Annotated in this window: 58 protein-coding genes (2 of these 58 only partly in view); 13 read left to right on the top strand and 45 right to left on the bottom strand. The window is 55.3% G+C overall.

Annotated features, from left to right (window positions below; all coding sequences use genetic code 11):
* Positions 1-500, top strand: the final stretch of a protein-coding gene (locus ACQE3Z_RS01905; protein ID WP_426971863.1) for a LacI family DNA-binding transcriptional regulator. 520 nt of this gene lie to the left of the window's left edge; 500 of the gene's 1,020 nt are visible here — the last part of the coding sequence; the start codon falls outside the window, past its left edge; the stop codon is at positions 498-500.
* A gap of 4 nt (positions 501-504) precedes the next feature.
* Here the strand turns inward: ACQE3Z_RS01905 and yfcD are convergent, their stop codons facing one another.
* Together yfcD and yfcF are read right to left on the bottom strand one after the other, a co-directional pair.
* On the bottom strand, positions 505-1,059 hold the full coding sequence (yfcD, locus tag ACQE3Z_RS01900; protein ID WP_426971862.1) for an NUDIX hydrolase YfcD: 555 nt from the start codon (positions 1,057-1,059) through the stop codon (positions 505-507).
* Positions 1,060-1,177: 118 nt separating this feature from the next.
* Positions 1,178-1,819 (bottom strand): glutathione transferase, encoded by a 642-nt coding sequence (gene yfcF, locus ACQE3Z_RS01895; RefSeq protein WP_426971861.1) that lies wholly within the window; start codon positions 1,817-1,819, stop codon positions 1,178-1,180.
* A 115-nt stretch (positions 1,820-1,934) separates the two neighbouring features.
* Between yfcF and ACQE3Z_RS01890 the strand changes: the two genes are divergently transcribed.
* Complete coding sequence (locus ACQE3Z_RS01890) at positions 1,935-2,825, top strand: TIGR01777 family oxidoreductase (protein WP_426971860.1); 891 nt, start codon at positions 1,935-1,937, stop codon at positions 2,823-2,825.
* Between the two features lie 61 nt (positions 2,826-2,886).
* Here the strand turns inward: ACQE3Z_RS01890 and hisP are convergent, their stop codons facing one another.
* From hisP to ACQE3Z_RS01860, 6 genes are all read right to left on the bottom strand, one after another.
* The gene (hisP, locus tag ACQE3Z_RS01885) at positions 2,887-3,660 is read right to left on the bottom strand and encodes a histidine ABC transporter ATP-binding protein HisP (RefSeq protein WP_426971859.1); all 774 of its coding nucleotides are present in this window, start codon (positions 3,658-3,660) and stop codon (positions 2,887-2,889) included.
* 8 nt (positions 3,661-3,668) lie between these two features.
* Complete coding sequence (locus tag ACQE3Z_RS01880; RefSeq protein WP_250650455.1) at positions 3,669-4,385, bottom strand: ABC transporter permease; 717 nt, start codon at positions 4,383-4,385, stop codon at positions 3,669-3,671.
* Entirely contained in the window at positions 4,382-5,068 is a 687-nt protein-coding gene (locus ACQE3Z_RS01875) for a histidine ABC transporter permease HisQ (protein ID WP_250650456.1), read from the bottom strand. The genes ACQE3Z_RS01880 and ACQE3Z_RS01875 overlap by 4 nt, the downstream gene beginning before the upstream one ends.
* 72 nt (positions 5,069-5,140) lie before the next feature.
* On the bottom strand, positions 5,141-5,917 hold the full coding sequence (gene argT / locus ACQE3Z_RS01870) for a lysine/arginine/ornithine ABC transporter substrate-binding protein ArgT (protein ID WP_250650457.1): 777 nt from the start codon (positions 5,915-5,917) through the stop codon (positions 5,141-5,143).
* Positions 5,918-6,190: 273 nt separating this feature from the next.
* Positions 6,191-6,760: a UbiX family flavin prenyltransferase gene (locus ACQE3Z_RS01865; protein ID WP_250650458.1), complete on the bottom strand. Its 570-nt coding sequence runs from the start codon at positions 6,758-6,760 to the stop codon at positions 6,191-6,193.
* A 59-nt stretch (positions 6,761-6,819) separates the two neighbouring features.
* Entirely contained in the window at positions 6,820-7,725 is a 906-nt protein-coding gene (locus tag ACQE3Z_RS01860; protein ID WP_426971858.1) for a LysR family transcriptional regulator, read from the bottom strand.
* Positions 7,726-7,822: 97 nt separating this feature from the next.
* Here ACQE3Z_RS01860 and ACQE3Z_RS01855 point away from each other — a divergent pair, with 97 nt between their 5' ends.
* Both ACQE3Z_RS01855 and ACQE3Z_RS01850 read left to right on the top strand, forming a co-directional pair.
* The gene (locus ACQE3Z_RS01855) at positions 7,823-8,806 is read left to right on the top strand and encodes an aldo/keto reductase (protein ID WP_426971857.1); all 984 of its coding nucleotides are present in this window, start codon (positions 7,823-7,825) and stop codon (positions 8,804-8,806) included.
* Between the two features lie 24 nt (positions 8,807-8,830).
* Positions 8,831-10,024: an MFS transporter gene (locus ACQE3Z_RS01850; RefSeq protein WP_426971856.1), complete on the top strand. Its 1,194-nt coding sequence runs from the start codon at positions 8,831-8,833 to the stop codon at positions 10,022-10,024.
* 56 nt (positions 10,025-10,080) lie between these two features.
* Here the strand turns inward: ACQE3Z_RS01850 and ACQE3Z_RS01845 are convergent, their stop codons facing one another.
* The 3 genes from ACQE3Z_RS01845 to ACQE3Z_RS01835 form a co-directional block, all read right to left on the bottom strand.
* Positions 10,081-10,359, bottom strand: a complete 279-nt coding sequence (locus ACQE3Z_RS01845) for a DUF6966 domain-containing protein (protein WP_426971855.1) — start codon at positions 10,357-10,359, stop codon at positions 10,081-10,083.
* Entirely contained in the window at positions 10,356-11,498 is a 1,143-nt protein-coding gene (locus tag ACQE3Z_RS01840) for a hypothetical protein (RefSeq protein WP_426971854.1), read from the bottom strand. The genes ACQE3Z_RS01845 and ACQE3Z_RS01840 overlap by 4 nt, the downstream gene beginning before the upstream one ends.
* Before the next feature lie 156 nt (positions 11,499-11,654).
* Positions 11,655-12,143 (bottom strand): DUF2938 domain-containing protein, encoded by a 489-nt coding sequence (locus ACQE3Z_RS01835; RefSeq protein ID WP_426971853.1) that lies wholly within the window; start codon positions 12,141-12,143, stop codon positions 11,655-11,657.
* A 92-nt stretch (positions 12,144-12,235) separates the two neighbouring features.
* Between ACQE3Z_RS01835 and ACQE3Z_RS01830 the strand changes: the two genes are divergently transcribed.
* Together ACQE3Z_RS01830 and ACQE3Z_RS01825 are read left to right on the top strand one after the other, a co-directional pair.
* Positions 12,236-12,649, top strand: a complete 414-nt coding sequence (locus ACQE3Z_RS01830; RefSeq protein ID WP_426971851.1) for a helix-turn-helix domain-containing protein — start codon at positions 12,236-12,238, stop codon at positions 12,647-12,649.
* A 3-nt stretch (positions 12,650-12,652) separates the two neighbouring features.
* Positions 12,653-13,153 carry an AAA family ATPase gene (locus tag ACQE3Z_RS01825; protein ID WP_426971849.1) on the top strand — a complete coding sequence of 167 codons (501 nt, stop codon included), beginning with the start codon at positions 12,653-12,655 and terminating at the stop codon, positions 13,151-13,153.
* 187 nt (positions 13,154-13,340) lie between these two features.
* On the opposite strand, the gene ACQE3Z_RS01820 is transcribed toward ACQE3Z_RS01825, so the two are convergent.
* The 11 genes from ACQE3Z_RS01820 to ACQE3Z_RS01770 all read right to left on the bottom strand — a co-directional run bounded on the left by ACQE3Z_RS01820 (position 13,341) and on the right by ACQE3Z_RS01770 (position 26,326).
* Complete coding sequence (locus tag ACQE3Z_RS01820; protein WP_426971848.1) at positions 13,341-15,125, bottom strand: HD domain-containing phosphohydrolase; 1,785 nt, start codon at positions 15,123-15,125, stop codon at positions 13,341-13,343.
* Positions 15,126-16,395: 1,270 nt separating this feature from the next.
* Positions 16,396-17,913 (bottom strand): amidophosphoribosyltransferase, encoded by a 1,518-nt coding sequence (purF, locus tag ACQE3Z_RS01815; protein WP_426971847.1) that lies wholly within the window; start codon positions 17,911-17,913, stop codon positions 16,396-16,398.
* 36 nt (positions 17,914-17,949) lie between these two features.
* Positions 17,950-18,435, bottom strand: coding sequence for a colicin V production protein (gene cvpA, locus ACQE3Z_RS01810; protein WP_085072315.1), 486 nt, complete (start codon positions 18,433-18,435; stop codon positions 17,950-17,952).
* Positions 18,436-18,612: 177 nt separating this feature from the next.
* Positions 18,613-19,329 (bottom strand): cell division protein DedD, encoded by a 717-nt coding sequence (gene dedD, locus ACQE3Z_RS01805; protein ID WP_426971846.1) that lies wholly within the window; start codon positions 19,327-19,329, stop codon positions 18,613-18,615.
* Positions 19,319-20,593, bottom strand: a complete 1,275-nt coding sequence (gene folC / locus ACQE3Z_RS01800; RefSeq protein WP_426971845.1) for a bifunctional tetrahydrofolate synthase/dihydrofolate synthase — start codon at positions 20,591-20,593, stop codon at positions 19,319-19,321. The genes dedD and folC overlap by 11 nt, the downstream gene beginning before the upstream one ends.
* Positions 20,594-20,660: 67 nt before the next feature.
* Entirely contained in the window at positions 20,661-21,572 is a 912-nt protein-coding gene (gene accD / locus ACQE3Z_RS01795) for an acetyl-CoA carboxylase, carboxyltransferase subunit beta (RefSeq protein WP_426971844.1), read from the bottom strand.
* Positions 21,573-21,719: 147 nt separating this feature from the next.
* The gene (locus ACQE3Z_RS01790) at positions 21,720-22,382 is read right to left on the bottom strand and encodes a DedA family protein (RefSeq protein WP_250650471.1); all 663 of its coding nucleotides are present in this window, start codon (positions 22,380-22,382) and stop codon (positions 21,720-21,722) included.
* Between the two features lie 33 nt (positions 22,383-22,415).
* Positions 22,416-23,228 carry a tRNA pseudouridine(38-40) synthase TruA gene (truA, locus tag ACQE3Z_RS01785; RefSeq protein ID WP_426971843.1) on the bottom strand — a complete coding sequence of 271 codons (813 nt, stop codon included), beginning with the start codon at positions 23,226-23,228 and terminating at the stop codon, positions 22,416-22,418.
* Complete coding sequence (locus ACQE3Z_RS01780; protein WP_426971842.1) at positions 23,228-24,238, bottom strand: aspartate-semialdehyde dehydrogenase; 1,011 nt, start codon at positions 24,236-24,238, stop codon at positions 23,228-23,230. Before ACQE3Z_RS01780 ends, truA begins: the two co-directional genes overlap by 1 nt.
* Positions 24,239-24,342: 104 nt before the next feature.
* Positions 24,343-25,476, bottom strand: a complete 1,134-nt coding sequence (gene pdxB, locus ACQE3Z_RS01775) for a 4-phosphoerythronate dehydrogenase PdxB (protein ID WP_426971841.1) — start codon at positions 25,474-25,476, stop codon at positions 24,343-24,345.
* Positions 25,477-25,537: 61 nt separating this feature from the next.
* On the bottom strand, positions 25,538-26,326 hold the full coding sequence (locus tag ACQE3Z_RS01770) for an AraC family transcriptional regulator (RefSeq protein ID WP_426971840.1): 789 nt from the start codon (positions 26,324-26,326) through the stop codon (positions 25,538-25,540).
* A 128-nt stretch (positions 26,327-26,454) separates the two neighbouring features.
* Between ACQE3Z_RS01770 and ACQE3Z_RS01765 the strand changes: the two genes are divergently transcribed.
* The gene (locus ACQE3Z_RS01765) at positions 26,455-27,357 is read left to right on the top strand and encodes a DMT family transporter (RefSeq protein ID WP_426971839.1); all 903 of its coding nucleotides are present in this window, start codon (positions 26,455-26,457) and stop codon (positions 27,355-27,357) included.
* Positions 27,358-27,558: 201 nt separating this feature from the next.
* The gene (gene flk, locus ACQE3Z_RS01760; RefSeq protein ID WP_426971838.1) at positions 27,559-28,605 is read left to right on the top strand and encodes a flagella biosynthesis regulator Flk; all 1,047 of its coding nucleotides are present in this window, start codon (positions 27,559-27,561) and stop codon (positions 28,603-28,605) included.
* On the opposite strand, the gene ACQE3Z_RS01755 is transcribed toward flk, so the two are convergent.
* Positions 28,606-29,058 (bottom strand): rhodanese-like domain-containing protein, encoded by a 453-nt coding sequence (locus tag ACQE3Z_RS01755; protein ID WP_426971837.1) that lies wholly within the window; start codon positions 29,056-29,058, stop codon positions 28,606-28,608.
* An 87-nt stretch (positions 29,059-29,145) separates the two neighbouring features.
* On the opposite strand from ACQE3Z_RS01755, the gene ACQE3Z_RS01750 reads away from it, so the two are divergent.
* On the top strand, positions 29,146-30,570 hold the full coding sequence (locus ACQE3Z_RS01750) for a PLP-dependent aminotransferase family protein (protein WP_426973033.1): 1,425 nt from the start codon (positions 29,146-29,148) through the stop codon (positions 30,568-30,570).
* Positions 30,571-30,600: 30 nt separating this feature from the next.
* Here ACQE3Z_RS01750 and ACQE3Z_RS01745 read toward each other — a convergent pair whose 3' ends face one another.
* Together ACQE3Z_RS01745 and fabB are read right to left on the bottom strand one after the other, a co-directional pair.
* On the bottom strand, positions 30,601-31,794 hold the full coding sequence (locus ACQE3Z_RS01745; protein ID WP_250650478.1) for an arabinose transporter: 1,194 nt from the start codon (positions 31,792-31,794) through the stop codon (positions 30,601-30,603).
* A 170-nt stretch (positions 31,795-31,964) separates the two neighbouring features.
* Positions 31,965-33,182: a beta-ketoacyl-ACP synthase I gene (gene fabB, locus ACQE3Z_RS01740; RefSeq protein WP_426973031.1), complete on the bottom strand. Its 1,218-nt coding sequence runs from the start codon at positions 33,180-33,182 to the stop codon at positions 31,965-31,967.
* Positions 33,183-33,340: 158 nt separating this feature from the next.
* On the opposite strand from fabB, the gene mnmC reads away from it, so the two are divergent.
* Entirely contained in the window at positions 33,341-35,350 is a 2,010-nt protein-coding gene (mnmC, locus tag ACQE3Z_RS01735; protein ID WP_426971836.1) for a bifunctional tRNA (5-methylaminomethyl-2-thiouridine)(34)-methyltransferase MnmD/FAD-dependent 5-carboxymethylaminomethyl-2-thiouridine(34) oxidoreductase MnmC, read from the top strand.
* A 230-nt stretch (positions 35,351-35,580) separates the two neighbouring features.
* On the opposite strand, the gene ACQE3Z_RS01730 is transcribed toward mnmC, so the two are convergent.
* The 6 genes from ACQE3Z_RS01730 to prmB all read right to left on the bottom strand — a co-directional run bounded on the left by ACQE3Z_RS01730 (position 35,581) and on the right by prmB (position 40,183).
* Entirely contained in the window at positions 35,581-35,862 is a 282-nt protein-coding gene (locus tag ACQE3Z_RS01730; protein WP_085070971.1) for a YfcL family protein, read from the bottom strand.
* 29 nt (positions 35,863-35,891) lie between these two features.
* On the bottom strand, positions 35,892-36,440 hold the full coding sequence (locus tag ACQE3Z_RS01725; protein WP_085070970.1) for an elongation factor P hydroxylase: 549 nt from the start codon (positions 36,438-36,440) through the stop codon (positions 35,892-35,894).
* A gap of 64 nt (positions 36,441-36,504) precedes the next feature.
* Complete coding sequence (locus ACQE3Z_RS01720) at positions 36,505-37,308, bottom strand: sulfite exporter TauE/SafE family protein (protein ID WP_426971834.1); 804 nt, start codon at positions 37,306-37,308, stop codon at positions 36,505-36,507.
* An 8-nt stretch (positions 37,309-37,316) separates the two neighbouring features.
* Positions 37,317-38,141, bottom strand: coding sequence for a penicillin-insensitive murein endopeptidase (gene mepA, locus ACQE3Z_RS01715; protein ID WP_426971833.1), 825 nt, complete (start codon positions 38,139-38,141; stop codon positions 37,317-37,319).
* A gap of 2 nt (positions 38,142-38,143) precedes the next feature.
* A complete protein-coding gene (gene aroC / locus ACQE3Z_RS01710; protein WP_426971832.1) occupies positions 38,144-39,229 on the bottom strand; it encodes a chorismate synthase in 1,086 nt (361 codons plus the stop codon).
* A gap of 21 nt (positions 39,230-39,250) precedes the next feature.
* Complete coding sequence (gene prmB / locus ACQE3Z_RS01705; RefSeq protein WP_085072313.1) at positions 39,251-40,183, bottom strand: 50S ribosomal protein L3 N(5)-glutamine methyltransferase; 933 nt, start codon at positions 40,181-40,183, stop codon at positions 39,251-39,253.
* 166 nt (positions 40,184-40,349) lie between these two features.
* Between prmB and smrB the strand changes: the two genes are divergently transcribed.
* Positions 40,350-40,898, top strand: coding sequence for an endonuclease SmrB (gene smrB, locus ACQE3Z_RS01700; protein WP_250650483.1), 549 nt, complete (start codon positions 40,350-40,352; stop codon positions 40,896-40,898).
* Between the two features lie 12 nt (positions 40,899-40,910).
* Here smrB and sixA read toward each other — a convergent pair whose 3' ends face one another.
* The 4 genes from sixA to ACQE3Z_RS01680 form a co-directional block, all read right to left on the bottom strand.
* On the bottom strand, positions 40,911-41,393 hold the full coding sequence (gene sixA / locus ACQE3Z_RS01695; protein ID WP_426971831.1) for a phosphohistidine phosphatase SixA: 483 nt from the start codon (positions 41,391-41,393) through the stop codon (positions 40,911-40,913).
* A gap of 170 nt (positions 41,394-41,563) precedes the next feature.
* Entirely contained in the window at positions 41,564-43,705 is a 2,142-nt protein-coding gene (fadJ, locus tag ACQE3Z_RS01690) for a fatty acid oxidation complex subunit alpha FadJ (protein ID WP_426971829.1), read from the bottom strand.
* Positions 43,706-43,709: 4 nt separating this feature from the next.
* A complete protein-coding gene (gene fadI / locus ACQE3Z_RS01685) occupies positions 43,710-45,020 on the bottom strand; it encodes an acetyl-CoA C-acyltransferase FadI (RefSeq protein WP_426971828.1) in 1,311 nt (436 codons plus the stop codon).
* 202 nt (positions 45,021-45,222) lie between these two features.
* Positions 45,223-45,519: a YfcZ/YiiS family protein gene (locus ACQE3Z_RS01680; protein ID WP_426971827.1), complete on the bottom strand. Its 297-nt coding sequence runs from the start codon at positions 45,517-45,519 to the stop codon at positions 45,223-45,225.
* A gap of 345 nt (positions 45,520-45,864) precedes the next feature.
* On the opposite strand from ACQE3Z_RS01680, the gene fadL reads away from it, so the two are divergent.
* Positions 45,865-47,205, top strand: a complete 1,341-nt coding sequence (fadL, locus tag ACQE3Z_RS01675) for a long-chain fatty acid transporter FadL (protein ID WP_426971826.1) — start codon at positions 45,865-45,867, stop codon at positions 47,203-47,205.
* Between the two features lie 154 nt (positions 47,206-47,359).
* Here the strand turns inward: fadL and mlaA are convergent, their stop codons facing one another.
* Genes mlaA through ccmA form a run of 10 tightly spaced genes read right to left on the bottom strand, consistent with a single transcriptional unit; the run spans position 47,360 to position 55,102 of the window.
* The gene (gene mlaA / locus ACQE3Z_RS01670; RefSeq protein WP_426971825.1) at positions 47,360-48,121 is read right to left on the bottom strand and encodes a phospholipid-binding lipoprotein MlaA; all 762 of its coding nucleotides are present in this window, start codon (positions 48,119-48,121) and stop codon (positions 47,360-47,362) included.
* A gap of 34 nt (positions 48,122-48,155) precedes the next feature.
* Positions 48,156-49,370: a c-type cytochrome biogenesis protein CcmI gene (gene ccmI, locus ACQE3Z_RS01665; protein ID WP_426971824.1), complete on the bottom strand. Its 1,215-nt coding sequence runs from the start codon at positions 49,368-49,370 to the stop codon at positions 48,156-48,158.
* Positions 49,367-49,828: a cytochrome c-type biogenesis protein gene (locus tag ACQE3Z_RS01660; protein WP_426971823.1), complete on the bottom strand. Its 462-nt coding sequence runs from the start codon at positions 49,826-49,828 to the stop codon at positions 49,367-49,369. Before ACQE3Z_RS01660 ends, ccmI begins: the two co-directional genes overlap by 4 nt.
* Positions 49,825-50,382 (bottom strand): DsbE family thiol:disulfide interchange protein, encoded by a 558-nt coding sequence (locus ACQE3Z_RS01655; RefSeq protein WP_426971822.1) that lies wholly within the window; start codon positions 50,380-50,382, stop codon positions 49,825-49,827. The genes ACQE3Z_RS01660 and ACQE3Z_RS01655 overlap by 4 nt, the downstream gene beginning before the upstream one ends.
* Positions 50,379-52,334: a heme lyase CcmF/NrfE family subunit gene (locus tag ACQE3Z_RS01650; RefSeq protein ID WP_426971821.1), complete on the bottom strand. Its 1,956-nt coding sequence runs from the start codon at positions 52,332-52,334 to the stop codon at positions 50,379-50,381. The genes ACQE3Z_RS01655 and ACQE3Z_RS01650 overlap by 4 nt, the downstream gene beginning before the upstream one ends.
* The gene (gene ccmE / locus ACQE3Z_RS01645) at positions 52,331-52,816 is read right to left on the bottom strand and encodes a cytochrome c maturation protein CcmE (RefSeq protein ID WP_426971820.1); all 486 of its coding nucleotides are present in this window, start codon (positions 52,814-52,816) and stop codon (positions 52,331-52,333) included. Before ccmE ends, ACQE3Z_RS01650 begins: the two co-directional genes overlap by 4 nt.
* Before the next feature lies 1 nt (position 52,817).
* Positions 52,818-53,045 (bottom strand): heme exporter protein CcmD, encoded by a 228-nt coding sequence (gene ccmD / locus ACQE3Z_RS01640; protein WP_426971819.1) that lies wholly within the window; start codon positions 53,043-53,045, stop codon positions 52,818-52,820.
* Positions 53,042-53,785, bottom strand: a complete 744-nt coding sequence (locus tag ACQE3Z_RS01635) for a heme ABC transporter permease (protein WP_085070953.1) — start codon at positions 53,783-53,785, stop codon at positions 53,042-53,044. The genes ccmD and ACQE3Z_RS01635 overlap by 4 nt, the downstream gene beginning before the upstream one ends.
* Positions 53,786-53,825: 40 nt before the next feature.
* On the bottom strand, positions 53,826-54,485 hold the full coding sequence (ccmB, locus tag ACQE3Z_RS01630; protein ID WP_250650494.1) for a heme exporter protein CcmB: 660 nt from the start codon (positions 54,483-54,485) through the stop codon (positions 53,826-53,828).
* A complete protein-coding gene (ccmA, locus tag ACQE3Z_RS01625) occupies positions 54,485-55,102 on the bottom strand; it encodes a cytochrome c biogenesis heme-transporting ATPase CcmA (protein ID WP_426971817.1) in 618 nt (205 codons plus the stop codon). Before ccmA ends, ccmB begins: the two co-directional genes overlap by 1 nt.
* Positions 55,103-55,344: 242 nt before the next feature.
* Here ccmA and ACQE3Z_RS01620 point away from each other — a divergent pair, with 242 nt between their 5' ends.
* A protein-coding gene (locus tag ACQE3Z_RS01620) for a formate/nitrite transporter family protein (RefSeq protein WP_426971816.1) crosses the window boundary here: on the top strand, positions 55,345-55,917 show its 5' portion. Its footprint extends 357 nt past the window's final position; the window shows 573 of its 930 coding nt (coding positions 1-573); its start codon is at positions 55,345-55,347; its stop codon lies beyond the right edge, outside the window.

The raw sequence follows: 55,917 nt of genomic DNA, 5'->3' as shown, positions 1-55,917 counted from the left end.
CAATGTACGAACTCACCGACATGCTTATCCAGCGCGGTTACCAGAATATCGGCATGCTCTGCGCTAATCAGGAACAGTGGATTTTTCAGCAGCATCTGCAGGGCTGGTATAAAGCGATGCTGCGCCATCATTTATCGCCCCATCGCGTGATCAACGCGGCGCTTCCGCCTAATTTTTCCACCGGCGCCTCTCAGCTACCGGAATTTTTACTGGCGTGGCCAGAACTGGACGCGCTGGTCTGCGTTTCCGACGAGTTGGCCTGCGGTGCGCTGTATGAATGCCAGCGCCGACGGATCAAAGTGCCGGACGAGCTGGCGGTGGTGGGTTTTGGCGACAGCGATGTCAGCCGCGTTTGTCAGCCGCCGTTAACCACCATCGCGGTGCCGCATCGCAAAATTGGTATCGAGGCGGGACGCGTACTGCTGGCGCGTTTAAACCATGAGGAGTGGAGCGATCGGCAACCGATCGCTTCCAGTTTATGTTTGCGGGATAGCTGCTGAGGAATTATTCCGCCTTGACCTGTTTTTCCTGCCTGGCCGGTTCGTTATTGGCGTTGCGGCTGAGCCACAGCGATAGCGCCTTCAGCGAATCGGAGGTGAATTCATCACAGCGGGCGGTGATCTCCTCCGGGGTCAGCCAGAAAACCTCAACCACTTCTTCCGGCTGCATGGCAAACGGGCCGTGAGAAACGCAGCTGAACAGCGCGCCCCAGACGCGGCAGTGTTCATCTTCAAAATAGAACTGACCATGTTCGGCGAACGGCACGGCAGCGATACCCAACTCCTCTTCCGCCTCACGACGTGCAGACTCCAGATACCCTTCCCCGCTTTGCACCACGCCGCCTGCGCACGCATCCAGCATGCCGGGCAGAAAATCTTTCGTTTCCGTTCGGCGCTGCACCAGAATATTACCCATGCCGTCGTGCACCACTATATAGGTAGCGCGATGACGCAAATGTTGTGCCCGCATCTGGGCACGGCTGGACTGAGCGATAACTTCGTTATCTTCGTTAACGATATCTACCCATTCAGTGCCGGCATCCTGACCTTGCTCCACCATCAGTAACCCTTTTCGTTCTGGCGCCCATTGCGCGATGATATTTCCCACAGGTTTTGCGTTACGTTGACGCAAACCGCCATAACTTAAAGGCTTCGCCTGCCGGACGCAAGCCGGGCGATTAGCCTTTTTTAACCGACTCTCCCAGCCACAGCTGAACCGAGGCGCGCTGCCACTGAAACCAGGCGTATTGCGCCAGATTTTCCGGCAATTCATCACCATGCAAAGCCAGACGATTCAGCATAATAGCCAGGTCGGTATCAGCAATAGACCATTCGCCAAACAGGTTCTGTTGCCCTGCGCTCAGCAAACGTTGCGCGCCTTCGATAAGTTTAGCGGCGCTCTGGCGCGCTTCCTCGCTAAGCGGTGAATATTTTTCACCGGCAAAGATAACTTCTGTAGGGCGTTCCTGACGGAGCGGCATAAAATCGCTGCGCAGCCACGCCTGCAGTTCGCGCGCACGGGCGCGTTTCTCGCGATCGTGTGGATAGAGACGTTCATAGTCGGGCGCAGGAAAACACTCTTCCAGATATTCAATAATCGCTGAGGATTCGCTGAGATACAGACTATCCAGCGCCAACGCAGGAACGCGGCGGGTCAGCGAAATGGCCGCATACTCTTTGGTCAGATGTGCGGCATGTGCCAGATCGACTCGCTGTAGCGTAAAAGGTAGTGCTTTTTCCCTCAGGGCGACATAAACGGACATCACCCAGGGACTGTAGCAATGAGCATCTGACCACAGCTTAATTGTAGGGTATTGCATGCGGTTCTCTCCTGCGAGTTAACGATCGGTATATTTGGCCAATCGATAATAGCACCACTGTAAAGGTTCTCTTCTATGCTGAATAAAGAGTGATAAAACAGGGATGAGGCCTGGCATGCAAATATTAATTACCGGCGCTACCGGCCTGATTGGGCGTCATCTGGTGACGCATCTGCTGGCGCGTGGCGATCGCGTCAGCGTAGTAACGCGTAACGTCGAGGCGGCGCGCGATCTGCTTGGCCCGCAGGTCAGTATCTGGTCCGGGCTTAATCAACAGCGCGATCTCAACGGCATCGATGCGGTGATCAACCTTGCCGGCGAGCCCATTGCCAGCAAACGCTGGACGCCACAGCACAAGCAGCTGCTGTGTGAAAGCCGCTGGCAAATCACCGAGCGGCTGGCCTCATTAATCAACGCCAGCAGCGAGCCGCCTGCAGTACTGATTTCCGGTTCGGCCACCGGTTATTATGGCAATGCTGGCGAGTCAGTATTAACCGAAGAGGATAGCGGTCACGATGAGTTTACCCATCAGCTTTGCGCCCGCTGGGAAGCGCTGGCGATGACCGCCGCCAGCGATCGTACCCGCGTTTGCCTGCTGCGCACGGGCGTCGTACTGGCAAAAGAGGGCGGCGCGCTGGCGCAGATGAAAAAACCCTTTCTGCTGGGCCTCGGCGGTCCCATCGGCAACGGACGTCAGTTTCTGCCGTGGATCCACCTGGAGGATATGCTGAGCGGCATTCTCTGGCTGCTGGACCATCCGTTGCAGGGGCCTTTCAATATGGTTGCGCCGTATGCGGTACGCAACGAACAGTTTGCCGCCACGCTGGGTAAGGTGATGCATCGCCCGGCTCTGATACGCACGCCGGCCAGCGCAATAAAGCTGCTGATGGGGGAATCCTCGGTGCTGGTGCTGGGCGGACAGCATGTGTTGCCCCAGCGGCTGGAGGCATCCGGCTTCCGCTTCCGCTGGTATGAGCTGGATAAGGCGCTGGCCGACGTCATATAAACACCCTGATAAAAAACGGCTGACCGGCGCAGAGCTATCCGCTTATAACGCCCCTGCCAGGCTATTTCAGCACGCCGGAAAGAAACTGCTGGAGACGCGCGCTTTTCGGTTGGCTGAAAAGCGTCTCTGGCGGCCCTTCCTCTTCTATTTTGCCCTGATGCAGAAAAATAACGTGGCTGGAGACATGGCGGGCAAACTCCATTTCGTGCGTGACCACTACCATGGTTTTCCCCTCTTCCGCCAGCTTCTGCATAATGCGCAGCACTTCGCCCACCAGTTCAGGATCAAGCGCTGAGGTTGGCTCATCAAACAGCAGCACATCCGGCTCCATCGCCAGCGCACGGGCAATGGAAACGCGCTGTTGCTGACCGCCGGAGAGGTTGACCGGATACTTCGCCTGAGCGCGCTCGTCAATGCCCACCTTATTGAGATAGCGCAGCGCGCGTTCCCGCGCCTCGGTCTTGCTCAATCCCAGCACCTGAATCGGCGCTTCCATGACATTCTCCAGCACCGTCATATGGTTCCAGAGATTAAAGTGCTGAAATACCATGGTGAGACGCGTACGCAGCAGGCGCAGCTGCTCTTTATTGGCGACTTTCAGCTGCCCGTCACCGTCACGCACCAGCTTTATAGGCTGGTTATTGACCGCAATCGATCCTTCGCTGGGCTTTTCCAGAAAGTTTATACAGCGCAGGAAGGTGCTTTTCCCGGAGCCGGACGATCCGATAATGGTAATCACATCACCGGCGTTTGCCTGGAGCGATACGCCTTTTAACACCTCATGCTCACCATAGCGTTTGTGCAGTTCGGTAACGTTGAGTTTATTTTCAGCCATAGTCATACTCAGTGGGACGATGAAGGTTTAAGGTGCGCCAGCCAGCGTTTTTCCGCCTTGCGGAACAGGCTAATCAGCACGTACGAAATCACTAAATAGATCACTGCCGCAATGCCAAAGGCGGTAAACGGCTGATAGGTTGCGGCATTGATATCACGCGCGATTTTCAGCAGATCGGGAACGGTGGCGGTAAAGGCCAGCGCCGTTGAGTGCAGCATTAAGATCACTTCATTGCTGTAGGCAGGCAGTGCGATACGCAGCGCCGCAGGCAGAATAATGCAGCGATAGAGCTTAAAAGTAGAGAAACCATAGGCGCGCGCCGCCTCAATTTCTCCATGCGGGACGGAGCGAATCGCACCAGCAAAAATCTCGGTGGTGTAAGCGCAGGTATTCAGCGTAAAAGCCAGCAGCGTACAGTTCAGTCCACTGCGGAAAAAGGCGCTGAGCAGCTCCGATCCCTTGACCACTTCCAGCGTATACATGCCGGAATAGATGATCAGCAGTTGCACATAGAGCGGCGTGCCGCGAAAAATATACGTAAAAAACCATACCGGCGCGCGCACCGCTCTGTTTGGCGAAACGCGCGCGATAGCCAGCAGCACCGCCAGGGCACCGCCGACGGTCACCGAAAGAATTAACAGCCACAGCGTAATTGCCACGCCGGTGAAGCGATAGCCGTCGGTCCAGAGCAGCGCTTTCCAGTATTCCTGTAAAATCTCGATCATAGCTCGGCCTTCTTCACGCCAACGGAATAGCGACGCTCCAGCCACCACAGCACGCCGTTTGATAAGGTAGTGAACAGCAGATAGATAATGCCGGCGACAAGGGCGAACCAGAACGGCTGCCAGGTGCTTTTGCCAGCCAGCTGGGTCGCTTTTACCACATCCTCCAGCCCCAGCAGCGAGACCAGCGCCGTGGCTTTCAGCACCACCTGCCAGTTGTTGCCGATGCCGGGCAGCGCAAAACGCATCATGGAAGGGAAGAGAATGCGGCGAAATACCTGCGAGCCGGTAAAGCCAAAGGCGGTTGCCGCTTCTATCTGCCCTTTCGGTACCGCCATAAAAGCGCCACGGAAGGTTTCGGTAAAATAGGCACCATAGATGAAGCCGAGAGTGATCACCCCGGCCGCCATCGGATCGATATCAAACTGCGCGATCCCCAGCATGGTGGTAATTTGGTTGAGTGCGATCTGCAGACCATAAAAGATCAGCAGCATCAACACCAGATCGGGCACGCCGCGTATCAGCGTGGTATAAGCCTCAGACAGCAGCGCCAGCGGACGATGGCGCGACAGGCGTGCGCCAGCGCCCACCAGACCTAAAATCACCGCGAGCAATACCGAGCTGAGCGCCAGCTCCAGCGTCACCAGCGCGCCGCGCAAGATAACTTCAGAATAGCCATACAGCATCAACGAAATCCTGGCGTAACAGAAGAAACAAAATGCCGCTCGCGCTAAGCAAGCGGCCATAACGGTCGGCGATTAATTACCGTAAACGTTAAAATCAAAATACTTTTTCGCGATCTTGTCATAGGTGCCATCTTTGCGCATTTCAGCAAAGGCTTTATCAATGGCCGCCTTCAGTTCGCTATCTTCTTTGCGCAGCCCGATACCGGTGCCGACGCCAAAGATTTTGTCATCTTTTACTGCCGGACCGGCAAAGGCGTAATCTTTGCCCACCGGCTGTTTCAGAAAGCCTTCGCTCGCCTGCACTTCATCCTGGAAAGCGGCATCGATGCGGCCCGCATTCAGATCCTGATAGACCAGATCCTGATTAGCGTAAGGCGTGATGGTAACGCCTTTCGGACGCCAGTACTGATTCGCATAGGTTTCCTGGGTGGTGCCCTGCAGCAGGCCGATATTTTTCCCTTTTAACGACTCCGGCGTTGGCTCCAGTTTTGCGCCTTTTGGCGCTACCAGCCGCGAGTTAGCGGCATAGAGCTTGTCAGAGAAGGCGATCTCCTGCTGACGCTTTTCAGTGATAGAGAGCGAAGAGATAATAAAATCAATTTTCTTCGCCTTCAGCGAGGGGATCAGCGCATCAAAATCGCTCTCCACATAGGTACAGCGAGCCTCAATACGTTTGCAGATCTCATTGGCCAGATCGATATCAAAACCGACCAGCTCGCCCTGCGCATTTTTCGATTCAAACGGCGGATAGGTGGGATCGTTACCGATACGCAGCGTTTTCGGTACGGCAGCGCCGACAGTGCCTGCGAAAGCCAGCAGCAAAGAGAGAGCCAAAACTCGCTTTTTCATGGGTTATCCTCAAGTGAAGAGCTTATAGTTATGTGAGATGTGACAGGTTTGCTTTCAGGAAACTGCACTTTTCATGCCAGTTCACAATGCTGCGGCATGAATGACGTCTGGCCTTCACGGCAGCAAAAAACGGACATAAGCGCTTCGTTTGTGAATGAAATATAGCAGGCTTGAAAAGAGGAAAAAGCGACATTGTTACGTTTTGGTGCATGACCTGCACGAAAAGTGATCCAGGCCGGATTAATGCACCAAAACAGAACATTTTATGTGAGGTTATGCACCCTGCCAGCGCGTGAACAGATCTTCCGGCAGAGTAATATCAAACTGATCGAGTACGCGATTCAGCGTTTGATCGACTACCTCCATCAGGCTCTGCGGGCGATGATAAAAGGCTGGCACTGGCGGCATCACAACGGCGCCCAGCTCGGCGGCAGCGGTCATCATCCGCAGATGTCCCAGATGCAGCGGCGTTTCCCGCACACACAACACAAGGCGTCGGCGCTCTTTCAGTACCACGTCGGCGGCTCGCGTCAGCAGCCCATCGCTATAGCTGTTAACGATGCCGGAGAGCGTTTTCATCGAACAGGGTAAAATTGCCATCCCTGCGGTTTTAAACGAACCGGAAGAGATGCTGGCAGCGATATCACGCACATCATGCACCACATCGGCAAATCCCTGAACTTCGCGCAGGGTAAAATCTGTCTCCAGCGCCAGCGTTTGGCGGGCGGCATTGCTCATCACCAGGTGCGTTTCAATTTCCGGCAGCGGCTTTAAAAGCTGTAACATGCGAACGCCGTAAATGACGCCGCTGGCGCCGGAAATGCCAACGATCACTCTTTTCATGAAAATACTTTCCTTATTGGTGGGAGGTTAAGTTTGGACGCCCGCCCACAAGATTACAATCAAACCGTTAACGCGACGCCCTTTAGCACCTCTGCCTGTGCAGCAAAAAGATGAATAAGGTGATCGGCTACCACTCTGACCCGACGCGAATGCGCCAGATCGGCATGCATTACCAGCCACACCGGCTGCTCAACGCCCGGCTCCGCCAGCAGACAATGCAACCCTGCCCGCTGCGCCAGAAAATGAGGCAGCAGCGCTAACCCCATCCCGGCAACGGCGGCGGAAAGCTGTGCCGCCAGCGTATTGGTTTCCAGCCGACAGGGACGCCCGCGCAAGGTACGTAAAAGCCATTTTGCTGCAGGCAGATGATGATGCGTTTCCGCCCAGCCAATAAAATCATCATGCTCGAAAGCGGCGTTCTCTTTATCGAAGCGCCGGGTGGTCAGATAAGAGGCTGACCCGTACAGGCCGAAGCCCAGCGTGCCTACGCGTTTTATCGTTAAATTACCCGCTTCAGGGCGCACCATGCGTACTGCCAAATCGGCATCGCGGCGGTGCAGATTCACCGTTTCCAGGCCGCTGATGACCTCCACCCGCAGTTCAGGATGCTGCGAGAAAAGCGCCCCCAGCGAAGGGATAATCAGCGGGTTTGCCAGATTTTCCGCCGTCGCCAGCCTTACCACTCCCGCCACCTTGCCCTGGGTTTGCGCCGCCTCGCCAAAAGCAAGTGCGGCATGTTCCAGCGCTTCAGCCCGTTCCAGCAGCGCTTCGCCATCATCGGTCAGACGATAGCCGGTCTGATGGCGGCTGAAAAGCGGTACGCCCAGCGCGGTTTCAAGCCGATCCAGACGGCGCGACAGCGTGGCGATCCCGATGCGCAGTTCATCTGCAGCACGACTTAAGGTGCCGCTGCGGGCAACGGCAAGAAATATCCGGGCATCATCCCAGTGAATAGAGGCGTACATTTTGTTTTTCAAAAATGGAAAACGGAACGCCGATTTTAACGCTACTTCGCCAATAGAGAAAAGCAGATACTTCCTGCAACCAACAGGAGGAGCAAAAATGCAACAACGACAGCTGACAAAAAATCTGCAGGTTTCTGCACTGGGCCTGGGCTGCATGGGAATGAGCGAATTCTACGGGCCGCGCGATGACGCTGCCTCGCTGCGCGTACTGGAACAGGCGCTGGATAGCGGAATTAACTTCTTTGATACGGCAGATATGTATGGTCCTTATCACAACGAAGAGATCATTGGTCGCTTTCTGGCCTCCCGGCGGCAACAGATAAAAATTGCGACCAAGTTCGGCATTGTGCGCCAGCCGGGGGAATACCGTCGCCATATCGATAACAGCGCGGACTATGCCCGCCGCAGCTGTGAAGCTTCGCTGCGACGTTTGGGCATTGAGCAGATCGATCTCTATTACGTTCACCGTCTGGATAGCGCAACGCCGGTGGAAGAGACAATGGAAACGCTGGCACAGCTGGTACGTGAAGGAAAAATTGCCCATATCGGCCTGTGCGAAGTTAGTGCAGCCACGCTAAAACGGGCGCATGCGGTTCATCCGGTGGCGGCACTTCAAACGGAATATTCACTCTGGACACGCGAGGTAGAAAACGCTGTGCTGCCGACCTGCCGGGAGCTGGGTATCGGACTGGTGGCCTACTCTCCGCTTGGGCGCGGCTTTTTAACCGGTCGCTTTCAGCCAACGACAACCTTTGTGCCCGGCGATTTCCGCGCCAGCCTGCCCCGTTTTCAGCCGGAAAATATCGCCAGGAACCAGCCGCTTGCTGAAGTGATCGCTGCGTTGGCGACAGAAAAAGCGTGTACCGCCGCCCAGATTACCCTTGCCTGGCTGCTGGCGCAGGGAGAAGACATTATTCCCATTCCCGGCACCTGTAATCGCCTGCATTTGCAGGAGAATGCGGCGGCGCTCAAGGTAACGTTAAGCCCGCAAGAACTAACGGCATTACGGGAGGCGGTGACGGCATTACCGGTAGCTGGCGAACGTTATACCGCAGAAGGCATGAAAGGTCTTGATGCGTAAGCAACTTAAGAAAAGGAACCAGATATGAGCAGAACCGCAATTCTTGAGAAGCCAGCCATTCAGAGCTGGCGTAGCTGGCTGGCCGTGGTGGCGCTGGGCATTAGCGCTTTTACTATTGTGACCAGCGAACTGGCCCCGATCGGCCTGCTCTCGGCGCTGGCGCAGGATTTTAACCAGTCTCAGGCCGGGACCGGGATCATCGTCACGGCCTATGCCTGGGTAGCAGCGGTAGCCGCACTGCTTTCCGGGGCTTTGCCGCAGCGCGTTCCGCGCCACATGCTGCTGACCGGCATGATGCTGGTATTGGCAGCATCCTGCCTTGCCGTCGCCTGGGCCAGTTCTTTCAATCTGCTGCTGGCGGCACGCATCACTGGCGCGCTGGCTCATGGTGCTTTTTGGGCATTGATCGGCACCGTTGCCGCCCAGTTGGTTCCGCCTGCCCGCTTTGGATTAGCGACCGCAATTATTTTTGGCGGGGTTTCCGCTGCCAGTGTGGCAAGCGTGCCACTGGCTAATTTTCTGGCGAACGTGGCGGGATGGCGCAGCGCCTTTATTATTGTTGCCGTGATTGCTCTGTTAACCGCCTGCGTTATCGCCTGCAGCGTTCCACCTCTGCGGGCGACATCTCCGATCGGGCTGCGTGCACTGTCAGCGCTCTTAACGCAGCGCTCTTTTTTACAGCTTTATCTCGCCACTGCCTGTGTGATTACCGCGCATTTTGCAGCCTTTACCTGGATAGAACCCTTGTTGTCAGAAACCTTACGGTTGCCTGCCCCGCTGGTAAGCATGCTGCTGTTGGTATTCGGACTGGCGGGTATTGTTGGCAATGTGCTGGCGGGTAAGCTTATCGATCGTCATTTGAAAGGTCTGGCGATTGCAGCACTAATCATGGCGGCTGCCGCCGTTGCGCTGTTAGCCATATTGCCTTTACAGCGGCATCCGGCTGTGACTGGATTACTGCTGTTGGGCTGGGGAACAGGCATTGCGGTGATTTTTGTCGGCTTTCAAACGTGGCTGTTACGGCTGGCTGGCGCTGCCGCGCAGGCCGCTTCGGCAATTTATGTCGCTATTTTCAATGTGGCGATTGGCTCAGGTGCGCTGGCGGGAAGCCTGCTCCTGCGCTTCACATCAATTGATGGTGTGCTGCTGACGGCATCGGTGGCGATTCTGCTCGGACTGCTCCCGATCCTGCTGTTGCCTCCGCCGGTAGAGCATTAAGTTTTTGACGGGGCTTGCCGCTATGGGAACCCCTGTTAGTTTTATGCTAAGCAACGTCATGATGCGGTAGCTAATTCAAGCTGATTGTAGAGTTTGCGGCGTAAGTTATTAAGCTTTCTATTTTCATAAAGCAAAGGTATACCCTCTTTATGAAGAACAAGATCGTTAAATGATCCCATGCCGCCATATAGCGCCTTCAGCGATCTAAGCGACGACTCGTAGTCCATATCAAGCGCCGAGCCTAAATTTTCAAATTCTTTCGCCCATGAAAGCTCATCATTGGATGAGAGTATACAGGCAATATCAGTAATGATTTTTCGTATCTCATGCTTCATTTTAAACCTCCGCTGCTCAGTACTTTAACGCCAGGAATTTCCCACGGCTCCATTATTAACACTTGTTCCGTACCGCCCGAATAAAGGGCATTCTGATATCCAACCTCACCCACATACACCCTGGTTCCCGCAGGGATTTGTATTTTATGATAGCTATCAAGGGGTGATTTATTACCGTTAGGCCACCTGGGTAACAAGGCTTTATCTATGCGGGTTTGTAGTATGCCTTGAGGTTGTTCATATCCGAAAAACTGGCCCAATGGCCTATTGGCTACGCCACCCCGAAAGAATGTCGTATCGGTTGATAATATTATTTCTTTGTATATGCCACCAGAAAATGTCCCGGCGATATCATTAGGTAACGGTCCTGGCTTTATCATTGAGTATTCTCCCTCAACCTTTCCAAGAACATGTAAGCTTCTTAGTTCAAAAATTTTACTGCTTGCACCTAAATGACCCATACCGAAAGCAGCTGCAACAGAAGCGCCTGCGATAAGCAGGCCTTTGACCTCGTCAGACATCATCTGCTGATAACCGGCGAGCGCATCGCCTCCGAGCTGTTCTGCGGTCTGTCTGAAACCGTCGGGATTACCGTTATACATCCCGCCTGCCGCCAGCAGCCGTCCGGCGGTTTTGCTGTTGATGATGTTCAACGGCGCGGACTGCTTTACCTTCGCCTGCCGGGCAGGTAACACCGTGGGACGTGGTTTTCCGCCCCTCCTGCTGTAGTCGCGGCGGGCAACCGACCGCTTATACTCACGGATAATATCCCGCGCCCCGTCAAACTTATACGCCAGAGGGTTGCGGCAAATCAGTTCGCCATGCTCATCAATATAAAACAACTCCCCCTTTGTGACAGAAGACCCGCCGAGCATCACCACCTCGCCGCTGAAGAGCATTCTTCGCAGCTTTTCCCGCTCCCGCGGCCCGTGCGGCGGCAGCTGGTTGGTATAACCGTTAACGTCGCGCTGATACATATTAATCAGCTGAAATCCCAACGTTGGACGGTCATCAAAAACGTATTTGCTGTCGATATGCCACCAGGCGGAATAAGGAGAAATAATTTCCTCATATTTTTCCGGGGCCAAATCGTCACGTGGCAGGTAATAAAGATCGGTTCCAGGCAGGCTGAAGCTCATGCATCATATCCTTATGATGGAAACACAGGATAAAAATCGCACATCCTGTCAGCAGCTTCAACCATAAAAACCTATGATTTTCATGAAATTAATAAATCAACTACAACGGTTCCTGTGATTATCGCTGGAAAGATTTATTGGCTGAGAATAACGTTTTCACTTCAGCCAGCTTAGAACCAGCGCCGTAAAATAGAGGCCCATGCCAAACACCAGGTGGGTCATCAGGCTGCGCAGGCGCGCCCTGGCTGGCGAAGCTGTTTTCGCGGCGGCAATGCCAAAACCCAACATTGGTTGCATAATAAAAAACGGAAAACAAAGCGTCAGCATGCCGGTCAACAATGCAGGCGCAAGCGTCGGCTGATACAGCCACGTTTTGCCCGTTAGCATTATCAACAGCGCCGCAAACACGATTCCCGTAACGTAGTGAATCAGCCAGCCAACTAATTTTTCTCCCTTATGCGGTGGCGTCGACATAATCGGACAGTGAACCCATTTTCCGTGCCGCAGCCACAGCAAAGCCCTGCCCACCAGCGCATAATCCAGCGACGGGACAGAAAAAAAACGCCGCTGTGAAAATCCCCATACATCCATTACTGCTGTCGCGCCAATCCCTGTAGCGATGACATCTAATACGAGATTTTCCATCTTTACCGCCCCCTTTTATGTTGAAATGTTAAGCTGTGCGGCATTGTGCAACCTGAAGCTGACTTCAAGTCAACAGAAAAACAGGACCTGAAATGAAAGCGTTAGATATTGCAGAGGTGGTAAAAATATCGGGCGTATCACCTTCTGCGCTGCGGTTTTATGAAAAGAAAGGACTCATTACGCCGACAGGCAGAAAAGGATTACGGCGACAGTACCAGGCAGAAGTCATACAGACGCTGGCGTTGGTGGCTTTAGGAAGACTGGCAGGTTTTACGCTGGATGAAATAGCTGAGGTTGTTAACCCTAAAGGCTATGCAATCCAGCGCGAACAGCTGATGGCGAAAGCAGAGGAAATTGATAACACGATTAAGCGTCAGGCAAAAGTACGCGACGGGCTACGTCACGTGGCGAACTGTAGCGCGCCCAGCCATATGCAGTGTCCGCAGTTTCAGAAAATCATCAAAGCTGCTCAGCGTTCTACAACACATCCCTGTCCAGTGAGGTAAAGCATGACCACCGTTACCCAGCCCAAAAAAGCGACGCTACATCTTTTATGTGGCAAGATCGCGTCAGGTAAATCCACGCTTTCGGCAAAATTAGCAGCTTCGCCCGGTACAGTGTTGATTAGCGAAGATCGATGGTTGGCGGCACTCTATGCTGATGAAATGCACTCTGTAGCAGATTATGTTCAGTATTCACTAAAACTCAGAAATGCAATGAAACCACACCTGGTTTCATTACTTGAGGCGGGAGTAAGCGTTGTTTTAGATTTTCCGGCAAATACGCTGGCAAACCGTGACTGGATAATGAGTATCATTACAGAATCTGGTGCTGAGCATTGTCTGCACTATCTCAAAGTTGCTGACGAAGTCTGTAAGTCCCGCTTACACGCACGCAACGCTGCAGGTTCGCATGATTTTTCAGCAACGGATGAACAGTTTCACCAGATAACGCGTTATTTTGTCGAACCCGGCGCAGACGAAGGTTTTCATGTAATTGAACACCCTTAAAGCCAATGCTGTGAGGTAAACCGCGTCAGACGGTATTGCTTTACAGGGCGTGAGTTAACTTGCTGGCAAACCCCATTGCTGGAGAAAATGGCAAAATCTTTTTGCCAGCGATAATTTACACAGGCTGCTTCGATATACATAACTCTCTGGCAGCCCATCAATCAATAATCGCGATAAAGCAGCATCATTAGTAAACCGGCGGCGTGACACCAGAATCTGCAGGCGTAACGATTTTTTCCAACTTACCAATTTGTGAAATATCACTTTGCGAAATCACACTGCTGATATTGGAATCAGGAAAACGGAGATCCTTGATAACATGTATTTTAGCAGGAGCGCCCTTACTGTCAGTATCCATCACCCATGCCAGAAAACCCCCAGCGTATTTGGCCAGGCTTCCAATCGGCGATGGTCCGTAGAGTTGAACATATTCAATAAGCGCGGCTTTTTCATAGGCGCTTCCCGCTTCATTTATCTGGCGGTAAGCCTCCAGCGGTGAGTGAGCCGGAATATCATTACGCGCGTGCTCTAACTTGTTGATCGCCTTAATCACCGAGACCAGTCGCGATAGCTCCGAAAGCTGCTCCCCACGTTTGCCTGCCGGATAACCCGTGCCGTCCAGACGTTCATTAGCATTTTCAATCACATCGCGGCAAACCGGGCCGGGCATCCAACCTGATTCCGGCAGTTTTCTGATAAGCTCTTGCACATGCCCGCGAAGAATTTCCTTCTGAGCGGGATTCATCGACAGTTTCAGGGACGGCAGACTGGCGCTCATTAACAGGGGTTTGCCCATAGTGTGCATGAGCGCACCCAGCACAGCTTCGCGCACCTGGGGATGATGCGGGTTACGCAGCAGCAGCATATCAGCCAGTTTACCGGCAACCTGCACAGCATGTCTGACCCATTCTGGCTTATTCCATAATACCGACAGGGCATAGAGAAAAGCTTTACGGTCTCGTCTCACCAGGCTGAGTATGCTATCGGCACAGCCATAAAAGACATCAATTGAGAACTGACTCCGGGACTTAAGATACATCAACCCGGCCTGGAGCTGGTGCGCCACGTTAATGACATCACTCTCCATCGGAATATGGCGCGCGCGTTTCTCACGCTCTATCGCTGCCAGTTTTAACATCTTTAATTCCTTATGACCGGGAATAAACAGAGGAGACTTGAAAATCAATTTACCGCTCATACCGATGCGGTAAGAAGCTTCTCTCTCTGCTTCATTTACAAAGTGAAACAGCGTCTGTAACTGAGACGATGAAAGATTGATAAAGTTAAAATAAACCGCAGCATAACCGTGATTGCCGAAGGGTCGGATATGACGAACCCTGCCTTCGGCAAAAAAGCTTTCGCCATTGGGAAACTCCAGCGTAATGCCAGGGATCTCCAGGCCTACGTCAAGCGCAATACTGTCGACCAGATCCACCTCAACCATACAGCAGTTGACGGATAACTCACGCAGCCTGCCAGGGACGTTAAGTTCATGCGGATAAACTTCAACATGGGCACGGGCCTGCATACCAAGAATAAAGGGCACACGAAGGGTGCCTTCGTCATCATTAGCGAAAATGGTATCAGGGAGTTGAAAATCAAGACGATACAACATGCTGTTCGTCTTGTGCAGTTTGGCAGGGATATTACTAAGACTATAGGTTTCCCGTTCAGTGGTGGGAGACCCTTTCAACGTTTCGATATCAAAGATCAATCCGTCACTGGTCAGATATTTTTCAATATTCGAGCCGCCATACTCCACTTCCAGGCTCATGTTACCGGTATTCAGGTTGAGCTCAGAGATTTCAGCCTTTAACGCATAGGGCATGTCCTCGGCATAAACAGACAGAGAATGTGTATGCTGAAGTAGTGAACGAATGATATTTGATGAAGGAGAAGCATATTGAGTCATAATATAAACACCTGGCATTAAATTTAAAAGGAGTTGCCCGAAATGCCAGTTATCTGGCATCAGATATGGTTTATACCTATTATTAGGTAGATGGTACTTTGATACCTGTTATCAGGTGCAAGGCGCTTCTACTATCAATTCCCTGGTACATTCTTTTTTAAGACTGCTTGCTCAAAAATAATCGACCCGGAAAAGCCGAAGTCAAAGAACAGTAATGTTAAGAATGTAGTTCCCTTTAAAAAACATAATCAAGTCTGAATAAACAAATTTATTCGACGGGAAATATATATATTCTTTTTACATGAGGCGCAATAGTTTTAATAAAATGGCTGATTTACTGCATATTGTAATAAAGCAATATAATACAGTAAGTTATGATAGAAAGCTTCGGATCATTGCTGGATACTTACTTTGCTTTACTTTATTTTACTTTAAACTAAAGTTAACAAGCATAATATATAAAGCATATATATAACAATAAGTTAAATCAAAGCCCTTATTATCTGGACAGGTATTCAAATCAGCCAACTCATTAGCTAAATGAGGCGTCACTTTATCTTTTAACTGTAAATATCAAGCAGTTAACTAAATAACATTTTTATTATTATGATGTTATCAATATTAGCAAAAGTAATACTTTCACTTTGTAATTAAAAATTTTAATTTTATGACTCAGGTAAGAAAAATTACAGCCTGACGGCACCATATTTATTTAACCCATATCTTTTTCTTATAGTTTGAAATTTCCTGGCCTGTGACTGAGCACATTTAAATAAAAGACTGCTGTGCCATTTAGAGATATTCGTCTCTTTTTATTTGCTCGGAAAAACACATTAAAAATAGACCTGGAATTAAAATTTACCTTAAGTTATTAAATGGATATTTTATTATTAAAAAAAGCCGCTTTGAGTTTTAATAACTCAATATGGTTAGCTAACTGCTGTTATTGACAATGGGTTTACGCAGTGGCTGTAATTATGTTTTATCTACAGGCTAATACTACCATGCAGGAATATCCAGCAAGGTAATGTAACCCACAAAACTAATTAATAAAATCTATTTGTATTTTCTTAACGGGGCGAGTATCCCGGCTCGTAATCACGGTTAAAGAAAGGAATAGTGTAAATCAGAGGCAGGCTCAACAGCTCAGGTTTGCTGCCTGTCGCCTTTAACGATACGGCTCAACCTGCCCTAAAAACCGGCGAAAGCGATAAACAAGCAGGAGATAAACAACAATGAGGTACAGATGGAGGCAGCAATCGGGCTGTTGACGAGCATTGTCGTCTGTAACAGAAAAGCTGCGGGCCGGAGAACCGGCCCGCAAAGAAGTTTAACCTTCGTTGTGCATTTCGAGGCTTTCCACCTCGTTCTGACGCGCCAGCGCTTTGGCATCGTCATTACGTAGCGATTGCAGATACTCCAGATATTGCAGATCGACATCTTTCGTGACGTAGATACCGTTAAAGACCGAGCATTCAAACTGCTCAATATCCGGGTTTTCTTCACGTACCGCTTCGATCAAATCATCAAGATCCTGGAAAATCAGCGCATCGGCTTTAATCAGCTGGCGGATCTCTTCCACCTCACGACCGTGTGCAATCAGTTCCGTAGCGCTCGGCATATCGATGCCATAAACGTTCGGAAAACGGATTTCCGGTGCGGCAGAGGCCAGATAGACCTTCTTCGCGCCCGCTTCACGCGCCATCTCAATGATCTGTTCTGACGTGGTGCCGCGCACAATGGAATCATCCACCAACAGCACATTCTTATCGCGGAACTCAGCACGGTTGGCATTCAGTTTACGGCGCACCGCGTTACGACGCAGCTGCTGACCCGGCATGATAAAGGTACGGCCAACATAGCGGTTTTTTACAAAGCCCTGACGGTAAGGCTTATCAAGGATGCGAGCGATTTCCAGCGCCACGTCAGTGGAGGTTTCCGGAATTGGGATCACCACGTCAATATCCAGGTCTTCCCATTCGCGGGCGATTTTCGCGCCAAGCTTGGTGCCCATGCGTACACGGGCGCTGTAGACCGAAATCTTATCCAGGAAAGAGTCCGGGCGAGCAAAATAGACATATTCAAACAGGCATGGGTTATTACACGGATTTTCAGCGCACTGGCGGGTATAGAGCTGACCGTTAACGGTGATATACACCGCTTCGCCCGGCGCGACGTCGCGCAGAAACTCAAAGCCCAGCGTATCCAGCGCCACGCTTTCCGAAGCCACCATATATTCAGTGCGACCTTCAGCCAGCTCACGCTTGCCCATCACCAGCGGACGGATACCGTTAGGATCGCGGAAGGCGACCATGCCGTGACCGATAATCATTGCCACGCAGGCGTAGGCACCGCGCACATGCTGATGTACAGCGGCAACGGCAGAGAAAATATCATCTGCTTCCAGCGGGTGATGCGGGCAGCGATCCAGCTCCTGCGCAAAAATATTCAGCAGAATTTCTGAATCCGAGGTGGTATTCACATGACGGCGGCCGCTTTCAAACAGTTGCTTGCGCAGCTCGTGCGCATTGGTCAGGTTACCGTTGTGGGCCAGGGTAATACCGTACGGGGAGTTGACGTAGAAAGGCTGCGCTTCGGACGCGCTGGAGCTACCGGCGGTAGGATAACGCACATGACCGATGCCCATATTGCCCTGCAAACGCTGCATATGGCGAGCTTCGAACACATCATTGACCAGCCCGTTGGCTTTGCGCAGACGGAAACAGTTCAGCGCATCGATGGTACAAATGCCTGCGGCATCCTGCCCACGGTGCTGGAGCACCGTTAACGCGTCATAAATCGACTGGTTGACCGGCATAAAACCGGTGATACCGACAATACCGCACATGTTGTCATATCCTCATTGGCCGCACACCCGGCGCGATTACCGGGGTAAAAAACTCGACGTGCTTTGCAGATAGTCAAAAAACCATCTGATGATGTAACTGAACTCAGGGATCAGCTGAGACTGCTGCCAGTCCGGGCTTTTGGAAAAGCCGGTAAAGGTATCGAGGAAGAACAGCATCGCTGAAACGATCAGCACGCCACGCAGTGCCCCGAAGCAGACCCCCAGTACTCTGTCGGTTCCCGACAAACCCGTTTTTTCGACCAGCGAGCCAATCACATAGTTCACTATTGCTCCGACAATCAGGGTAGCAATAAAGAGAACGGCGATGGCAATACCGTTGCGCACCAGCTGATCGTCAAATCCGGTGAACCAGACAGCAAGGAAGGGATAGTAATGACTGGCAACAAAGAATGCGCATCCCCAGGTGATAAGAGATAAAGCTTCCCGAACAAACCCACGAATCAGGCTGACAAGAGCAGAAAAACCAACAATCCCAATGATGACGTAATCTATCCAGACCATGAACTCTTCCAGCGACAGTGCCCCTGCATCCAGTTCGGGGCGCATTCTAACAGAAAAAGAAAACGTTTGCGTAGCGTTTTCCCCATCCCATAAAAATAAAAAAGCGAATAAAAAAACCGCAGCGGGAGCAGGCGCAGCGGCAATCCCCGTGCGGGGATCCACTGCTGCGCGGGCTCTTTAGCGTGCGCTGTAAGGTTTAACCACGCCGCTCAGGCCAGAGATACTTTTCAGTTCGCCTACCGCAGCCTGCATTTTAGCCTTTGAGGCATCCGGACCAACGTAGATGCGGGTAATCTGCCCCTGTACCGGCGTTGACGGCACGGTCCAGGCACGATAGCCGGAGAGACGCAGCTGCGCCACAATCTCATTCACCTTGGCAGCATTTTTCAGCGCGCCCAGCTGTACCATCCAGGCTTGCCCTGTCGGGGCCGTTTGCTCTGCCGGTTTCGGCGTTTCCACCGGCTTTGGCGTCTCTACCGGTTTCGGCTTCGGCGTTTCTACTGGCTTAGGCTTCGGTTTCGGTTGCTCAACCGGCTTCGGTCGCTCTGTTTTCACTTGTGGCGGCGACTGCACCACCGGCGGCGGCGCGACTACCGATGGTTCGCTGTTGGGCTGCGGTATCGCAGCGCCGTTATCGCCCGTCTGCTGCGGACGATTACTGTCGCCTCCGATCGCCGCGCCAGCGCCTTCTGGCGGCTGGGATGGCAGCGACTGCGTGACCGGCGGCACCATATCGCTATCCTGCTGATCGTCCGGTTTCGGCACCAGCGGGATCGCTGCAAATTCCTCTTTATAATGCTTTTTTTTCCCGTCAAGCAGGCCCGGCAATACAATGACGCCAACGGCGACCAGAATAACCGTGCCGACTAAACGGTTCTGAAACTTACTTGCCACTGCCCTTCTCCGTTTCCATCGCTTCCATGACTTGTGCCACGGTATGGAATGATCCACATACCAGCACAATATCCTGTACAGCTGCCTGCTGCATGGCGGCCTGCCATGCTTCGGTAACAGAACCAAAGGCGATTGCCCGATCCGTTTGTAGCTCGGCCATTAGCTGCTCTGCGCTGGCACCGCGCGGGCCTTCCAGCGGCGCTAAATACCAGCAATCAACCTGCGGTGCCAGAGATGCCAACGTACCGGCAATATCTTTATCATGCAGCATGCCCACTACCGCATGCACCTGCCCCGCTTTTGGCAGCTGCGCCAGTCGTGCGGCCAGATAACCTGCGGCATGTGGATTGTGCGCCACGTCCAGAATCACCTGCGGCTGCTGTGCCACGGTCTGGAAGCGTCCCGGCAGCACCGCTTTATCCAGATGCTGACGAATAATCGCTTCGCTGACGTGCAGGCCAGAGGCGCTCAGTGCCGCCAGTGCGGTGGCCGCGTTAGGCAGCGGCACCTGCGGCAGTGGCAGATTTTCCAGCGTTATGCTGGCATTGCAAAAACGCCAGCCGCTCTCCTGCGATTGCCAGCGCCAGTCGCGGTCCAGCTGCAGCAGCTGCGCGCCTTTTTCCTGCGCCACCTGGGCGATACTCTGCGGCATGTCAGGCTCGCCGACCACGGCAGGTTTGCCTGCGCGGAAAACGCCCGCCTTTTCACGGCCAATGCTTTCACGATCCGGTCCCAGCCAGTCGGTATGGTCCAGCGCGATACTGGTGATCACCGCCACGTCCGCATCCACGATATTGGTGGCATCAAGGCGACCACCCAGTCCCACTTCCAGAATCACCACGTCCAGCGCCGCCTGTTTAAACAGCTGCAGCGCCGAGAGCGTACTGAACTCAAAATAGGTCAGCGAGGTTTCGCCGCGCCCTGCTTCAATCGCCGCAAAGCTGGCGGTATGCGCCGTTTCCGGCAGTTCATCGCCCTGAATACGCACCCGCTCGGTATAGCGCAGCAGATGCGGCGAGCTGTAAACGCCAACGCGATAACCGGCGGCTATCAGCAGCGTCTCCAGGGTGCGGCAGGTGGTGCCTTTGCCGTTAGTGCCGGCAACGGTAAACACACAGGGGGCGGGTTTTAACAGATCGAGCGTACGGGCTACGCGTTCAACGCGCGTCAGACCGAGATCGATGGCCTGCGTATGCAGACGCTCAAGATAATAAAGCCACGCGGCCAGAGGCGACGTGGCTTGAGGAAGGTGAAGATTTTCCATGGATCCCGTTCACAAGGTTACGGTTCATTGGTGAAAGGCGTCGTGAAAGACGCCTTTCCATCATCTGTCAGGCCTCTTGGCTTTCCGATTTCGGCTCGTCCGGCTGATCAACGTGATCGGGCAGCGGCGCAGGCAGATTCTGCATTTTCGCCAGCAGGCTCGCCAGTTTATAGCGCATTTCCGGACGGCGGATAATCATATCGATCGCGCCTTTTTCAATCAGGAACTCGCTGCGCTGGAAGCCCGGCGGCAGTTTTTCACGTACCGTCTGCTCAATCACGCGCGGGCCGGCAAAACCAATCAGCGCTTTCGGCTCCGCCACGTTCAGGTCGCCCAGCATGGCGAAACTGGCGGAAACGCCGCCCATGGTCGGGTCGGTTAATACAGAAATATAAGGCAGACCGCGCTCACGCATTTTCGCCAGCGCTGCACTGGTTTTCGCCATCTGCATCAGCGACATCAGCGCTTCCTGCATACGGGCGCCGCCACTGGCGGAGAAACAGATCAGCGGGCAGTTATCTTCCAGCGCCTGCTCTACGGCACGGACAAAGCGCGCGCCGACGACGGAGCCCATTGAGCCGCCCATAAAGGAGAATTCAAACGCAGCGGCCACAATTGGCATGCTGTGCAGCGTGCCCTTCATGACGATCAGCGCGTCTTTCTCTTCAGTTTCTTTCTGCGCCGCAGCCAGGCGATCCTTATACTTTTTGGAGTCGCGGAACTTGAGAACGTCTTTCGGTTCCAGTTCGCTACCCAACTCAACCAGCGTGCCCTGATCTAACAGGCTGTGCAGGCGCTCGCGCGCATGCATACGCATGTGATGGTCGCATTTTGGGCAAACTTCCAGGTTGCGCTCCAGCTCGGCACGGTAAAGCACCTGCCCGCAGCTGTCGCATTTTGTCCAGACCCCTTCAGGAATGTTTGCTCTGCGCGACGGGGTAATTGTGCTCTTATTGAGAATTCGTTCAATCCAGCTCATTGATGACCTTTCTGTTTGAACCTGGTGAGACCAGTTTTTCTTGTTGCTGCTGAAGCCGTCTTCAGCAGACCATAAATGTCGCTCATTAAACCATAACCATTACGCGCTGTGGATAAAAATCTGGTCATACCCGTTAGCGCCGATAGCTTAAGGCTGTTTTTGCTGGCGGGCCGCACGGCGATGACGCCACACTTCCACCACGCCCGGCAGTATCGATACCACGATGATCGCCACAATCAACAGCTTCAGATTTTCCTGAACCATCGGCAGCGCGCCAAAGAAGTAGCCCGCATAAGAGAACAACAGCACCCACAGCAGCGCGCCGGCTACGTTAAACAGCGCGAAATGGCGATAAGACATATGTCCCATGCCCGCGACGAACGGCGCAAAGGTGCGGACGATCGGCACGAAGCGCGCAAGAATAATGGTTTTTCCGCCGTGACGCTCGTAAAAAGCGTGGGTTTTATCCAGATAGCTGCGGCGGAAAATACGCGAGTTGGGATTGCTGAAGAGCCGTGCGCCAAACAGCCGCCCAATAGTGTAGTTAACCGCATCGCCCAGCACCGCAGCGATCACCAGCAGCGTTACCATAACATGCACGTTGAGATCGTTATCCGGCAGCGCCGCCAGCGCGCCTGCAACAAACAGCAGCGAATCGCCGGGTAAAAACGGCGTCACCACCAGTCCGGTTTCGCAAAACAAAATCAGAAACAGAATGGCGTATACCCACATGCCATACTGCGCCACCAGCTCGGCCATATGGACATCAATATGCAGGATAAAATCAACAACAAAATGGATTAGATCCATAACTCTTCCTTAGTGAGCGGCAGCGCCTGAAAGTTAATCTTCGAGAAACAGCGGCCCCATCGGGGGCCGGGGTAAAGCAAAATGCGCCGGGTAATCAACGGCGACCAGATAAAGTCCCTCCGCTTTGGCCGTTGCGGCGGCCAGCTTACGATCTTTGGCCGCCAGCAGCTCAGCCATCCAGCCTTCAGGCTGATTGCCGCAGCCGATCTCCAGCAAACTGCCAACGATATTGCGCACCATATGATGGACAAACGCGTTGGCCTTGATATCTACCACCACATAACCGCCGTGGCGGCTGACGTTAAGGTGCATCACATTACGCCAGGGCGTGCGCGACTGGCACTGCACCGCACGAAACGAGGTAAAGTCGTTTTCGCCCAACAAACACTGCCCGGCGCGGTGCATTTTTTCCACATCCAGCGGCAGATGAAAATGCGTTACGCCACCGTGCAAAATCGCCGGACGCAGCCGGTGATTATAAATCACATAGCGATAACGCCGCGCCGTTGCGCTAAAGCGCGCATGAAATTCGTCCGGCACCGCTTTTACCCACCGCACAGCAATATCGTCCGGCAAATTAGCGTTGACGCCCAACGTCCAGGCGGCGTCTTTCCGCACCGACGTGGTTTCAAAATGCACCACCTGGCCGGTGCCGTGTACGCCCGCATCGGTACGTCCGGCACAAAATACCGTAACGTCATGGTTTGCCACCTGCGACAGTGCCTGCTCCAGACGTGCCTGCACGCTGCGCACTTCCTGCTGTCGCTGCCAGCCATAATAACGGCTGCCGTCATATTCAATACCGAGCGCCAGTTTACTGACGCCCGGGTTAACCGCCTGCGTCATTAGTACAGATACTCCTGTACCAGCTTTTCAGCAGTTTTTATCGCCATCAGCGCGCCGCCGAAGCGCACGTTATCGGCCACCGACCAGAACTGCAGCAGCTCCGGGATACCGTAATCGTTACGCAGACAACCCACATTGAGATTGGCATTATCTGAGGCATCCGTTACCTGAGTCGGATAGTTGTTTTCATCCGACAACACAATCGCATCGATGCGCGACAGCTCATCGCGTGCCTCTTCCGCTGAAAGCGGACGCAGGCTTTCCAGATGCACAATCTGCCCATTGCCGTAAAACACCGGCGCCTGCACGCTGCTGACCGCGATCGGTAATCCTTCGTCCTGCAGCACTTTACGCACCTGCTCAACCAGACGACGTTCGCTTTCCACGCTGCCGGTGTTGTCCGGCAACTGCGGCAACAGGTTAAACGCTAACTGACGGCCAAAGTGATGCTCTTCGGCTGGCAGGCCGTTCAGCAGACGCGCGCTTTCGCCCGCCAGCGAATCTACCGCCGCCTTGCCGTGCGCCGATACCGACAGCAGATTAGTCACCTGCAGACGGCCCAGACCGGCCTGATCGGTAAGCGGCTTGATGGCGCTCAGCAGCTGACTGGTCAGGCTGTCCGCAACGCTAATGATATTGCGGTTACGGTAGTCCGCCAGCACCTGAGGATTCACATCCGGCACCACCAGCGGCACATCCGGTTCCAGCGCAAACAGATCGCTGCTGTCAATCACCAGACAACCTGCGCTGGCCGCTTCCTCTGCGTAGCGCGCCGACGCATCGCGACCGGCCACAAAAAAGGCCAGCTGCGCCTGCGACCAGTCAAATTCACTGGCGTCCTGAACGCGCAAAGAGTGCCCGGCAAACCGTACGCTTTCTCCAGCGCTACGCTCGCTTGCCAACAAATACATTTCACCAACCGGGAACTGGCGTTCGGCCAGCAACTCCAGTAAAGCGTTCCCTACTGCGCCTGTCGCGCCTAAAAGCGCAATATTCCAGCCGTCAGACATGTTGGTTTACTCCAGACAATGACATAAAAACAGAAGGCGGTGATATTCACCGCCCGTTGATTCAGATTATTCCCCTGCGATAAGCGCAGGCGAAATAATAAGGGTTATGCTGGCTGATGGACCGCATTAAAGCCCAGCTTTTGCAGCAGCGCCGCCGCGTCAGCGTTATCACACTCAACCCGCAGCGATGACCATTCGCGTCGTTCCAGATATTGCTTGCGCAGGCGATCAAATTCACCGGGCTGGCCTGCGACTTTTCTCAGCGGCGCATCATCGCGGCGCACATCATACACCAGATGCGCCAGACGTTTTAGCGTTGGCTGATCCAGCGGGCCGCGCAGCGTAATGCGATCAAACTCCGGCGCAGGCAGCAGCGTCTCCAGCGCCACCTGCTGCGCCTGACCGATAAAGCGCGTCCAGGCTTCAAATACCTGCGTGGTGCCGCGCGCTTTTCCTTCCAGCGTATAGCCAGCAATATGCGGGGTGCCGATATCTACCCGCTCCAGCAGCGCCACGTTCAGATCCGGCTCCGGTTCCCACACATCCAGCACCACGCTTAAATCGCGACGCTGCTGCAGCACCCGCAGCAAGGCGGCGTTATCCACCACCGATCCACGGCAGGCGTTGATTAAAATCGAGTCCGGCTGCAACGCCTGCAGCAGCGTTTCATCGGCCAGGTGCAGCGTCTGATAAGGCCCCGCTTTATGCAGCGGCGTATGGAAGGTCAGCACATCCGCTTCCGCCACCAGCTTCTCCAGTGAATGAAACTCACCCGCGTCGCCGCGATCGGCACGTGGCGGATCGCACAGCAGCGTCTTAATGCCCAGCGCTTCGAGCCGTTTTTGCAGACGCCCGCCAACGTTGCCGACGCCCACAATCCCCACGGTGCGATCGCTTAGCTGAAAGCCATCGCGTTCCGCCAGCATCAGCAGTGCAGAAAAAACGTATTCCACTACGGCGATGGCGTTGCAGCCGGGCGCAGCGGAAAAGCCAATCCCGGCGCGCGCCAGAAAATCCTTATCGACATGATCGGTGCCCGCCGTGGCGGTGCCAACAAACTTTATCCCTTTGCCGCCCAGCAGCGCCTCATTCACCTTGGTGACCGAGCGTACCATCAGCGCATCCGCATCGTTCAGTGCCTCGGTGGGAACGGGCCGACCAGGTACCGCAACCACTTCCCCGGTGCGGCTAAATAGCTCACGGGCATAAGGCATATTTTCATCTACCAGAATTTTCACAACGGCTTTCCTGCATCAGCTGAAAAATTGGCGGTTATGTTGCCATATCCAGACAGGGAATTCATGCCGCGACGTGCCGTCCACGCGCCCGGTAGCGTTCCGGCGTGGTGCCCGCCTGCTGCTGAAACATAACGATCAGCGCGGAAGAGGAACTGTAGCCCAGTTCCAGCGCAATATCCTGCACCTGCATCCCCTGCTCCAGCAGCGAAATTGCCTGCAGGAATCGCAGCCGCTGTCGCCACTCGCTAAAAGTCATCCCCAACTGAGCCTGGCAGCGCCGCGCCAGCGTACGCTCGGTGGTATAGACCTGCTTCGCCCACTGCGCCAGCGTACGGTTATCACCGGGATAGTTTTCCAGCGCCTGCAGCACCGGCGCCAGATATTTATCATCGGAGCGCGGCAGATAGCTCTCCTGCACTGGCGCCTGCAACAGTTGATCCAACACCACTTCGCAGAGGCGTAAATCAGCCGTGATCTGCGGTATATGCAGCTGCCGCGCGGCAAAATCGGCCATAATCGCCTTAACGATCGGACCGCTTTGGATCAGACAAGCCTGCTGCGGCATGCCGACGCAGCATTCCACAGCGATATTAAAGGTCAGTAGCCGGGTATGCTTATGGTTATAGCTGGCATGTTGATGCTCAGGCGGGATCCAGACCGGGAACGCGGCGGGCGTCAGCAGACGTTTGCCCTCCACCTCTATCTGTAATACGTTCCCTTCGACAAAAATTAGTTGCCCCCAGCGGTGCGCGTGCGGCAAATATTCCGTACGGGCATTGGTTTGCTCATAACGCAGGAAGAAACGGAAATCGCTGGCAAAGGCGGGTTCCTGATAAACAAGCTGAACCATCTTTTCTCCCGGCTGCGCCGAACGCCTGTCTGTCCGGTCAGTGATACATTTTGTCTGATATTAACTATCTGTCTGAAAACGGACAAGCGTACACTGTCCACTATTGATTCAAAGACGTTGAAACCATTATGAGCTTTTTATTTCCCCTGTTTGCGGTGCTGATCTGGTCGGTTAACGCCATTGTCAGCAAGCTTTCCGCTGGCGCTATCGATCCGGCGGCCATCTCCCTTTATCGCTGGCTGCTGGCGCTGCTGGCGCTAACGCCCTTTGTGCTGCCTGCCGTCTGGCGCAACCGTCGTGAGGTGGCGCAGGTATGGTGGAAGCTGCTGGTGCTTGGCCTGTTGGGTATGGTGCTGTACCAGTGTCTGACCTATTACGCAGCGCACAGCGTGACTGCTCTGTTTATGGGCATTCTGAACGCGCTGATCCCGCTGCTGACGGTACTGTTAAGCGTGGTTATTCTGCGTGTTGCGCCGACGCTGGGAATTCTGCTGGGAAGCCTGCTTTCATTCGGCGGGCTGACCTGGCTGGTAAGCCAGGGGAACCCGGCTCAGCTGCTGACGCACGGCATGGGCAAAGGCGAACTCATGATGTTTGCCGCCTCAACCTCGTACGCACTCTATGGTGTCCTGACCCGGCGCTGGGCGCTTACCCTGCCGGGCTGGCAAAGCCTCTATATGCAGATTTTCTTCGGTGTACTGTTGCTACTTCCTGGCTTTTTACGTGCGCCGGATATCAGCCTGAACGCCCAGAATATCCCGCTGGTGCTGTTTGCCGGTATTCCCGCCTCGATTATCGCGCCGTTCCTCTGGATCCAGGGTGTACTGCGCATGGGTGCCAGCACCACCAGCATTTTCATGAATCTGGTGCCGATATTTACTGCGATAATTGCCGTTCTGTTTTTGCATGAAACCCTGCAAAGTTATCATTTTATCGGCGGCGGCATTACGCTGCTTGGCGTGATTGTGGCGCAGCGCCTGCGCATACCGCTGACTGCCGCTCAGCGTGCGGCTAACGATCCAGCGGCCTGACGCGCTAAGATTGTACGCTTTTTCCGCGCTGAATCGGGCCGGTGCTGCGACTTCCCCGCATCTGCCCGTAATAAACGCCGCCGGTAATGAATTATCCCACCTGATTCCCTACATTTTCCGCGCCAGGATTGGTATCATAGCCGACTATTCTACTTTTCCGGCGCGCCCCGGATATTGACCTGCCGTTTTAAGGATTCCGCCATGCAACCTCTTACTGGCCCCGGCGCGCCCCAGGGCGATCGTACTACTGTACCCGGCGTATCCGGCCAGGCCCCGCGCAGCGGCGGCACGCCCGGCGAGCAACCGCTTTCTCCTGGCCAGCGCACTACGCTGGAAAGGCTGGTGGTGCGCATTATGTCGCTCAGTACCCTGAAAGCGCCTGAGCTGTGGGCGGGATTACGCCGCGAGGTGGGAGTGAAAAACGATGCCGAGTTGCAGTCGCGCCACTTCCCCGCTGCGGAAAACTTCCTTAATGGCAGGCTTACGCAGGTACAAAATAATCACGCGACCCGCCAACTGTTACACCAGCTGACCGAGCTGCTGCCGCAGGGCAATAATCGCCAGGCCGTTAGCGATTTTATCCGCCAGCATTTTGGTCATACGGTGCTCAGTTCGCTGTCGCAGGATCAGCTACGTCAGGTGCTGACCATGTTGCAGAACGGTCAAATGACCATTCCGCAGCCGCAATTAACGCGCAACAGCGATCGCTCGCTGCTGCCTGCAGAACATCAGACGCTGAATCAACAAGTGGTCAAACTGGCGGCCGCAACCGGCGAGCAGCCCTCAACGGTCTGGTCATCGACCCTGAAGCTGGTCGGTCTGAAAAGCGGCGATCCTATCCCGTTACGCCACTTTCCGCTGCTGACGCAATATTTGCAGGTTCGTCAGACACTGAGCCAGCAGCATGCCCCGACGCTGCATATGCTGGAGGCCGCGCTGAAGCATCCGCTGGATAACGCTGAACAGCAGATGTTAGAAACGTACAGCCTGCAAAATTTCCAGGCGACGCCGCAGACCATTCTGACTACCGCGCAGGCGCAGGATCTGCTGAACCTGCTGTTTTCCCGTCGCGCCGAGCGCATTAGCGACAGCGAGACGCCGCGGGCAGCCAGCGATATTAATCCGCAACCCATCTATAACCCGCTGGTTCCCTGGCTTCCGGCGCCGCTGCAGCCGCTGGCGAACCGGCCTGCTCTGGCTGCGCTGATAGTGCTGCTGGTTATTGGCCTGCTTTGGCTGCTGTTTTAATTAACAGCCGCAGTCACGCGCCGTAGCCTGCTGCGGCCATTTGCCAGGGCTATCTCCCGTTACAACCGGATGCTGGTCGCGACGCCAAAAATCGAGTCCGCCGATCAGCTCCTTTACCCGCAGCCCGGCGCTGGCCAGTTTCCACGCCGCCTTAGTCGAACCATTGCAGCCGATGCCATCGCAGTAGGTGATATAGACCTTGCTGCGATCGAGGCGCGCCAGACTCTCCGGCGTCATATCGCGATGGGGAAAATTCACTGCGCCGCAGATATGCCCGGCCTGCCACGCCTGCGCTGAACGCGCATCTATTACCACGATCTCCGTTACACCATTGGCTAAGTCTTCAGCTACGTCCCATGCATCCGCATAATGCGCCAGTTTATGCGCCAGCCAGGCTGCGCTGGCCTCCGCTTCAGGTGGGGGGAAAGCCAGAACGCTGGAAGTGATTGACATGTTTTTTCTCCGTTGGTTTTTCTGCCATCATAGCGGCTCTCTGGTATGATGACTGATACCGATTATTCTTTGCTGATAAGACCCATTATGGCCTCGCTTAGCGCACGTATCTCCATGCTTTATGCTACCCAAACGGGCGCGACCCGGCGTGACCGGCTCTGCGGCGCGCTGCGTCAGACCATTAGCGAAGGCAGTCTGCCAGCAGGAAGCCGTCTGCCCTCTTCGCGTTTATTGGCCGCTGAGCTAAAACTGTCACGGGTAACGACAGAGGCCGCCTACGGCCAACTGGAAAGCGAAGGCTATCTGCATCGCAAAACCGGCCAGGGAACGTTTGTCGCTATTACGGTGCGCGCTCCCGCTGCCAGCAGATCCGCCGCCGCGTTGCCCTTTACCCCTTCAGCACGAGCGGCAACGGTCATCGCCAGCGGAGGCTGCCAGGATCCGCCCTTTCCTCACGCTTTTGCCGCTGGCTCGCCGGAACTGCGCGCATTTCCTCACGAGCTGTGGCGCAGGCTCACCGCTCGCCAGCAAAGAGTGCATGGCAACACCCTGATGCGTTATGGCGATCCACAAGGCTGGCTGCCGCTGCGTCAGGCATTAAGCATCTGGCTGGCTCAGGCGCGCGGCGTGTGCTGTGAGCCTGAGCAGCTGCTGGTGTTAACCAGCTCACAGCAGGCATTACAGATGCTGGCGCTGCTACTGCTCGACAGCGGCGAAGAGGTGTGGATGGAAAATCCGGGCTATCCCGGGGCACGCCACGCTTTTCATAGTGCAGGCGCGCACGTGACTGGCATAGCGGTTGATGAGCAGGGAGCCATACCCGGCGACGGTACGCCACGGCTTATCTATCTGACGCCCTCGCATCAATATCCCATTGGCCCGGCGCTTAGCCTTGAACGTCGGCTGGCGTGGCTGGCGCTGGCGGAAAAGCGGCAAAGCTGGATTATCGAAGATGATTACGACAGCGAATTCTGGTACGACGCGCAGCCGATGCCCGCCATGCAGGGACTGGCGCCACAGCGCACCATCTATCTTGGCACCTTTTCCAAATCGCTGTTCCCTTCGCTGCGTCTGGCATGGATGGTGGTGCCTGAGCCGCTGGTGACGCCGCTGATCCGTTTACGAAGCGTGATGGATGGGCACAGCGCACAGCTGCCGCAGGCGGTGACCGCAGCCTTTATTGAGCAGGGCCATTACGCAGCGCATCTGCGGCTGATGCGCCAGCTTTATCACAGCCGGCGTGATCTGCTGCAGGAACGGCTTGCCGAGCTGTTGCCCGACCAGCTGGAGGTGCTGCCCTGCCGTGGCGGACTGCAGATGACGGTTTTACTGCGTAAAGGGAATGAAGCTGAGCTGACCGCACGAGCGGCGGCGCAACAGCTGCTGTTGCCGCGTCTGGCACCCTGCTGGCTCAACGATATGCCGGAACAGCAGGGCTGGCTGCTGGGGTTTTCCGCGCTGGAGCGCGCGGAAATCATCAGCGGCGTGAACCGGCTGGCGGGCCTGTTCTGAATCTATGCCCGCCAGTAATGATAAACGCTATTATGGTGCGGATGGTGTTTTTACCTGACGCACCATTAACAGCGACAGCAGCAGGCCAAGCAAAGCACATGCGGCAGCGGCAAAATAAACCGAGCCATACCCCAGCGAGGTCGCCAGCAGGCCGGTCAGCGGTCCGCTGATGCCGTAGGCCACATCCTGAAAGGCAGCGAATCCGCCCAGCGCCGTGCCTCGCACCTGCGGCGCTACGCGTTTCACCACTTCCACGCCCAACGCCGGGAAGACCAGCGAACAGCCGCAGCCGGTCAGCGCCGCGCCCGCCAGCGCCATCCAGCCGTTGAATGAAAATCCCAGCAGCACCAGTCCAGCCGCCTCAATGGCCAGTGAAGCTACCGCAACGCGCACGCCGCCCAAACGGTCAGGCAAGTTGCCAAAAAAGATGCGCATCAATACAAAAGCACCGCCAAAGGCGCTCAGAGCAAAACCCGCATTGCCCCAGTGACGCTCTGCAAACCATAGCGAAGTAAAGGTGCCAATGACTGCAAAACCCACGCCCTGCAGCGCCAGCGCGCTGCCCGGTGACAGAATTTGCCCCACCACGCGCCACAGCGATGGGCGTTCGCCGCTCTGGGTTGGAACCGCCCGGATCCTGCTGTTCAACCCCAGTGCCAGCAGCGGCAGGACAAGCGCAACGATGCCCAGCCCGCTAAACCCCCAGTGCGCATGGATCCACAGCCCCAGCGGCGCGCCAGCCGCCAGCGCACCATAGATGGCCATGCCGTTCCAGGACATTACAAGGCCGGAGCGCTTCGGCCCGACCAGCCCCAGTCCCCAGGTCATGTTGCCGGTCAACAGCAGGCTTTCGCCAAACCCTAACAGCAGTCGTCCCAGCGCCAGCAGCGCGAATTTCCCTGCCGCTGGCAGCGCCAGCTGAGCCGCCAGCAAATAGGCGACGCCAACCAACGCGATTGCCATCATGCCCTGCTGGGTAGTGATTTTTGCGCCGTGGCGATCGGCCCGCTTGCCGGCCAGTCCACGCGTCAACAGCGTGGCGAAAAACTGGATACCCACCGCCACGCCGACCATGAGATTGCTGTAACCCAGCTCCTGATGTACAAACAGCGGAATAACCGGCAGCGCCAGGCCTGCGGTCAAATAGGTTAAAAATACCGCGAAGGAGGTGCAGGCAACTAAAGCCGTACTCCGGGAAGATGAATTGATTGTCGTCTCGGACATTCGTCATGTATCTCCTGAATATTGCGGACGCAGGTCAGTTACCGCGTCCATCACGCCAGCAGAGCACTGGTCTGAATGCGTTGGTAACGTGAGAGTTTACGCAATATCATGACGATAGCAGATTGCAGATACAAAAAAGCCCGGCTTTCGCCGGGCTTTTCATTAAACGATTACTGATATTTACGCAGCGTCAGCGTTGCGTTGGTGCCGCCAAAGCCGAAGCTGTTGGACATCACCGTGGTCAGTTGACGTTCGGTTGGCGTGGTAACGATGTTCATTCCTTCCGCCACCGGATCCAGCTCTTCCACGTTAATGCTTGGCGCGATAAAACCGTGCTCCAGCATCAGCAGGGTGTAGATCGCTTCCTGTACGCCTGCGGCACCCAGCGAGTGACCGGTCATGGCTTTGGTTGCGGAAATGGCCGGCTGGTTCTCGCCAAACACTTCACGAATCGCACCCAGTTCTTTCGCATCGCCAACCGGCGTTGAGGTGCCGTGGGTATTGATATAGTCGATAGGGGTATCCACGCCCTGCGTCGCCATTTTCATGCAGCGCACTGCGCCTTCGCCTGACGGGGCAACCATATCAGCGCCGTCGGAGGTTGCGCCGTAGCCCACGATCTCTGCGTAGATATGCGCGCCACGCGCCAGCGCATGTTCCAGCTCTTCAACTACAACCATACCGCCGCCGCCAGCGATAACAAAGCCGTCACGGTTGGCATCATAAGTACGGGACGCTTTTTCTGGCGTGTCGTTATAACGGGTAGAAAGCGCGCCCATGGCATCAAACTCACAGGCCATTTCCCAGCACAGCTCTTCGCCGCCGCCGGCAAAAACGATATCCTGTTTACCCAACTGGATCTGCTCTACCGCGTTACCGATACAGTGCGCGGAAGTGGCGCAGGCGGAGCTAATGGAGTAGTTAACGCCGTGGATTTTGAACGGCGTCGCCAGGCAGGCAGAAACGCCAGAGGCCATCGCTTTGGTTACTACATATGGACCCACTGCTTTCAGGCCGCGCGGGCTACGCATAGCATCAGCGCCAAACACCTGGAAACGCGGAGAACCGCCGCCGGAACCGGCAATCAGGCCCACACGCGGATTATTTTGGTAGGTTTCGTCGCTCAGCCCAGCGTCTTTAATCGCTTCAGCCATTGAAAGATAGGCATAAATGGACGCATCACTCATAAAACGCACGATTTTGCGATCGATGAGGCCGGTGGTATCAAGCTTAACGTTACCCCAGACGTGACTACGCATGCCGGAATCTTTCATCTCTTGAGAGAAGGTAATGCCAGAGCGACCTTCACGCAGAGATGCCAGGACTTCTTCCTGGTTGTTGCCAATGCTGGAAACGATTCCCAGGCCAGTAATCACTGCACGTTTCATCAAATACCTCTTCCATCATCATAATTAGGTTTTAGCAGGCACTCTAGCTTACACTTGTACGCCGAACAAGTCCGATCAGCAAAATAGTTGTGTAAATTTGCGTGATGTGACCGCTCTCGCTAAAATCGCGGCACTGCCTGATAAGTGAGCCATTCCCGTTGAAAAACATTCCGATAGAACATGCAAAACTGGACTGGAACGATCAGGGTACACCTGTATCCCGAGAATTTGACGACGTCTATTTTTCTAACCAGAACGGTCTGGAAGAGACCCAGTATGTCTTTCTGGGCGGCAATAATCTGCCCGCCCGCTTTGCCACGCATTCACGCGCCTTATTTATTGCCGCAGAGACCGGTTTTGGCACCGGCCTTAATTTTTTGACGCTGTGGCGCGCTTTTGATCGCTTTCATCAGGCGCGCCCGCAGGCAACTTTGCAGCGCCTGCACTTTATCAGCATGGAGAAGTTTCCGCTGACTCAGCAGGACCTCGCGGCCGCCCACAGAAGCTGGCCAGAACTGGAGCCATATGCTGCACAACTGCGTCAGCAGTGGCCATTGGCGCTACCTGGATGTCATCGTTTGCTGTTGGATGGCGGACGCGTCACGCTGGATCTCTGGTTCGGCGATGTTAATACGCTTATTCATCATTTTGATGACAGCCTGCTGCGTAGCGTGGATGCCTGGTTTCTTGATGGCTTTGCGCCCTCTAAAAACCCAGAGATGTGGACGCCCGCGCTGTTTGAGGCGATGGCGCGACTGGCGCGCGCTGACGGCAGCTTCGCCACCTTTACCGCCGCTGGTTTTGTGCGGCGTGGACTGCAACAAGCGGGCTTTGCAGTGACCAGGCGTAAAGGTTTTGGTCATAAACGTGAAATGCTGTGCGGTACGCTGGCTGATGCGCCTGCTCTGCCCCGTTCCGCTCCCTGGTATGCGCGCACTCCTGCCACTGGCGAGGAGATTGCTCTTATCGGCGGCGGTATCGCCAGCATACTGCTGGCGCTGGCGCTGCTGCGCCGTGGCAAACGGGTTACGCTCTACTGTGCTGACGATGCGCCGGCGCAAAACGCCTCCGGTAACCGTCAGGGCGCGCTCTATCCACTGCTTAACCAGCACGATCCGGCGCTGGCTCAGTTTTTCCCCGCCGCCTTCAGCTTTGCGCGGCGGCTCTATGACAGCCTGCCGGTGGCTTTTGCCCATGACTGGTGCGGCGTAACGCAGCTGGCGTGGGATCAAAAGAGTCACGATAAAATTCAGCATATGCTGGCAATGGGGCTGCCTGAAGCTCTGGCGCAGGGCGTGGATGTCGGGCAAGCCGAACAGCTTGCAGGCGTGTCGCTCGGCTGCGGCGGCATTCATTATCCTGCTGGCGGCTGGCTGGCCCCGGCAGAGCTCACCACGGCGCTGTTTACGCTGGCTCAGCAGCAGGGACTACAGGTTCACTGGCAACATCGCTTAGAGCAGCTGGAAAAAACGGATAACGGCTGGCGGCTACGGTTTGCCGACGCGTCGGATCAGCAGCATCAGAACCTGGTGCTGGCGAATGGTCATGCCATTAGCGCGCTGGCGCAAAGCGCTAAGCTGCCGGTCTATCCGGTTAGCGGCCAGGTGAGCCATATTCCAACCGCGCCCGGTTTAACCGAACTCAGGCAGGTGTTGTGTTATGAAGGTTATCTGACGCCGGTCAGCCCGCAGTTTAATACCCACTGCATTGGTGCCAGCTATCATCGTGGCGATACCTCGGTGCATTATCGTGAAGAGGATCAGCAGGAGAACCGTCAGCGGCTACGGCACTGTCTGCCCGCAAGTGAGTGGACGGAAGCGGTGGACGTGAGCGCCGGTGAGGCCCGCAACGGCGTGCGCTGCGCAACACGCGATCACTTACCGATGGCGGGCAATCTGCCGGATTACGAGTCGCTTTTAGCGTGCTATGCCAATCTGCCGCAGCAGCGCGACGCGCTGGCAGAGATAACGCCTGCTCCAACATGGTCGGGATTGTTTGTGCTGGGCGCGCTGGGCTCACGCGGTTTATGCAGCGGCCCGCTGGCGGCTGAAGTGCTGGCGGCGCAGTTGTGCGATGAGCCGATACCGCTGGATCGCGATACGCTGGCGGCCCTTAACCCCAATCGTTACTGGGTGCGAAAACTACTGAAAGGCAAGCCGGTGAGCTGACGGCAGTTTGTACGTACAGGAAATGTAAAAAGCGGCCTGCGGGCCGCTTTTTACTCTCACTCCGCACCCACAGCGCGGGGAGGCCCGGCAGAAGAGTAAAGCGTCCCACGCCAGGGAAGGCGCGGGCCGAGCTGTCAGGGATGACGTTTTTTACGTCTTTACGATCGGCCTGGCCTCCCCGTGCAGTCACGGTATAAGGTCAGTTACTCTTCGCCGTTTTTTTAATAAAACTAGGCGGGCTGGCGCGCCTGCAAAAACAGATTATCCCACATGCCGATCACCAGCGCCTGATCGCGCGGCGAGAGTTCACCGGCGGCAATAGCGTTTTGCAGGCTGTTTTGCACCTGGATCTGTAGCGCCTCTGCAGTATGTTCGCCGCTCTTTTCCAGCTCCACTACCGCCAGAGTGAGGTGACCGCGCAGGTAGCCACTGGCAAATAGCTCATCATCGCTGGCATGCTCGACCATATCGTCAATCAGGGCCAAAATACGCGTTTCAAATTCTGCGATCATCTCAATTCCTCATTATGTCGCGCCTCCGTTCAGCGCAGATCTTCCGGCCAGGGAAACTGCGCCGCCGTCAGCGGGGGCGTGTGATAAAAACGCTGTAGTTCAGCGATAAAACGGGCCGGGCGCGCCGGAATACCGTTTTCAAGATAGTGCATTACCTGAGCATAAACCTTACGCTGAAACGCAATGCGATCCGGCTCATGATCGCCATTGAGATTGTCACAACTTACGTTGAAGGGAAAGCCCGCCGCGACGCTGAACATCCACTCCAGCGCCTGCGGTTTAATCTCAACGGATTCAAACTGATTTTGCGTGGCGGCGTCACGTCCATCGGGGCAATACCAGTAACCAAAATCAACCAGCTTGCGACGCTCGGCACCGGCAATACACCAGTGAGATATCTCATGCAGCGCGCTGGCGTAATAACCATGCGCAAACACCACGCGATGCCAGGGTGACGTTTCATCCGCCGGAAGATAAATCGGTTCATCGTCGCCTTTAATTAGACGCGTCTGAAAATCATCCTGGAAACAGCGATCGAATACGCTAATCAGGTCCTGATAGTGGTGCGTTGTGTTCATATACTTATATGTCTGCTAAAAAAAACGCGCAAATTGTCGCATTATGCATGCGCATTGACGAGCATTATCCAAAAAGGTGCGTGAGCCAGCGACCAATGGCAGCGCCGTAATCTTCATACAGCAGCTTGCTGCTCATCACCACCGAAACAATTACTACCATCGGACGGATCAGCTTCTGTCCGCGCGACAGCACCATCCGCGCGCCCAGACGCGCGCCGCAAATTGAACCCAGCAGCATCACCAGCCCCACACCCCACACCACTTTGCCGCCCATGATAAAAAACAGCAGGCTGGCGAAGTTAGAGGTGAAATTGAGGACTTTGGCATGCGCGGTGGATTTGGCCAGATTGAAACCGGCCAGCGTCACGAAAGCCAACGCATAAAAAGAGCCGGCCCCCGGCCCGAAAAAGCCATCGTAAAAACCAACCGTGCCGCCCGCCACCAGCGCAAACGGTAGGCCGTACAGGCGGCGCTGCCGATCTTCTTCGCCTAAGCGCGGCATTAGCAGAAAGTAAAGGCCAATACCGATAATCAGCAGCGGCAATACCTGACGCAAAAAGTCGGAGCGCACATGCTGCACCAGCAGCGTGCCGCAGACCGCGCCGATAAAGGTCATCGCGATATTCAGACGGTGCTCACGCAGCAATACCGCGCCGCGTCGGACAAAATAGAGGCTGGCGGAGAAAGAACCGCCAACCGCCTGCAGTTTGTTGGTCGCCAGCACCTGAGCAGGCGTTAGCCCGGCTGACAGCAGCGCAGGCACGGTAAGCAGGCCGCCGCCGCCAGCAATTGAATCGATAAACGAAGCCAGCATAGCGACAAAAAACAGCACCGCTATCATCTGCGGCGTGACAACCAACCAGTCCATGTAAGGTCCTAAAGTAAATGTTTATCCAGCAGCGCCTGACAGGATGGCGGCAGCGGCGGCGGTTCACGCTTCACTGGCGCTCCGCTGCCTGGTTTTTTCGGCAAAAACCAGCTTTCCAGCTCGGCATCGCAGCCATCGCCCGGCGGCGGCGGCGCCTGATCCTGACACTCCAGGCTATCCGGCGGACAACGCAGGCGGACATGCATATGGGCACGGTGGGCAAACCACGGGCGCACCTTGCGCAGCCAGTCGCGATCGCTACCGGCATCAGCGCAGAGCTGCTTTTTGATCGCCGGATTGACAAAAATGCGCGTGACCTGCTCATCTTTCGCTGCCAGTTTAATCAGGCTACCGATCTCCGGCTTCCAGTGACGCGCCACGACGCGCTTACCGTCGGCGCTCACCAAATCAAGCGGTTGCGGCTTCAATAGCATCTGCGGCGTCCAGCGTTTTTTCGGTAGCTGCAGCCAGATATCAACATCCAGCCCGCTCTGATGGCTGGCATGACCGCTGCTGAAGCGCCCGCCCGCCGCCATGCCCATATCGCCAATCAGCACCTGCCCCAGCCCCAGATTATGGACCTGAGTCGTCAGGCGCTGGATAAACAGGATCAGGTCAGGATGACCAAAATAGCGTCGCTGATCCGGGCGCATTACCTGATAAGCGGGATTATTCAGCGGCAGCGGCTGTGCGCCGATAACACATCCGTTGGCGAATGCGCCAATCGCCTGCGGCGAGCCGGGGATCGGCGAAGTAATGCGCTGCCACGGCGTGGCCGCCAGCGTCGACGCGCTAAACAGCAGCGCGCCCAGCATAAGAAGCGTTTTTTTCATCATTACCAGCGAGGAATGGTGGTAGAAACGTCAGCGCACTGCGCACGGTGGCGCAGCAGATGATCCATCAGCACGATCGCCATCATTGCTTCCGCGATCGGCACCGCACGGATCCCTACGCAGGGATCGTGACGCCCTTTGGTGATCATCTCCACCTCATCACCCGTGCGGGTGATGGTTTTACCCGGCACGGTAATGCTGGAGGTGGGCTTCATCGCCAGATGGGCAATCACCGCCTGGCCGCTGCTGATGCCGCCGAGAATGCCGCCCGCGTGGTTGCTCTGGAAGCCGCTGGCGCGGATCTCATCGCGATGCTGACTGCCACGCTGATTCACCACGGCAAAACCGTCGCCGATCTCAATCCCTTTCACCGCATTGATGCTCATCAGCGCGTGGGCCAGATCCGCATCCAGACGGTCAAATACCGGCTCGCCAAGGCCGACCGGCACATTTTCCGCCACGACTGTCACTTTCGCGCCAATCGAGTCGCCCTCTTTCTTCAGCGCCCGCATCAGCTCGTCCAGTGCTTCCAGCTTGTCGGGATCGGGACAGAAGAAGGGGTTTTGCTCAACCTGATCCCAGTCTTTCAGCTCGCAGGCAACATCGCCAATCTGCGCCAGATAGCCCCGCACCTGAACGCCAAACTTCATCTGCAAATATTTTTTCGCAATAGCACCAGCTGCAACGCGCATCGCCGTTTCGCGTGCGGAAGAGCGCCCGCCGCCGCGATAGTCACGCAGGCCATACTTTTGCTCGTAGGTGTAATCGGCATGGCCCGGACGAAACAGATCTTTGATTGCGCCGTAATCCTGCGATCGGTGATCGGTATTTTCAATCAGTAACCCAATACTGGTGCCGGTGGTGACGCCTTCAAACACGCCGGACAGAATGCGTACCTGATCCGGTTCACGCCGCTGGGTGGTATAACGCGAGGTGCCCGGGCGTCGCCGGTCAAGATCCCGCTGTAAATCCGCTTCGGTTAGCGGAATGCCTGGCGGTACGCCGTCAACGATACAGCCCAGCGCAATGCCATGCGACTCACCAAAGGTGGTGACGCGAAAAATCTGTCCAATCGTGTTGCCTGCCATCTCGGCTCCGTTATTGTGCGATTAATCTTTGAAGAATTTGAAATGATGCTGTGCGTCGATAATTTGCTGACGGGTCAGCATAAACACACCGTCGCCGCCGTTATCAAACTCCAGCCAGGTAAAGGGCACGTCAGGATACTGCTCCATCATATGCACCATGCTGTTGCCTACTTCGCAAATCAGCACGCCATCCTCCTGCAAATAGTCTGGCGCGCAGGCGAGGATGCGCCGCACCAGCTTCAGACCATCGCTGCCTGCTGCCAGCCCCAGCTCCGGCTCATGCCGGTACTCGTTGGGCAGGTCATCCATATCATCCGCATCAACATAGGGCGGATTGGTGACAATCAGATCGTACTGCAGCCTGGGCAGGTCGCGGAACAGGTCGGAGCGGATTGGCGTAACCTGATGAATCATACCGTGCTCGTCAATATTCTGCTCGGCAACCGCCAGCGCATCAATTGAGAGATCCACTGCATCCACTTCCGCCTCTGGAAAAGCGTAGGCGCAGGCGATAGCGATACAGCCGCTGCCGGTACACATATCCAGAATATGCTGCGGCGCGCGATTTACCAGTCCGGCGAAACGGCTATTGATCAGCTCACCAATTGGCGAACGCGGCACCAGCACGCGCTCATCAACATAAAACTCATGACCGCAAAACCAGGATTTATTGGTGAGGTAGGCCACCGGTATCCGTTCGTTAACACGGCGGATAACGCGCTCAACGATACGGTGGCGCTCACTGGAGGTCAGGCGCGCGTTGCGCATCTCCTCAGGAATATCCAGCGGCAGGTAAAGGGTAGGCAGAACCAGCTGAACAGCTTCGTCCCAGGGATTATCCGTGCCGTGGCCGTACCAGATATTGGCGGCGGCAAAACGGCTTACCGCCCAGCGCAGCATGTCCTGAATGGTATGCAGTTCATTCACTGCCTCATCGACGAAAATTTTGTCCACGTTGCCCTCCACAGGCCGTTCCGTAATTACGGCGGGTAGTTTGCCATGAAGCGGGCAAGAATTCAGCGCGGCGAGGTGAAAAAGCTGACTTTTGTTTACAATGCGGGTTATCGTAGCCCACAGGCCGTGCAGCCTGCGACTTTCAACCAGCAGATAATTGAAGATTATGAAGAAAAAAGAGCAGCTCAGCGATGATGATAAAGCGCTGTTTCGTCAGCTGATGACCGGCACCCGCAAGCTAAAGCAGGATACCCTGGTGCATAAGCCGGTGCGTAAAAAAGCAGAGGTTTCGCTGAAGCGTCAGCTGTCGGAACAGGCGGATAACAGCCACTATTTCTCAGATGAGTTTCAGCCGCTGCTGGCAGAGCAAGGTCCGGTACGCTATGTGCGCAGTGATGTCAGCCATTATGAATTAAAAAAACTGCGGCGCGGCGACTATACGCCGGAAATTTTTCTCGATCTGCATGGGTTAACGCAGCAGCAGGCCAAACAGGAACTGGGCGCGCTGATCGCCGCCTGCCGGCGCGAACATATCTTTTGCGCCAGCGTGATGCACGGTCACGGCAAGCATGTCCTGAAGCAGCAAACACCGCTGTGGCTGGCACAGCATCCTTTTGTGATGGCGTTTCATCAGGCACCTAAAGCCTTTGGGGGCGATGCGGCCTTGCTGGTGCTGATTGAAGTAGAAGAGTGGCAACCGCCAGAGTTACCCTGACGGCCGAGAGGATTACATCGCTTTTGCCAGCTTAGAGGGGCTAACCTGCCACTTTAAAATGCCTTCGCTTTTTTCGGCATCAAAATCGATGCAGGCAATGGCCGAGGTAGCAAACATCGGCGGTGGCTCCTGCGGACAAAGCTCCGAGACCAGATAGCCCACCAGGGGAAGATGCGAAATAACCAGCACCGATTTCACGCCCTCTTTCGCCAGAGTCTGTAGATAGCAGGCCACCAGCGCCGGATCGCCGCCCGGCGTCAGCTCAGGTAAGACTTCCTGCTCCTGCGGCAGCCGCAGGGCTTCACGTACTGTTGCCAGCGTCTGCTCTGCCCGCAGGTAGGGACTGACCAGCACCCGTTCAATATCCAGAGTCTGGCTGTTTAGCCAGCTCGCCATCTGGCGTGATTCATCACAACCACAATGGGTAAGAGGCCTAACCGAATCACTGGCTGCCTCAAGTGCAGCGTCGCCGTGACGCATGATAAAAACTTGCATAAAGCACCGCTGTTGTTTAACAAAATCGTCAGATCATCAGGCTGTCCGACGCTTCATTCTGCGAATGAACGCTGTGTTGTAACCTAATGCCTTGAGTATAGTCAACCGATTGTTTATTAAACGAGCTATTGTCGGGATCTGCCACTCAACACAATGAAATTGCACCCTGCCTAAGCCGCTGAATCATTGTGGGTATTAACTTCTGGTAATGAATTGTAAAAGTGTTCCCCGCGCTCGGCGCGTTGGCGAAGCGCTTCGCAGGGAGAAAAACGATCGCCGTACTGATGCATCAGGCTGGCTAATGTATTAACCACATTGGCGATCCCCAGGCTATCCATATAGCGGTAAGGACCGCCCAGGAAAGGAGGAAAGCCGATGCCGAACACCGCGCCCAGATCGCCGTCGCGCGGGCTGCGGATGATCCCCTCTTCCAGACAGCGTGCCGCCTCATTCAACATCATCATTACGCAGCGCTGAGCAATCAGCGCACCGTCCAGCCGATGCTGCGGCTGAATATGCAGCAGAGAGTAAATGGTTTTATCGGGGCGTTTTTTTCCGCCCTGATAACGATAGAAACCGCGCCCGTTCTTACGCCCTTTGCGGTTATCGTTGAGCACGGCGGCGAAGGCTTCCGGCGCGGCGAAACGCATGCCATATTCCTGTTCCAGAATCGGCAGAATTTTAGTGCCGACATCGATACCGACCTCATCCAGTAGCTGTACCGGCCCCACCGGGAAGCCAAATTTAATCAGCGCCTTGTCTACCGCTTCAATAGGCTCGCCTTCCAGCACACAGCGCATGGCTTCATTTATATAGGGCGCCAGAATGCGGTTAACGTAAAAACCAGGGCGGTCGGCTACCACAATCGCTGTTTTTCCCTGCCGCTTTGCCAGCGCCACGGTGGTGGCAATGGTACGGGCGGAGGTGGTTTGATGCGGTATCACTTCCACCAGCGGCATTTTTTCTACCGGGCTGAAGTAGTGCAGGCCGATAACATTTTCCGGACGCTGCGCCAGCGCGGCGATGCGGGCTATCGGCAAAGAGGAGGTGTTCGAGGCGAAAACCGTATCAGGCGCGCAATGCTGTTCTACTTCCGCCACCATCTGCTGCTTTAAGCTGAGATCTTCAAACACCGCTTCGATAATCAGATCGCGCTGACTAAAGCCGCGATAGTCGATGCTGCCGGTAATCAGCGCCATCTGACGTTGGCGTTCGGCGGCGTTAATTTGGCGCCGCCGGACCTTTTTACTCAGCAGCTCCCAGCTATATTTCATCGCATGGTTAATTCCCTCCACGCTGACATCTTTAATACGCACCGGCAGTTTCGCTTTGGTTGCGGTAACGGCGGCGATACCGCCGCCCATCAACCCGCCGCCCAGTACGCCAATACTGCGTAACGTGACGGATTCGGCGTCATACTCTTTTTTCAGCGCGGTGTTGGCAAAAAACAACTGGCGCAACGCGGCGGACTGCGCGGTCATGGTGAGTTCGCCAAAGGCAAGCGCTTCGGTTTCATGACCGGCCCGCATCCCCTGCTCCAGCCCGGTTCTTACCGCTTCCAGGATACGTCGCGTAGCCGGATAGTTACCGTGCGTTTTCGCCTCGCTCTGGCGTGCCGCCAGCTGAAACAGAATGGCGCGCCCCGCCGGTCCGTTCAGCAAACGCTCACGCAGTGGCAACTGACGACGCGCGCTTTTGCCTTTCAGCGCCAGCTTAACTGCCGTTTCCAGCAGAATGCTGTGCGGTACCGCCTCATCAACCAGCCCCAGCTTCAGCGCCTGCTTTGCCCGCAGGGTTTTACCGGTAAGAATCAAATTCAACGCCTGGGATGCGCCAATCAAACGCGGCAGGCGTTGCGTGCCGCCGCTACCAGGCAGCAGGCCCAGCTGTATTTCCGGTAATCCAAGCCGGGTTTTATCATCCAGCGTACAAACACGCCGATCGCACGCCAGCGCCAGTTCCAGTCCACCGCCAAGGCAGGCGCCGTGGATCGCGGCAACAACCGGCACCGGCAGCGCGGCAATCTCTGACATTACACGCTGCCCCTGCTCGGCCAGTTTGCGTGCCTCATCGGCGCTGTGGCACCGATCGATCATGCTGATATCCGCGCCGGCAATAAAGGAATCCGGCTTGCCGGAAATAAACACCAGTCCGGCCAGCGTCGGGTTTTGCCGCGCCTGAGTTATCACCGCCCGAATTTGTTCAATAAACGCTGCCTTCAGGGTATTCATTTTTTCATCGGGGACATCAATAACGATGATGCCGATATTGTCGCTGCGCATGCTCAGATGAAATGCGGATTGTTGTTCCATGACCTTATTCAACCTCCAGTACCATTGCCGCACCCAGCCCGCCAGCCGCACAGGCGGTAACCAGACCGAGACCGCCACCGCGCCGCCGCAGTTCGTTCAGCGTTTGCGTAATCATACGCGCGCCGGTTGCGGCAAAAGGATGTCCATAGGCGATAGAGCCACCGAGAACATTAAATTTCTCCTGGTCCACTTCCCCCAGCGCCTGGGGACGATTAAGCACCTCGCGGGCAAAACGCTCGTCGCGAAATACTTTCAGATTAGCCAGCGTTTGCGCAGCAAATGCCTCATGCATATCAATCAGCGTAAGATCGTTTAGCGCGACGCCCGCACGATCCAGTGCCAGCGGCGAGGCATATGAAGGCCCCAGCAGCATATCCTGCCAGACATCGGTAGCGGTAAAGGCATAGCTACGCAGATAACCCAGCGGCGTTATCCCCAGTTCGCGCGCGCGCGATTCGGTCATCAGGATCACCGCAGCGGCGCCGTCGGTAAGCGGTGTGCTGTTGGCCGCCGTCACGCTGCCATGCTGACGGTCAAAGGCGGGACGCAGCCGGGCATAATCCTCAACGGCGCTGTTTTCACGTACGTTATTGTCCTGCTGAAGCGCTGCGCGCCATGGCGGCACCCAGGTTGTCATCACTTCATCCGTTAACTTACCTTCCCGCCAGGCCTGCGCTGCGCGCTGATGGGAACGGTGCGCCAGCGCATCCTGCTGCTCGCGGCTGATGCCATGCGTTTTCGCCATCTGTTCAGCGGTATCGCCCATGCGTAGGCCGGTAGAATACTCCGCTACCGCAGGTGGCACCGGTAACAGGTCTCGCGGACGCAGCTGGCTAAACAGCCTAAGTTTTTTGCTCAGGGTGCGGGCTTTAGTGAGGTCGACCAGCGTCCTGCCCAGTTTTTTACTGACGCCAATCGGTAAAACCGATGAGGAGTCGGCTCCGCCAGCGATACCGGCGCTGACGCTACCGGCCAGCAGGCTTTCCGCCAGGTTAGCCACCGCCTGAAAACTGGTGGCACAGGCGCGGCTGACGCTGTAGGCGTCGGTCTGAACGTTGAGACCGCTGCTTAATACAATTTCGCGCGCAATATTGGGCGCTTCAGGCATCTGAATGACCTGTCCGAAAACCAGCTGTTCAATGATCTCCGCCGGGATTTCGCTCCGGGCCATGAGTTCGCTGATCACCATCCTTCCCAGCTCAACTGCCGGAATGCCGTGCAGCGCCGTCGCCTGTCGGGCAAAGGGGGTGCGAAGTCCGTGGGTAATGGCGATGCGATCGCCCTGACGCGTCAGCAAAGGAAGCGCTCTGCTCATTATTCTCACCTGTTAACCGCGACCGCAGCATCATTGCCAAAGAGGTCAGACCTGCACAGTGTAAACAGTTTGTTTAAGCGTGCCAGCGGCGCGGCGAGAAAATGAGAGCAGCAACACAGTTGCCGAAAAGATGAAACCGGCACGAGCACCGGCATTGCGGGCAAGGAAAATCGGCGCCGTTTCCTGCGCCGACAGGCAGGAGTTAGCGCAGGCCGAGCTGGAAGATGAGGGTTTCCGCCTGGCAGCTAAAGGTAAAATCCACATCCAGACGCACACCATCAGGCTGCTCAGTGAAGATCGGGGTGATAACACAAGGTTCAGATTCAACGCCACGCGCTTTTTCTGTAAGCGAAGCCAGCATCGCTTCGGCCTGCTGACGATTCTCAAACAGGCGTGACCACGAGGCGGTACAATCGCTGTTATCCATTACGGTGCCGACATCAACGCAGCAGCAGGCTGCTGTTTCGTTAGCGCTACATTTATTTAAAGCATCACTCATCGCTCTCTCCTGGCATGCTTTTATACAGTCAATTTTAACTGCAGGTTATTTTACCCCGCCTTTTTATCTGCACTAACTTGTGTGAACGCAATCACGAATAATATTGATCTGACGCAGGATTAAGCACACTTCGATTCAGGAAAACGCCTTTTTTTGTTAAGGAGATCTTATTTTATCGATCACATTTGAAATATTTAAAGAACAAGATTGCAACATAGACACAGGTCAGACCTATACTGTGCGCACTGGTCTGATTTGTCCGTTGTATTTCAGCCCCTAAAATCCCCGGCTCCTTGTTACTTGATGTAACAGATTTTATAAAAATCACATAATGAGGTTGTGGTCATGAACCATAAAAACCTGTGTGCAAAGTCAGCTTTAGCAGTAGCAGTCGCAATCGCTTCCTCAAATCTTTATGCAGCGGGCTTTCAGCTCAATGAATTTTCTTCAATCGGTTTGGGTCGCTCTTATTCAGGCGAAGGGGCAATGGGCGACACGGCAGCCTCTGCCAGCCGTAACCCAGCGACGATGGCATTAATGGATCGCCCAATGTTTTCTGTTGGCGCGGTATTTATCGATCCCGATGTTAATATTAATGGCGATAGCGGCGCGGGTAATAGCCTGCGTGCGAATAATATTGCCCCAACGCAATGGGTGCCCAATATTCATTATGTGCAACCCATTAATGACCAGTGGTGGGTGGGCGCTTCCGCAACCACAAATTACGGTCTGGCTACCGAATTTAATAATGATTACGCGGGCGGCGCATTCGGCGGTAAAACTGATTTGTTGACCACTAATCTTAATCTCAGCACCGCATGGCGCATGGATGAGCATTTCAGCTTCGGCGTGGGATTCAATGCGGTTTATGCGCGAGCGAAAATCGAACGCTATATGGGCGAACTTGGCGGCCTGCTCCCGGCTGTGGGTTTGCCAGCCGCCGCGGCGGATACGCAAATTGCGCACCTGAAAGGCGATGAATGGGGCTATGGCTGGAACGCCGGTATTTTATATGAAGTGGATGATGATAACCGCTTCGGCCTGACCTACCGTTCCGAAGTAAAAATCGATTTTAATGGCGATTACAAAAGCGCCATTCCTTCGCAGTTAAACCCCATTATCGGTGGAGCAGGACTGGATCTGCCTTACGGCACCAGCGGCAGCACCATTCCGGGCGCGCTGACCCTGAACCTGCCGGAAATGTGGGAAGTCTCAGGCTATCATAAAGTTGCTCCGCAGTGGGCGGTGCACTATAGCCTGGCCTACACCAGCTGGAGTCAGTTCCAGGAGCTGAGGGCCACCGGCAGCAATGGTCAGCAGCTTTTCTATAAAGATGAAAGCTATCGCGATGCTTACCGTATTGCGCTCGGTACCACCTGGTTCTATGACGAGCACTGGACGTTCCGCACCGGTATCGCCTTTGATGACAGCCCGGTTCCGGCTGATAAGCGTTCTATCTCGATTCCGGATCAGGATCGCCTGTGGCTGAGCGCGGGTGCCTCATACGCCTTTAATGAGAACGCGTCGGTAGATGTGGGCGTTTCTTATATGCACGGACAGAAAGTTACCGTGCGTGAAGGCATCGATCCAGTGGCGACCGCACGCAACGGTACGATAACGCCTTACGAATTTAGCTCAGAAGGCAAGGCATGGCTGTACGGCGCCAGCTTTAACTATCGCTTCTGATTGCTTATTGATTTAATCAAGGTGAAAAGGCGGGGGTCTCCCGCCTTATTGATGCACCTGTATCAAGGCGCAGGGCGTCCGGGCAGAAAAGTAAAGCGGCCTGCGCCAGTCACGCCATAAAAAAGCGGGGTTCACCCCGCTTTTTTATTTATCTTTACTCAGCGTCGATCTCATCCAGATCGCCCTGAATCGCCTGCGCGTTAGGGTTCTCCTGCGGCTTCAGCTTGCCACCGTGGGCAAGGAAGTCGTGACGCTGGAAGTAAGCGTTACGCACGAATGCGTAAGGATCGCGGGTATTACGCAAAATCGCATCGGAATCCAGCAGCTGTGCCCGCGTTTCTACCCCTTCCAGCACCCATTTTCCGGCAGTCATCGGCCAACTCAGCCAGCTCAATACCGGATAAAGCGTATCAAGATAATCACCGCCATTCTCACGCGGCGTAAAACTGCCATAGCCAGGCAGCACCACATATGGCCCGTAGCCGACGCCCCAGGTACCCAGCGTACCGCCAAAGCGCGGCGGCTCTTCACGCGCCAGCTTATCATTCGCCATGCCGGCAACATCGATAAAGCCCCCCAGACCCAGCACGGTATTCAGGAAGAAGCGGTTAAAGTGCACCATACCGCGATAGGGATCGCCGCGCAGGAATGAGTTCACCATTGCTGCCGGCTCACTCAGGTTACCAAGGAAATTACTGACGCCGGTACGCGCCGGAACCGGCACATAGTCGCGCCAGGCGACCGCTACCGGGCGCAGCACATAAGGATCCAGCACGTTGTAGTTGAAATCAAACATCGTGCGGTTAAAACCTTCCAGCGGATCGGAACGCCCCTGCGGTTCGTCGTTATGCTGTGAACTGGCGCAGCCTGCTAACAAAATGCTGGCCAGCGCCAACCCCGTCAGGCGGAAGTTCATAATTTTCTCCCTGTATAATTAATTGCTTACCGCTTCAGGGCTGCTGCTGATTAATCTCAACAGCAAGATGCTGATGACCATCAAAAGGCGTTAACGCACTCTCGCCGAACCAGTCGCCTGGCCGGGGAGTTGCGCTGCCGTCACGCGCAATACGCACGCGAACTTGCACCTGATGCAGCGCCGAAAGCAGACGTTCCGGCATCATGGCATTGCTGTCATCCAGCGTCAGCGATAGCGGAAAATGACTCAGCGGCAGCTTTTTCACTGCCACCGGAACCGGTGAAACACCGTCGGAAACAGAAATATACATGACTCCGCCCGGCGGTAACATTTTTTCTACAGCATCTGCCAGCGTGATAGTGAGCGAAAGCTGGCTGGTTTGCAGTCCGGCGGCCGTTTTCGCCTGCTGGATACTTCGCTGCACCTGTTCTGTACGTGGATCGCTGGCCGGTAACTGCCTCAGCATGGTTTGCCAGGCGTTAATTGCCTGTGTGTACTCTTGCTGCTGAAAAGCATTAAAGGCGATCAGACTCAGCAGACGCATATTCGCCGGATCCTGCTGTTGCATAACGTTGAGCATCGCCTGCGCTTCACGGTTATCCTGCGGATCGCTGGAGCGGGTCAGCACTTCAGCATAGCTGAGTTTTACCTCTTCGTTATTCGGCGCCAGCTGTAATGCGCGCTGAAACGCCTCAACGGCCGTATCGCGATTATTCAACACCATGCCGATGCGCCCCAGCATAAGCCAGTCATGCAGCTTACTGCCATCCTGCTGCAGCGCCGTGCGCAACCCCAGCCCCAGACGCGCCAGCTCCTCCGGCGTTAGCGGCTGCGCCTGCGGATCCAGCAAACGCGCGCGCAGCGCGGGATAATCATCCTGCACCTGATGCCAGACGATCAGGCCCGGCAGATCGCCGGTTTTCAGATAACATCCCAGGCTAACCACCACCAGCAACAGTGCGCCGGGCAGCAGCACCCAGCGACTTAGCGGACGCGCCGGTGTGCATAAAGAAGAGCAAGGAATATCGGTCAGCAACGTTTGCTGTAGCTCCTGCACCATCGGCTGACGGGCGGCGATCACGCCCTGTGCCTCATCCTGCTCCAGCTCATTCAGGCGCTGCTGGTAGAACATTTTATTTAACGTATCGCGGTCCACCGGCGACTGACGGTCACCGCGCCAGCCAGCGGTTAACAGTAATAGCAACCCGGCCAGTAGCAGAGCGGTAAGCACTATCCAGAAAAGAGTCATGACGATTTCCTGTGATCTTTCAGCAGCGCGTCAAGGCGCTGTTGATCGCCCGCATTCAGTTGCTCGTCGGCGTCCGGCTGACGACGGCTGCGTAGAAAAATCACCAGCGCCCCCGCGATAATAAACAGCAATGGACCGGCCCACAGGATCAGCGTTGATGGCGTAACCGGCGGTTGGTAGGTAACGAAATTGCCGTAGCGGTCGATCATATACTGCGTAATCTGATGCTTATCCTGGCCCTGCTTCAACAGCTGATAGACCTTCAGGCGCATATCTGCTGCGATCATCGCATTCGAATCGGCAATGCTATTATTTTGGCATTTTGGGCAACGCAGCGAGGCGGTCAGCTCACGGTACTGCTGCTCCTGCGCGGCAGAATCAAATTGCCAGGTTTCAATCGCTGCCAGCGCGTTCAGGCTGAACAACAGCCCCGCCAGCAACATGAATAGCTGCTTCATTGTACCGCCTCCCTGCTATATTTTTGCCACAGCGGCGCGACTTCCCGCTGCCAGATCTGTGCGTTGAGATCGCCCGCATGGCGATAGCGAATAATGCCCTGACCATCAATCAGGAAGGTTTCCGGCGCGCCATATACCCCCAGATCCAGCCCAAGCATGCCGCTGCCGTCATACAGGCTCAGCGCATAAGGATTTCCCAGCGTGTTTAACCAGTTCACCGCTTTTGCGCGGTCATCCTTGTAATTCAGACCGACCACCCGCACGCCCTGCTCTGCCAGCCTGTTCAGATACTGATGCTCGGCGCGGCAGGTAGGGCACCAGGTTGCCCAGACGTTCAGCAGCAGCGGTTTGCCGTCCGCCAGTGCCGTCTGATCGTAAACCTGTCCCGGACGCTCAAGCGACTCCAGCTTAAACAACGGCACCGGCTTACCGATCAGCGCCGACTCCAGCCGCGTCGGATCGTCGCCTTCAGCGTTGCGCGTTAGCTGCCACATTAGCGCCAGCGCCAGCAGCAAAAACAGGATCAGCGGAATATAAAAAAGTTTCTTGTTCATGCCTCCTCCCGCTGCGCTTTTTTACGGCTGCGATAACGCGGATCCAGCAGGCAAAGCAGGCCGCCGAAGGCCATAAACAGGCCGCCGTACCATATCCAGCGCACAAAAGGTTTGTAATAAATACGCACCGCCCAGGAGCCGTCATCCAGCTCCTCGCCAAGCGCGGCGTAGAGATCGCGCGTCAGGCCGCCATCAATCGCCGCTTCGGTCATCATGCTGCGCGCCACGCTGTAGTAGCGCTTTTCCGCCCGCAGCGTCGCTTCCGGCCTGCCGTCACGCGTCACCTCAATGATTGCCGCTCCGCCGCTGTAGTTAGGGCCGTTGAGTTCACGTACGTCGCGAAAAACAAAGTGATAATGATGAATATCCACGCTGTCGCCCGCCTTCATGCGTACGTCGCGCTCAATGCTGTAATTCTGGCTAAAGGCGATGCCGATCACCGTAACCGCAACGCCCAGATGCCCCAGCACCATGCCCCAGTGGCTGCGGGAGAGATGCCGGATGCCACGTAGCAGAGTATGACGATGCGTGGCGCGCTCGTGCAGCTCCAGCAGCGTGAGAATAATCACCCACAGCGCCATTATCAGGCCTACTACCGTCATCGCCTCGATACGATCCTGCATCCGCCACGGCAGGATGATTGACAGCAGCAGCGTGATCAACAGCGCCAGCGCCAGCCGCTTCCAGAGCTTTTGCGGTTCATCGCGTCGCCAGCGTACCAGCGGGCCGATGCCCAGCAACAGCGCAAAAGGCGCCATCAGCCAGGTGAACATGGTATTAAAAAAGGGTTCGCCCACCGAGATAGTGCCCAGCCCCAGTTGCTTGTGCACCAGCGGCAGCAGGGTTCCCAGCAGCACCACCAGCATGCCAGCCATCAACAATACGTTGTTGCCCAACAGGAATGACTCGCGTGACCAGAAATCGTTTTGCACCCTGCTGCGCACCTGCCCGCCTTTTACCGCATACAGCAACAGCGAACTGCCGATAACGATCACCAGAAACGCGAGGATAAACATGCCGCGAGCCGGATCGGAGGCAAAAGCATGCACCGAAACCAGCACGCCGGAGCGCACCAGAAATGTTCCCAGCAGGCTGAGGGAGAAGGCTGCGATCGCCAGCAGTACGGTCCAGGCTTTAAAGGCACCGCGCTTTTCCGTTACCGCCAGCGAGTGGATCAATGCGGTGCCCACCAGCCACGGCATAACGGAGGCGTTTTCCACCGGATCCCAAAACCACCAGCCGCCCCAGCCCAGTTCGTAGTAGGCCCAGGCGGAACCCAACACGATACCGATGGTCAGGAACAGCCAGGCCGCCAGTGTCCAGGGCCGCGACCAGCGCGCCCAGGCCGTATCCAGCCGCCCCGCCATCAGCGAAGCGATAGCGAACGCAAAGGCCACTGAAAAGCCAACGTACCCCATATAGAGCAGCGGCGGATGGAAAATCAGACCGATATCCTGCAGCATCGGATTCAGATCGTGGCCGTCAATGGGATAGTCCGGCAAGGTACGGGCAAATGGGTTGGACGTAAAAATGATAAACAGCAAAAAGCCGAAGTTAATCATGCCCATAACCGCCAGCACGCGCGCGATTGCATCCTGTGGCATGGCGCGGCTAAATATCGCCACCGCCAGCGTCCAGCCGCTAAGCATCAATACCCACAGCAGCAGCGATCCCTCATGCGCTCCCCAGGTGGCAGCGATGCGGTAATACAGCGGTAACTGGCTATTAGAATTGCTGACCACATAGGCAACAGTAAAGTCATTAGCCACAAAGGCATGCACCAGCAGCAGAAAGCTGCCAGCCACGCAGAAGAACAGGCCAACGGCGAGCGGTCGCGCCAGCCCCATTAACCTGCTGTCCTGGCGCGCTGCGCCCCATAGCGGATAGAGACTCAACAGCAGCGCCAGCGCCAGCCCCAGACAGAGCAAGAAATGACCGATTTCTGGCATCATGAGCGATCACCTTGCGGCTGCGCTGCCGCCACGGTTCCGTGATGGTTTTTCTTCATCGCATCGCTGATTTCCGGCGGAGTATATTTTTCATCATGCTTCGCCAGCACTTCTTTTGCCTGGATCAAATTGCCCACCTGCAATTCGCCCTGCGCCACCACGCCCTGCCCTTCGCGGAACAGATCGGGCAGGATGCCTTCATAGCTAATGTTAACCACGCCGTTGGCGTCATACAGCTTAAAAGAGACGCGCAGCGTTTTTTCATCCCGCTTAACGCTGCCGGGCATCACCATACCGCCAACGCGCAGCCGCTGACCGGGTTCAGGCAGCGTATGCGCTTCGCCTTTGCCATAGAGAATTTCGCTGGGGGTATAGAACAGGTCAATATTAGCGCGCAGCGCATACATCACTAATGCCGTTGCCAGGCCCAGGCCAGTCAGAATCGCCACGACCACATAAAGGCGGTTTTTACGACGGGTATTCACATCACTCTCCTGCCGCTTCGCTGGCGGCCCGTTTCATTTTTGCCGCCCTGATGCGGCGTTCACGCGCCTGATACTGTCGGACGCTTTTTAACAGCTGACGACGTTGCCATAAGGTATGTCCTGCCAGCGCGGCCAGTGACAGTAGCGTGACGCTCACCGCCAGCCAGACATAAAAGCCGTAGCCGCCCATAGCCAGGAAAGCGTGCCAGGAAGAAAATGCAGGCTTCATGCGGATCGCCCTCCCTTATTCACCAGTGCGGCGACCCAGGGACGATGACGCTCGGTCAGTAAGATCAAATTGCGCAGCCGCATCAGCGTCAGGGTAATAAACAGCAGCAGATAACCGATAATCGACCAGCGCAGCGGCACGCGCATCTCAGGCGCAATCGCCTGCTGTAACATGCCTGAGGAACCCTGATGCAGGGTATTCCACCACTGTACGGAGAAATGAATAATGGGGATATTTACTACGCCCACCAGAATCAAAATACTGGCGGCGCGTCCGGCAAGACGCCGGTCATCAAAAGCGTTATACAGTGCGATAACGCCCATATAGAGGAACAGCAGCACCAGCTCTGACGTTAGCCGCGCGTCCCAGATCCACCAGGTGCCCCACATTGGTTTCCCCCAGGCCGCTCCGGTAATCAGCGCGATAAAGGTAAAAATTGCACCAACCGGCGCCATAGCGGCTGCGGCTAAATCAGCCATCTTCATCTGCCATACCAGACCGGTAAAAGCGGCAACGGCCATTGCGCTGTAGATGCCCATCGACCAGATAGCGGCAGGCACATGGATATAGATAATGCGATAGCTCTCTCCCTGCTGATAATCTGCCGGCGCGAAACCAAATCCCCAGCTCCAGCCAATAAATAGCGCCACGGTCGCCAGCAGTGCAAATCCCGGCACTAAGCGACCACTAAACTGATAAAGCCGTTCGGGCTTCGCCAGCTGATGTATCCATTTCCACATTGTTATTGCTCACGGTAAAAATATAAATTCATAGCCTGTCTTAGTGCAGGCTGATACGTAACGCGGCCGCTGTCGCAAACGGTGCCAGGCAGAGACTGGCCGCCAGCATGGCCCCCAGAATCGCCAGATAACCACTGATGGGCAGCCCCATGCTGGCGGCATCAATGGCGGCACTGGCGAAAATCAGCACCGGCACCGCCAGTGGCAATACCAACAGGCTAAGCAGTACGCCTCCCCGGCGCAGGCCCACGGTTAACGCCACGCCGATCGCCCCAAGCAGGCTCAACACCGGCGTACCGAGTAACAATGTCAGTGCCAGCGCACGCCAGCCGTTAAAATCAAGCGACAGCAGCAGCGCGGCCAGCGGCGACAACAGCAACAGCGGCAGGCCGGTGATCAGCCAGTGCGCGATCACTTTTCCCAGCACCGTCACTGGCAGCGGCGTCGGCAGCAGCAACAGCTGTTCCAGAGAGCCATCGTTAAAGTCATCCCGGAACAGCCGCTCCAGAGCCAGCAGCGATGAGAGCAAGGCGGCGACCCACGCCACGCCCGGCGCAATACGCGCCAGCAGCTGCGGCTCAGGCCCAATCCCCAACGGGAATAGCGTAATCACAATCAAAAAGAACCACAGCGGGTTAATGATTTCCGCCCCGCTGCGAAAGGCGATGCGCAGCTCGCGGCTTATCACGCGCCATAACATCAGATGCGTTCTCCTGCCGTCAGGCTAATTTTTCTTAGTGGCCAGGCTGCATCAGGCAGCGGCTGATGGGTGGTAAGAATCACCATGCCGCCCCGTTGCGCATGCTGCACAAACAGCGTCATTAACTTTTCGACGCCATTAACATCAATCGCCGTTAAAGGCTCATCCAAAATCCACACCGGCGCCTGACTTAACCACAGCCGCGCCAGCGCAACGCGCCGTTGCTGGCCCGCCGACAGCTGCGCTACTGCTATCTCTTCAAATCCCGTCAGATCTACTGCTTCAAGCGCGGCGAAACACTGCTCGTCATCACATTCGGCATGATAAAAGGTGAGATTTTCCAGCGGCGACAGAACATTTTTCACGCCAGGCTGATGCCCAAGGAACAACAGATCGCGTTGCCATTGCTCGCGCTGCTGCTGAAGACGCTCTCCCTGCCAACGCACCTCGCCCTCTTCTGCACGGCTCAAGCCCGCCAGTAAACGTAACAGTGAGGTCTTACCCGCGCCGTTAGGCCCTTCAATCTGCACGATGTCGCCGCTATTCACCGTGAAATTAAGGTCGCTGAATAAAATACGGTCATCGCGAATGCAGGTCAGGCTGGTGACTTCCAACATAAAAGGAATCGTTCGCGCTATTGAATCGGGCCGCGATAATAACATAAGTCAGTATTCGGCCGAAGTCCGTGCTTGCGTTTAGAAAGTACTGATATGAATAGATAAGCTGCAGAAGATAGCTCTTTTGTTGAAAAAAAACACGATATTAAAGGTTTGTTACTTTTATTCTAAAATCAGGTCACATTTTACTTACCTGAAAACTGGCTACGCTTAAATCACTGGTTAATAACGCAGGGTGAATTATGACGTCACAACATAAGAACGATGAACCGGAAGTGGAAAGCGAGGAAAAGGATCAGGGAGAAGAGATTGAGGTTGATGAAGAGCAACTGCCCTCAGGCGCGGCGGCGATTCATGAACAGATCCGTCAGGAGGGTGAGAAAGAGCTGGAACGCGACAGCATAGCGCTTCTGTGGTCTGCCATCGCCGCCGGCCTTTCCATGGGCGCTTCGCTAATGGCCAAAGGTATTTTTCAGGTACACCTGGGCGATATTCCAGGGGGATTTTTGCTGGAGAACCTGGGTTATACCTTCGGCTTTATTATTGTCATTATGGCGCGCCAGCAACTGTTTACGGAAAACACCGTTACTGCCGTACTGCCAATAATGCATAAACCGAGCGGCAGTAATTTTCTACTGCTGCTACGTCTTTGGGGCATGGTGCTGCTGGGGAACCTGATCGGCACGGGTTTGGTTGCATTGGCCTTTGCCCATATGCCAATTTTTGATGATGCCACGCGTCTTGCCTTTACGCATATCAGTGAAAAAGTGATGGAGAATTCGCCAACAGCGATGTTCGCTAACGCCATTATTGCC

The organism is Pantoea sp. FN0307, assembly GCF_050113815.1.
In the GTDB taxonomy this organism is placed as follows: domain Bacteria; phylum Pseudomonadota; class Gammaproteobacteria; order Enterobacterales; family Enterobacteriaceae; genus Mixta; species Mixta alhagi.
Note: the sequence above shows the minus strand (reverse complement) of the source record. Positions and strands in the feature narration are given on the sequence as shown.

Bases quoted from the DNA above. Each gene is read 5' to 3' on its own strand.
- yfcD (WP_426971862.1), bottom strand. From the start codon at position 1,059: ATGGTGGAGCAAGGTCAGGATGCCGGCACTGAATGGGTAGATATCGTT.
- yfcF (WP_426971861.1), bottom strand. From the start codon at position 1,819: ATGCAATACCCTACAATTAAGCTGTGGTCAGATGCTCATTGCTACAGT.
- ACQE3Z_RS01890 (WP_426971860.1), top strand. From the start codon at position 1,935: ATGCAAATATTAATTACCGGCGCTACCGGCCTGATTGGGCGTCATCTG.
- hisP (WP_426971859.1), bottom strand. From the start codon at position 3,660: ATGGCTGAAAATAAACTCAACGTTACCGAACTGCACAAACGCTATGGT.
- ACQE3Z_RS01880 (WP_250650455.1), bottom strand. From the start codon at position 4,385: ATGATCGAGATTTTACAGGAATACTGGAAAGCGCTGCTCTGGACCGAC.
- ACQE3Z_RS01875 (WP_250650456.1), bottom strand. From the start codon at position 5,068: ATGCTGTATGGCTATTCTGAAGTTATCTTGCGCGGCGCGCTGGTGACG.
- argT (WP_250650457.1), bottom strand. From the start codon at position 5,917: ATGAAAAAGCGAGTTTTGGCTCTCTCTTTGCTGCTGGCTTTCGCAGGC.
- ACQE3Z_RS01865 (WP_250650458.1), bottom strand. From the start codon at position 6,760: ATGAAAAGAGTGATCGTTGGCATTTCCGGCGCCAGCGGCGTCATTTAC.
- ACQE3Z_RS01860 (WP_426971858.1), bottom strand. From the start codon at position 7,725: ATGTACGCCTCTATTCACTGGGATGATGCCCGGATATTTCTTGCCGTT.
- ACQE3Z_RS01855 (WP_426971857.1), top strand. From the start codon at position 7,823: ATGCAACAACGACAGCTGACAAAAAATCTGCAGGTTTCTGCACTGGGC.
- ACQE3Z_RS01850 (WP_426971856.1), top strand. From the start codon at position 8,831: ATGAGCAGAACCGCAATTCTTGAGAAGCCAGCCATTCAGAGCTGGCGT.
- ACQE3Z_RS01845 (WP_426971855.1), bottom strand. From the start codon at position 10,359: ATGAAGCATGAGATACGAAAAATCATTACTGATATTGCCTGTATACTC.
- ACQE3Z_RS01840 (WP_426971854.1), bottom strand. From the start codon at position 11,498: ATGAGCTTCAGCCTGCCTGGAACCGATCTTTATTACCTGCCACGTGAC.
- ACQE3Z_RS01835 (WP_426971853.1), bottom strand. From the start codon at position 12,143: ATGGAAAATCTCGTATTAGATGTCATCGCTACAGGGATTGGCGCGACA.
- ACQE3Z_RS01830 (WP_426971851.1), top strand. From the start codon at position 12,236: ATGAAAGCGTTAGATATTGCAGAGGTGGTAAAAATATCGGGCGTATCA.
- ACQE3Z_RS01825 (WP_426971849.1), top strand. From the start codon at position 12,653: ATGACCACCGTTACCCAGCCCAAAAAAGCGACGCTACATCTTTTATGT.
- ACQE3Z_RS01820 (WP_426971848.1), bottom strand. From the start codon at position 15,125: ATGCCAGATAACTGGCATTTCGGGCAACTCCTTTTAAATTTAATGCCA.
- purF (WP_426971847.1), bottom strand. From the start codon at position 17,913: ATGTGCGGTATTGTCGGTATCACCGGTTTTATGCCGGTCAACCAGTCG.
- cvpA (WP_085072315.1), bottom strand. From the start codon at position 18,435: ATGGTCTGGATAGATTACGTCATCATTGGGATTGTTGGTTTTTCTGCT.
- folC (WP_426971845.1), bottom strand. From the start codon at position 20,593: ATGGAAAATCTTCACCTTCCTCAAGCCACGTCGCCTCTGGCCGCGTGG.
- accD (WP_426971844.1), bottom strand. From the start codon at position 21,572: ATGAGCTGGATTGAACGAATTCTCAATAAGAGCACAATTACCCCGTCG.
- ACQE3Z_RS01790 (WP_250650471.1), bottom strand. From the start codon at position 22,382: ATGGATCTAATCCATTTTGTTGTTGATTTTATCCTGCATATTGATGTC.
- truA (WP_426971843.1), bottom strand. From the start codon at position 23,228: ATGACGCAGGCGGTTAACCCGGGCGTCAGTAAACTGGCGCTCGGTATT.
- ACQE3Z_RS01780 (WP_426971842.1), bottom strand. From the start codon at position 24,238: ATGTCTGACGGCTGGAATATTGCGCTTTTAGGCGCGACAGGCGCAGTA.
- ACQE3Z_RS01770 (WP_426971840.1), bottom strand. From the start codon at position 26,326: ATGGTTCAGCTTGTTTATCAGGAACCCGCCTTTGCCAGCGATTTCCGT.
- ACQE3Z_RS01765 (WP_426971839.1), top strand. From the start codon at position 26,455: ATGAGCTTTTTATTTCCCCTGTTTGCGGTGCTGATCTGGTCGGTTAAC.
- flk (WP_426971838.1), top strand. From the start codon at position 27,559: ATGCAACCTCTTACTGGCCCCGGCGCGCCCCAGGGCGATCGTACTACT.
- ACQE3Z_RS01755 (WP_426971837.1), bottom strand. From the start codon at position 29,058: ATGTCAATCACTTCCAGCGTTCTGGCTTTCCCCCCACCTGAAGCGGAG.
- ACQE3Z_RS01750 (WP_426973033.1), top strand. From the start codon at position 29,146: ATGGCCTCGCTTAGCGCACGTATCTCCATGCTTTATGCTACCCAAACG.
- ACQE3Z_RS01745 (WP_250650478.1), bottom strand. From the start codon at position 31,794: ATGTCCGAGACGACAATCAATTCATCTTCCCGGAGTACGGCTTTAGTT.
- fabB (WP_426973031.1), bottom strand. From the start codon at position 33,182: ATGAAACGTGCAGTGATTACTGGCCTGGGAATCGTTTCCAGCATTGGC.
- ACQE3Z_RS01730 (WP_085070971.1), bottom strand. From the start codon at position 35,862: ATGATCGCAGAATTTGAAACGCGTATTTTGGCCCTGATTGACGATATG.
- ACQE3Z_RS01725 (WP_085070970.1), bottom strand. From the start codon at position 36,440: ATGAACACAACGCACCACTATCAGGACCTGATTAGCGTATTCGATCGC.
- ACQE3Z_RS01720 (WP_426971834.1), bottom strand. From the start codon at position 37,308: ATGGACTGGTTGGTTGTCACGCCGCAGATGATAGCGGTGCTGTTTTTT.
- mepA (WP_426971833.1), bottom strand. From the start codon at position 38,141: ATGAAAAAAACGCTTCTTATGCTGGGCGCGCTGCTGTTTAGCGCGTCG.
- aroC (WP_426971832.1), bottom strand. From the start codon at position 39,229: ATGGCAGGCAACACGATTGGACAGATTTTTCGCGTCACCACCTTTGGT.
- smrB (WP_250650483.1), top strand. From the start codon at position 40,350: ATGAAGAAAAAAGAGCAGCTCAGCGATGATGATAAAGCGCTGTTTCGT.
- sixA (WP_426971831.1), bottom strand. From the start codon at position 41,393: ATGCAAGTTTTTATCATGCGTCACGGCGACGCTGCACTTGAGGCAGCC.
- fadJ (WP_426971829.1), bottom strand. From the start codon at position 43,705: ATGGAACAACAATCCGCATTTCATCTGAGCATGCGCAGCGACAATATC.
- fadI (WP_426971828.1), bottom strand. From the start codon at position 45,020: ATGAGCAGAGCGCTTCCTTTGCTGACGCGTCAGGGCGATCGCATCGCC.
- ACQE3Z_RS01680 (WP_426971827.1), bottom strand. From the start codon at position 45,519: ATGAGTGATGCTTTAAATAAATGTAGCGCTAACGAAACAGCAGCCTGC.
- fadL (WP_426971826.1), top strand. From the start codon at position 45,865: ATGAACCATAAAAACCTGTGTGCAAAGTCAGCTTTAGCAGTAGCAGTC.
- mlaA (WP_426971825.1), bottom strand. From the start codon at position 48,121: ATGAACTTCCGCCTGACGGGGTTGGCGCTGGCCAGCATTTTGTTAGCA.
- ccmI (WP_426971824.1), bottom strand. From the start codon at position 49,370: ATGACTCTTTTCTGGATAGTGCTTACCGCTCTGCTACTGGCCGGGTTG.
- ACQE3Z_RS01660 (WP_426971823.1), bottom strand. From the start codon at position 49,828: ATGAAGCAGCTATTCATGTTGCTGGCGGGGCTGTTGTTCAGCCTGAAC.
- ACQE3Z_RS01655 (WP_426971822.1), bottom strand. From the start codon at position 50,382: ATGAACAAGAAACTTTTTTATATTCCGCTGATCCTGTTTTTGCTGCTG.
- ACQE3Z_RS01650 (WP_426971821.1), bottom strand. From the start codon at position 52,334: ATGATGCCAGAAATCGGTCATTTCTTGCTCTGTCTGGGGCTGGCGCTG.
- ccmD (WP_426971819.1), bottom strand. From the start codon at position 53,045: ATGAAGCCTGCATTTTCTTCCTGGCACGCTTTCCTGGCTATGGGCGGC.
- ACQE3Z_RS01635 (WP_085070953.1), bottom strand. From the start codon at position 53,785: ATGTGGAAATGGATACATCAGCTGGCGAAGCCCGAACGGCTTTATCAG.
- ccmB (WP_250650494.1), bottom strand. From the start codon at position 54,485: ATGTTATGGCGCGTGATAAGCCGCGAGCTGCGCATCGCCTTTCGCAGC.
- ccmA (WP_426971817.1), bottom strand. From the start codon at position 55,102: ATGTTGGAAGTCACCAGCCTGACCTGCATTCGCGATGACCGTATTTTA.